The sequence below is a fragment of the Marinobacter nitratireducens genome (assembly GCF_000708045.1).
GTDB classification, from domain to species: domain Bacteria; phylum Pseudomonadota; class Gammaproteobacteria; order Pseudomonadales; family Oleiphilaceae; genus Marinobacter; species Marinobacter nitratireducens.
In genome coordinates this window covers 403,700-461,370 of record NZ_ANIE01000009.1, presented here as the reverse complement: position 1 = coordinate 461,370, position 57,671 = coordinate 403,700, and the positions used below count along the sequence as shown (strand labels likewise).

52 protein-coding genes (1 of these 52 cut by a window edge) are annotated in these 57,671 nt (G+C 57.8%); 22 read left to right on the top strand and 30 right to left on the bottom strand.

Annotation, left to right across the window (positions count from 1 at the left end; all coding sequences use genetic code 11):
* Positions 1-2: 2 nt before the first annotated feature.
* On the bottom strand, positions 3-2,861 hold the full coding sequence (locus tag D777_RS16070) for a class I adenylate cyclase (RefSeq protein WP_036134203.1): 2,859 nt from the start codon (positions 2,859-2,861) through the stop codon (positions 3-5).
* Positions 2,862-3,006: 145 nt separating this feature from the next.
* Between D777_RS16070 and D777_RS16065 the strand changes: the two genes are divergently transcribed.
* Positions 3,007-5,451, top strand: coding sequence for an EAL domain-containing protein (locus tag D777_RS16065; RefSeq protein WP_036134201.1), 2,445 nt, complete (start codon positions 3,007-3,009; stop codon positions 5,449-5,451).
* 21 nt (positions 5,452-5,472) lie between these two features.
* On the opposite strand, the gene argH is transcribed toward D777_RS16065, so the two are convergent.
* Positions 5,473-6,882 (bottom strand): argininosuccinate lyase, encoded by a 1,410-nt coding sequence (argH, locus tag D777_RS16060; protein WP_036134199.1) that lies wholly within the window; start codon positions 6,880-6,882, stop codon positions 5,473-5,475.
* 101 nt (positions 6,883-6,983) lie between these two features.
* Between argH and D777_RS16055 the strand changes: the two genes are divergently transcribed.
* The 6 genes from D777_RS16055 (at position 6,984) to D777_RS16030 (ending at position 13,021) form a co-directional block, all read left to right on the top strand.
* Positions 6,984-8,060: a sensor histidine kinase gene (locus tag D777_RS16055; RefSeq protein ID WP_051669158.1), complete on the top strand. Its 1,077-nt coding sequence runs from the start codon at positions 6,984-6,986 to the stop codon at positions 8,058-8,060.
* A gap of 7 nt (positions 8,061-8,067) precedes the next feature.
* Positions 8,068-8,820, top strand: coding sequence for a LytR/AlgR family response regulator transcription factor (locus tag D777_RS16050; protein ID WP_036134197.1), 753 nt, complete (start codon positions 8,068-8,070; stop codon positions 8,818-8,820).
* 98 nt (positions 8,821-8,918) lie between these two features.
* Complete coding sequence (hemC, locus tag D777_RS16045) at positions 8,919-9,857, top strand: hydroxymethylbilane synthase (RefSeq protein WP_036134195.1); 939 nt, start codon at positions 8,919-8,921, stop codon at positions 9,855-9,857.
* Positions 9,838-10,650 (top strand): uroporphyrinogen-III synthase, encoded by an 813-nt coding sequence (locus D777_RS16040; protein WP_036134193.1) that lies wholly within the window; start codon positions 9,838-9,840, stop codon positions 10,648-10,650. Before hemC ends, D777_RS16040 begins: the two co-directional genes overlap by 20 nt.
* Positions 10,651-10,658: 8 nt before the next feature.
* Entirely contained in the window at positions 10,659-11,783 is a 1,125-nt protein-coding gene (locus tag D777_RS16035) for a uroporphyrinogen-III C-methyltransferase (RefSeq protein WP_036134191.1), read from the top strand.
* Positions 11,780-13,021: a heme biosynthesis HemY N-terminal domain-containing protein gene (locus D777_RS16030; protein WP_036134189.1), complete on the top strand. Its 1,242-nt coding sequence runs from the start codon at positions 11,780-11,782 to the stop codon at positions 13,019-13,021. Before D777_RS16035 ends, D777_RS16030 begins: the two co-directional genes overlap by 4 nt.
* 48 nt (positions 13,022-13,069) lie before the next feature.
* Here D777_RS16030 and D777_RS16025 read toward each other — a convergent pair whose 3' ends face one another.
* The 3 genes from D777_RS16025 to rho all read right to left on the bottom strand — a co-directional run bounded on the left by D777_RS16025 (position 13,070) and on the right by rho (position 17,139).
* On the bottom strand, positions 13,070-14,020 hold the full coding sequence (locus tag D777_RS16025) for a 2Fe-2S iron-sulfur cluster-binding protein (RefSeq protein ID WP_227501801.1): 951 nt from the start codon (positions 14,018-14,020) through the stop codon (positions 13,070-13,072).
* Between the two features lie 54 nt (positions 14,021-14,074).
* A complete protein-coding gene (ubiD, locus tag D777_RS16020; protein ID WP_036134185.1) occupies positions 14,075-15,562 on the bottom strand; it encodes a 4-hydroxy-3-polyprenylbenzoate decarboxylase in 1,488 nt (495 codons plus the stop codon).
* A gap of 314 nt (positions 15,563-15,876) precedes the next feature.
* A complete protein-coding gene (gene rho, locus D777_RS16015; RefSeq protein WP_036134184.1) occupies positions 15,877-17,139 on the bottom strand; it encodes a transcription termination factor Rho in 1,263 nt (420 codons plus the stop codon).
* A 377-nt stretch (positions 17,140-17,516) separates the two neighbouring features.
* Here rho and moaB point away from each other — a divergent pair, with 377 nt between their 5' ends.
* From moaB to D777_RS15995, 4 genes are read left to right on the top strand one after another with little or no spacing between them, the layout of a single operon-like run.
* Complete coding sequence (moaB, locus tag D777_RS16010) at positions 17,517-18,089, top strand: molybdenum cofactor biosynthesis protein B (RefSeq protein ID WP_036134504.1); 573 nt, start codon at positions 17,517-17,519, stop codon at positions 18,087-18,089.
* A 24-nt stretch (positions 18,090-18,113) separates the two neighbouring features.
* Positions 18,114-19,328 carry a molybdopterin molybdotransferase MoeA gene (locus D777_RS16005; RefSeq protein WP_036134182.1) on the top strand — a complete coding sequence of 405 codons (1,215 nt, stop codon included), beginning with the start codon at positions 18,114-18,116 and terminating at the stop codon, positions 19,326-19,328.
* 2 nt (positions 19,329-19,330) lie between these two features.
* A complete protein-coding gene (moaD, locus tag D777_RS16000) occupies positions 19,331-19,591 on the top strand; it encodes a molybdopterin converting factor subunit 1 (protein ID WP_036134180.1) in 261 nt (86 codons plus the stop codon).
* Between the two features lies 1 nt (position 19,592).
* A complete protein-coding gene (locus D777_RS15995; RefSeq protein ID WP_036134178.1) occupies positions 19,593-20,039 on the top strand; it encodes a molybdenum cofactor biosynthesis protein MoaE in 447 nt (148 codons plus the stop codon).
* Positions 20,040-20,182: 143 nt separating this feature from the next.
* On the opposite strand, the gene mobA is transcribed toward D777_RS15995, so the two are convergent.
* Both mobA and trxA read right to left on the bottom strand, forming a co-directional pair.
* Positions 20,183-20,782 carry a molybdenum cofactor guanylyltransferase MobA gene (gene mobA, locus D777_RS15990; RefSeq protein WP_036134176.1) on the bottom strand — a complete coding sequence of 200 codons (600 nt, stop codon included), beginning with the start codon at positions 20,780-20,782 and terminating at the stop codon, positions 20,183-20,185.
* A gap of 61 nt (positions 20,783-20,843) precedes the next feature.
* Complete coding sequence (gene trxA, locus D777_RS15985; protein ID WP_012139190.1) at positions 20,844-21,170, bottom strand: thioredoxin TrxA; 327 nt, start codon at positions 21,168-21,170, stop codon at positions 20,844-20,846.
* 289 nt (positions 21,171-21,459) lie between these two features.
* Here trxA and ppx point away from each other — a divergent pair, with 289 nt between their 5' ends.
* Positions 21,460-22,986 carry an exopolyphosphatase gene (gene ppx, locus D777_RS15980; protein ID WP_036134173.1) on the top strand — a complete coding sequence of 509 codons (1,527 nt, stop codon included), beginning with the start codon at positions 21,460-21,462 and terminating at the stop codon, positions 22,984-22,986.
* A 12-nt stretch (positions 22,987-22,998) separates the two neighbouring features.
* On the opposite strand, the gene abc-f is transcribed toward ppx, so the two are convergent.
* Positions 22,999-24,948 (bottom strand): ribosomal protection-like ABC-F family protein, encoded by a 1,950-nt coding sequence (gene abc-f / locus D777_RS15975; RefSeq protein WP_051669157.1) that lies wholly within the window; start codon positions 24,946-24,948, stop codon positions 22,999-23,001.
* A gap of 39 nt (positions 24,949-24,987) precedes the next feature.
* On the opposite strand from abc-f, the gene D777_RS15970 reads away from it, so the two are divergent.
* The 3 genes from D777_RS15970 to D777_RS15960 all read left to right on the top strand — a co-directional run bounded on the left by D777_RS15970 (position 24,988) and on the right by D777_RS15960 (position 26,744).
* Positions 24,988-25,500, top strand: coding sequence for a DUF2390 domain-containing protein (locus tag D777_RS15970; protein ID WP_051669156.1), 513 nt, complete (start codon positions 24,988-24,990; stop codon positions 25,498-25,500).
* The gene (locus D777_RS15965; RefSeq protein ID WP_036134167.1) at positions 25,497-25,880 is read left to right on the top strand and encodes a hypothetical protein; all 384 of its coding nucleotides are present in this window, start codon (positions 25,497-25,499) and stop codon (positions 25,878-25,880) included. The genes D777_RS15970 and D777_RS15965 overlap by 4 nt, the downstream gene beginning before the upstream one ends.
* Positions 25,881-26,003: 123 nt before the next feature.
* Complete coding sequence (locus D777_RS15960) at positions 26,004-26,744, top strand: FKBP-type peptidyl-prolyl cis-trans isomerase (protein ID WP_036134165.1); 741 nt, start codon at positions 26,004-26,006, stop codon at positions 26,742-26,744.
* Between the two features lie 73 nt (positions 26,745-26,817).
* Here D777_RS15960 and D777_RS15955 read toward each other — a convergent pair whose 3' ends face one another.
* Complete coding sequence (locus D777_RS15955) at positions 26,818-27,297, bottom strand: Rsd/AlgQ family anti-sigma factor (protein WP_036134163.1); 480 nt, start codon at positions 27,295-27,297, stop codon at positions 26,818-26,820.
* 102 nt (positions 27,298-27,399) lie between these two features.
* Complete coding sequence (locus tag D777_RS15950) at positions 27,400-27,906, bottom strand: disulfide bond formation protein B (RefSeq protein WP_036134161.1); 507 nt, start codon at positions 27,904-27,906, stop codon at positions 27,400-27,402.
* Between the two features lie 137 nt (positions 27,907-28,043).
* Between D777_RS15950 and D777_RS15945 the strand changes: the two genes are divergently transcribed.
* A complete protein-coding gene (locus tag D777_RS15945; protein WP_036134160.1) occupies positions 28,044-28,490 on the top strand; it encodes a flagellar basal body-associated FliL family protein in 447 nt (148 codons plus the stop codon).
* A gap of 11 nt (positions 28,491-28,501) precedes the next feature.
* On the opposite strand, the gene rmf is transcribed toward D777_RS15945, so the two are convergent.
* From rmf to D777_RS15925, 4 genes are all read right to left on the bottom strand, one after another.
* On the bottom strand, positions 28,502-28,720 hold the full coding sequence (gene rmf, locus D777_RS15940; RefSeq protein ID WP_036134158.1) for a ribosome modulation factor: 219 nt from the start codon (positions 28,718-28,720) through the stop codon (positions 28,502-28,504).
* A gap of 111 nt (positions 28,721-28,831) precedes the next feature.
* On the bottom strand, positions 28,832-30,391 hold the full coding sequence (gshA, locus tag D777_RS15935; protein WP_036134156.1) for a glutamate--cysteine ligase: 1,560 nt from the start codon (positions 30,389-30,391) through the stop codon (positions 28,832-28,834).
* A 65-nt stretch (positions 30,392-30,456) separates the two neighbouring features.
* Entirely contained in the window at positions 30,457-32,799 is a 2,343-nt protein-coding gene (locus D777_RS15930; RefSeq protein WP_036134154.1) for a Tex family protein, read from the bottom strand.
* 54 nt (positions 32,800-32,853) lie between these two features.
* A complete protein-coding gene (locus tag D777_RS15925; protein ID WP_036134152.1) occupies positions 32,854-34,590 on the bottom strand; it encodes a putative bifunctional diguanylate cyclase/phosphodiesterase in 1,737 nt (578 codons plus the stop codon).
* 144 nt (positions 34,591-34,734) lie between these two features.
* On the opposite strand from D777_RS15925, the gene rep reads away from it, so the two are divergent.
* The 3 genes from rep (at position 34,735) to D777_RS15910 (ending at position 39,759) form a co-directional block, all read left to right on the top strand.
* On the top strand, positions 34,735-36,753 hold the full coding sequence (gene rep, locus D777_RS15920) for a DNA helicase Rep (protein ID WP_036134150.1): 2,019 nt from the start codon (positions 34,735-34,737) through the stop codon (positions 36,751-36,753).
* 99 nt (positions 36,754-36,852) lie between these two features.
* Entirely contained in the window at positions 36,853-39,171 is a 2,319-nt protein-coding gene (locus D777_RS15915; protein WP_051669155.1) for a galactose oxidase-like domain-containing protein, read from the top strand.
* A 15-nt stretch (positions 39,172-39,186) separates the two neighbouring features.
* Positions 39,187-39,759 carry a hypothetical protein gene (locus D777_RS15910; protein ID WP_036134148.1) on the top strand — a complete coding sequence of 191 codons (573 nt, stop codon included), beginning with the start codon at positions 39,187-39,189 and terminating at the stop codon, positions 39,757-39,759.
* A gap of 56 nt (positions 39,760-39,815) precedes the next feature.
* On the opposite strand, the gene D777_RS15905 is transcribed toward D777_RS15910, so the two are convergent.
* Positions 39,816-40,229 carry a c-type cytochrome gene (locus D777_RS15905; protein ID WP_036134146.1) on the bottom strand — a complete coding sequence of 138 codons (414 nt, stop codon included), beginning with the start codon at positions 40,227-40,229 and terminating at the stop codon, positions 39,816-39,818.
* A 199-nt stretch (positions 40,230-40,428) separates the two neighbouring features.
* On the opposite strand from D777_RS15905, the gene D777_RS15900 reads away from it, so the two are divergent.
* On the top strand, positions 40,429-40,767 hold the full coding sequence (locus tag D777_RS15900) for a hypothetical protein (RefSeq protein ID WP_036134144.1): 339 nt from the start codon (positions 40,429-40,431) through the stop codon (positions 40,765-40,767).
* Between the two features lie 10 nt (positions 40,768-40,777).
* The gene (locus D777_RS15895) at positions 40,778-41,893 is read left to right on the top strand and encodes a phospholipase A (protein WP_036134142.1); all 1,116 of its coding nucleotides are present in this window, start codon (positions 40,778-40,780) and stop codon (positions 41,891-41,893) included.
* Between the two features lie 159 nt (positions 41,894-42,052).
* Here D777_RS15895 and D777_RS15890 read toward each other — a convergent pair whose 3' ends face one another.
* From D777_RS15890 to D777_RS15820, 15 genes are all read right to left on the bottom strand, one after another.
* The gene (locus D777_RS15890; RefSeq protein ID WP_036134140.1) at positions 42,053-43,411 is read right to left on the bottom strand and encodes a phosphohexomutase domain-containing protein; all 1,359 of its coding nucleotides are present in this window, start codon (positions 43,409-43,411) and stop codon (positions 42,053-42,055) included.
* A gap of 167 nt (positions 43,412-43,578) precedes the next feature.
* Positions 43,579-44,055 (bottom strand): bacterioferritin, encoded by a 477-nt coding sequence (bfr, locus tag D777_RS15885; RefSeq protein WP_036134138.1) that lies wholly within the window; start codon positions 44,053-44,055, stop codon positions 43,579-43,581.
* Between the two features lie 125 nt (positions 44,056-44,180).
* Positions 44,181-44,387: a bacterioferritin-associated ferredoxin gene (locus D777_RS15880; RefSeq protein ID WP_036134136.1), complete on the bottom strand. Its 207-nt coding sequence runs from the start codon at positions 44,385-44,387 to the stop codon at positions 44,181-44,183.
* Between the two features lie 99 nt (positions 44,388-44,486).
* The gene (gene pepQ, locus D777_RS15875) at positions 44,487-45,779 is read right to left on the bottom strand and encodes a Xaa-Pro dipeptidase (RefSeq protein ID WP_036134134.1); all 1,293 of its coding nucleotides are present in this window, start codon (positions 45,777-45,779) and stop codon (positions 44,487-44,489) included.
* 1 nt (position 45,780) lies between these two features.
* On the bottom strand, positions 45,781-46,686 hold the full coding sequence (locus D777_RS15870) for a LysR family transcriptional regulator (RefSeq protein ID WP_081849582.1): 906 nt from the start codon (positions 46,684-46,686) through the stop codon (positions 45,781-45,783).
* A 74-nt stretch (positions 46,687-46,760) separates the two neighbouring features.
* Positions 46,761-47,771, bottom strand: a complete 1,011-nt coding sequence (locus D777_RS15865) for an ABC transporter ATP-binding protein (RefSeq protein WP_036134131.1) — start codon at positions 47,769-47,771, stop codon at positions 46,761-46,763.
* Complete coding sequence (locus D777_RS15860; RefSeq protein ID WP_036134129.1) at positions 47,768-48,766, bottom strand: ABC transporter ATP-binding protein; 999 nt, start codon at positions 48,764-48,766, stop codon at positions 47,768-47,770. The genes D777_RS15865 and D777_RS15860 overlap by 4 nt, the downstream gene beginning before the upstream one ends.
* A gap of 4 nt (positions 48,767-48,770) precedes the next feature.
* Positions 48,771-49,703, bottom strand: coding sequence for an ABC transporter permease (locus D777_RS15855; RefSeq protein WP_036134127.1), 933 nt, complete (start codon positions 49,701-49,703; stop codon positions 48,771-48,773).
* Positions 49,700-50,749, bottom strand: a complete 1,050-nt coding sequence (locus tag D777_RS15850) for an ABC transporter permease (RefSeq protein ID WP_036134125.1) — start codon at positions 50,747-50,749, stop codon at positions 49,700-49,702. The genes D777_RS15855 and D777_RS15850 overlap by 4 nt, the downstream gene beginning before the upstream one ends.
* A gap of 76 nt (positions 50,750-50,825) precedes the next feature.
* Positions 50,826-52,388 carry an ABC transporter substrate-binding protein gene (locus tag D777_RS15845; protein WP_036134123.1) on the bottom strand — a complete coding sequence of 521 codons (1,563 nt, stop codon included), beginning with the start codon at positions 52,386-52,388 and terminating at the stop codon, positions 50,826-50,828.
* Between the two features lie 167 nt (positions 52,389-52,555).
* Positions 52,556-53,041, bottom strand: coding sequence for a response regulator (locus D777_RS17730; RefSeq protein WP_150112662.1), 486 nt, complete (start codon positions 53,039-53,041; stop codon positions 52,556-52,558).
* 15 nt (positions 53,042-53,056) lie between these two features.
* A complete protein-coding gene (locus tag D777_RS15835) occupies positions 53,057-54,790 on the bottom strand; it encodes a putative bifunctional diguanylate cyclase/phosphodiesterase (protein ID WP_036134121.1) in 1,734 nt (577 codons plus the stop codon).
* On the bottom strand, positions 54,783-55,220 hold the full coding sequence (locus D777_RS15830; RefSeq protein ID WP_036134119.1) for a response regulator: 438 nt from the start codon (positions 55,218-55,220) through the stop codon (positions 54,783-54,785). Before D777_RS15830 ends, D777_RS15835 begins: the two co-directional genes overlap by 8 nt.
* Entirely contained in the window at positions 55,217-56,506 is a 1,290-nt protein-coding gene (locus D777_RS17725) for a sensor histidine kinase (RefSeq protein ID WP_051669153.1), read from the bottom strand. The genes D777_RS15830 and D777_RS17725 overlap by 4 nt, the downstream gene beginning before the upstream one ends.
* A 149-nt stretch (positions 56,507-56,655) precedes the next feature.
* Positions 56,656-57,240 (bottom strand): GAF domain-containing protein, encoded by a 585-nt coding sequence (locus tag D777_RS15820; protein WP_051669152.1) that lies wholly within the window; start codon positions 57,238-57,240, stop codon positions 56,656-56,658.
* Positions 57,241-57,347: 107 nt separating this feature from the next.
* Between D777_RS15820 and D777_RS15815 the strand changes: the two genes are divergently transcribed.
* Positions 57,348-57,671 carry the beginning of a cache domain-containing protein gene (locus D777_RS15815; protein WP_150112661.1) on the top strand. 765 nt of this gene lie beyond the right edge of the window, so the window shows 324 of its 1,089 coding nt (coding positions 1-324); its start codon is at positions 57,348-57,350; its stop codon lies off the right edge, out of view.

Below are 57,671 nucleotides of genomic sequence, written 5' to 3'. Positions count from 1 at the left end.
GGCTAACCCAGCTCCCGGAGCTCCCGGTTCAGGGCCGCTTCCAGTTCCGAGCGGTAATAAAGATATTGGCTGGTCTGGATATCCTGCTGATAGACTTGAGGATTCAGGTCATGGGGCAGATGCACATCGGTCAGATACACCGGGTATCGATCTGAGGTCCGGCGAAGAGAACGGATATAGTGGGCCACGGCGGGGATCAGACGATCACCGTACTCCTGAACCGTAAACTCCTGATCGCCACAGAAGATATCGAAGCGGACCCGGCTATCTCCTTCCTGCACTCCAACGGCCTGCACTTCCAGGCCCGGCAACGAAACTCCCGTATCAGCATCGGACCGGCGCTCGACCCGACACCCGCCCTCGCGGGCAACCACTTCATAACACTGAATTCCCCCCTGCATCCCCGGTGCCTCGCCCTGCCGGAGCATGCGCCGCTCAGCCAGGTTTTCCAGGAACCGCAGCAGGGGTGTCAACAGGTAGCGGCGACCACTGGCCGGCTGTTCCCACTCAAGCACCGAACCCAATTCATCAATGACCCAGATACGTGCCCGCTCCCCCATGATCCGGAAAAACACCTGAATATTTCCGGCTTCACTGGCGTGACACACAGCCCGCAAAGCCGGGTCTTCCGGAATGGCATAGCGGTCAAATACGACAGGCAGATAATGGTCCAGCGGCTGCGCCAGCTGATCCAGCAACGCTCCAAAGCTGTTCACCGCAACAAAGCCCGGCTCATTGCCATTGAACTGAAGCAGGAAGTAGCGCCGATCCATCTCAATGACATAACGTAACGGGTGCGGCCCGGCACTGCCGGCAAAAAACTGTCTCACCACATCCGAAAACAGTTCATTGACTCGTCTGGCAATGGCAGAACCGTGGCCACGATTATGGCTATGGACCTGGATATCCGGCATCTCCGTCGGATCGTCGGCAATGGACGCCAGCACATTCTTCAGGCATTGAATGAGCGTGTCTCCGGAGGCGTAATGCTGGAGGCTGACCTCATGCCAGCTATTGAAGGTAATCTGGTCGATGGTGATCACCAGATTGTCACGTCCGCCACTGAAGCCGAGGGAATCGTGCCGGGCGCTGAGCTTGTGAAGGCCCAGCTCGGTGAGGTGTGATTGCGGGTCTACCCCGACATTGATCAGTAACAGGTGCCCCAGCGGACGCACACCGCGGGATAATGCCGCCCGTTCGGCCGGCTTCACCGGCGAGGGCAGGAAACCGGAGATGGCATCCAGCATCTCCCGAAGCTCACTCACCGAGGCGATGCTGCTCCCGGCCCTCACGTTCAAGCGGGTTGCCCGGGTCAGCAGACCGTTGCAATAACACCAGACCATCAGTTCGGCCAGATTGCCTGACCGCCGGATGACAGGTTTCCAGAACGCATCAGACGGGTCTTCAAGATCCCGGAACAGCAACCAGCCTTCACCATCACTGCCCTGCTCTGACTGGTGGTGAAACGCCAGATTCTCCTCTGCCAGCGATGGCGCAAGGCCGGGATTGATCTGCTCGATCTTACCCGCTTTGCGCTGGAACGCGGCGTACAGTTTTCGGCCGAGCAAGTTGATATCAGCAGGACTGATCGACGCCCTGGTCCCATGCTCCCTGGCCAGCTTCGACAACAGCCGATAGCTGTGGGTCAGCTCCCTCACTATCGCTCGACGCAGCGACGTAACGTCCTCAGCACGCCAGTTCTGGCGATTGTCCAGCTGGGCGAGATCCTTCTCGGACCACTCCCAACGGGCTGTCAGCTGTCTCAACGCCAGCACCCGCCACTTTTCGGTGCTCGCTTCCACGCGGGTCAGTGGCAGGCCGGCTTTGAGATACAAGCTTCGACGCACCAGATCCCGCCGCGTCTCGGCTCCGCTCTCTGCCAGCCAGGCTTCGAGCCGCTGATGCAGCAAGAGGTAGGGATCCAGATTGTCTGCCCGGGTTTCCCCCTGATACACAGAATGCTTGAAAAGGGCTGACAACAGCGGTTGTTCGGGCGTCTGGGCATAGCATTCAATCAACAGAAGCTTGAGTATCGACTTCCAGGGAGCATCAATACCCTTGTAAAGTTGCCACACCCCTGCACCAAGGAATTCCGCCTCGGGAATACTCGGCACCGGTCCGAAATCAATGTATTCATCACCTCGAACAAATCGGCAGTCCACCAACTGCCGCATACGTTCGTCATAGCGAGTTTCTTCCTCAGCGGGCACCAGCCACCACATCGGGTATTGCCCGGCAAGGTGAATACTGGTCCGGTAGAACTCGTCCAGGAGCAGATAATGCTGGGCACTGCCGCAATTTTCGCCAGTCACCTCGGCGCGCTGGCGCCCGGCTCGCCAGTCTTGAGCGCTAAATACAAAGACGTGCAGCTCAACGCCCAGTGAGGCTGCCCAGGCTGAAAGTTTCTCCGCCTTGCGCTCCAAACAGCGGACACCCCGTTCCGACAAGCCTCCGCGATGGCACAACCAGACATCCAGATCACTCGCGACAGAGTGCCCCAGGGTTCCAGGGCTCCCCATCAAAAACAGCGCGTCCAGGTCCGGCTTGCGACGGCCTTCATCGCGAACACTGAAGGTTCGTGACAACCGGCGGGCCGACTCCAGTGTCCGTTCGGACGGCTGATAATGGTTAAAACCGTAGGGGCAGTCGCCATCAAGGTAGCCGGGGAGAGCCGGGTGATTGATGTGGAAAACCAACGGCAGGATTTCCAATACTCGCTGCTGCCGATAGGTCAAAGCCGAATGCGCCCGCTCCCAACGCTGGCCATTCACCGCCAGGAATCGGTCCCGAAGGCGGCGCAGGGTCTTGCGATCAATACCCTCCTCAAAATCCAGGGCAATCGGGGCAGCGTGAGCAGTCAAGGTGTCTCCGGCGAGAGGTTCTTTTAAGATTCACTATCGGTATTATGATGCAAGCATCGTGGCAAAACCGATCATAAAATAAAAGGGACGCTTGCGCCCCCGCTGTCAGGCCAATGCGCTCCGAGAATATCGAGGCTCACTCTCAGTGAAAGAATTCGTTATCAGCCGTTGCCGGCCAGATCAGTCCAGCCCACCATCGCGCTCTACCCTTTTGAGCATCGATGACCAGGGCCGGATTCTGCATGCCGATCAACACGCCGAGGCGGTACTCGGTTACGAGGCCAGTGAACTGCAGGGCCACCCCGTCCAGACCGTACTGGCCTCTCGTCAGGACGACCCTTTCGCCCCGGCAAACCGGCATCAGATCGAGCGTGGACAAAAAGCACTGGTCACCTTCCGTCACAAGGAAGGTTTTTTCTACACCGCCAGCCTGAGTCTGCGGCAGGAATCCCGGGATTCCGACAAAGCCGCCAGCGCCACGATTTCCTATCGCTCCAGCGCAAACATCGATCCAATCCTGGTCCGCTCAGCCGAGGGCTCTGCGGCTTTCGGTGCCTGGGAGTTGAATGTATCCCAAAACGACATGGCCTGGAGCGAAGGCCTGTTCAGGATCCTTGAGCTCAAACCCGGCACCGAGATCACTCCTGAACAGGCACTGTACTACTGCCAGACTGGGCAGCCCCGGGTAAGAGCCATGTTCCGCCGCTGCATCCGGGATGGCAGGCCGTTCTCCTTGAGCCTGAGCATTCTGACCGCCAAGCAACATGTTCGCCAGGTAACGCTGAACGGGCAGCGCCTCAGCAACAATACCGGGGCCCCGAAACTTGGCGGGATCCTGGTGGACCATACCCGGGACATGATCCGGGACAACGATCTCCGGAAAGCACAAACGCTTCTGGCCGCTACCACCCAGGCGACCTCAGACCTGACTGCCGCGGTCGACACGAACCTCAACCTGCTGCATTGCAACCACGCCTACGCCCGTCAGTTCGCCAAATTATTTGGCGTGGTTCCCGCAGTCGGACAAAACCTGAAAACGCTCCTTGAAGACTTCCCCAACGAACGAAGGCTCGCTGAACGTTTGTGGAAAAAAGCCTTCGAGCGGGACAGCTTTGTGGTCGAAATGCCGATGGCGCACCTGAACCGGGACCTCCCTGTTTTTGAGTTTCATTATCAACGCATGACCGATGAACAGGGCGAGCCGCAGGGAGCGGTGCACGTCGCCCGGGATGTATCCAGCCGCACCAATCACGCGGGCAGCAGCGATTACCGCATTCGTCATGACCCGGTCACCGGACTGATGAACCGGCGGGAATTCATGAACCGGTTGCAACGGGCCCTGGAGCAGAAGAAGCGCCGGCAATCCTGTGACAGCCTTCTGTTCCTGGATCTTGACGATTTCGAAAGTGTCAACGAACGCGTCGGCAACGGCACCTGCGACCGATACCTTCGGGAACTGGCCGGCAACCTCGGCATCCGGGTGCGCCAGCGGGATGCGTTGGCCCGCCTCTCGGGTGACACCTTTGCCATCCTGATTGAAAACTGCCCGCAAAACCGAGCCCGCCAACTGGGCGATGAGATTCTTTCCCTGATTGCCGATTTTGTCTTTGAATGGCAGGGGCAGACCGTTCAGACCACCGCCTCGGGTGGCCTGCTGGTCATGGATACGGACGCCCCCGGAGAACCAGAGCAGCTGTTGAGCCAGGCCGCCGATCTGTGCCATACCGCAAAGACTTCAGGGCGCAACCGCATCCATACAGCCAGCGCTATTGTCCGGCAGGCGGACGATATCACCGCCGGGCAACAGGTCGACCAAATCCGCGCCGCGCTCGATGAGGGTCGCCTCATTCTCGAGTATCAATCGTTGAAACCGGTGGCGAGCGCAACCTGGGGCGACCACATCGAAATTCTCTGCCGCATTCCCGGCAGCGAGGACAATCAGGAGCTTCTGCGCCCAGACCAATTCCTGCCAATCGCCGAGCGATACGACCTGGCGAAGCGACTCGACCGACAGGTCATCAGTACAACTCTGGAGTGGCTTAACCAGCATGAACTTCTGGAGCCGCGACTGAAATACTGCAGCTTCAATCTGTCGCTTGCGAGCGTGCTCGACGACACCTTCGCCGATTTCATGGAACAGTCGCTGCGACACATCAGTTTCGATCCATCCTGCTTCTGCCTGGAAATCCGCGAAGCCCACGCCACCCAGTATCCGGACGACGTTGCCGTCCTGTGCGATGCCCTTCACCGGGTTGGTTGCAAGGTTGCGCTGGACGGCGCTGGCGCCTCGGTGGAGAGTTACAGCCTGGCAGCGAAACTGCCGGTGGATATAATCAAGCTTGATCGACGGATGGTCGCTAATCTGGAGGAAGATGAGGTGCAGCAGGTTATGGTGGAAGCCCTTCACCGAATCGCAGAAGCGGCGGGGAAAACGACCGTAGCCACATTCATCGAGAACGACGACACGTTGAGGAAAGTCCGGACCCTCGGCATTCACTACGGCCAGGGGTTCCGGCTTTCGCGACCCCAGCCCCTGGCAGAGCTGAAGCCGGTAGCGGTTGACCTCAGCACCGGGCGCATTGGCGGCTAGCCTCGCGCCCGGTGAGCCTTGTCAGCCCAGCTGGCGTCGAGCCCGCTCGACGGCGGCACGCACCTGATTCGGAGCCGTGCCACCCAGATGATTACGGGCCTGCACGGAACCCTCGAGGGTCAGCACGTCGAACACATCCTCGCCGATCACATCGGAGAACTGACGAAGTTCGTCCAGGGTCATTTCAGACAAGTCGCGGCTTTCAGCAACGCCAAAAGCGACGGACTTGCCGACAATTTCGTGGGCATCCCGGAACGGTACGCCTTTTTTCACCAGGTAGTCGGCCAGATCGGTTGCCGTTGAGAAGCCGCGCTTGGCCGCCTCACGCATGTTGTCGGCCTTGGACTGGATGGCCGGAATCATGTCGGCGTAGGCTTTCAGGCAGCCCTTGATTGTGTCGACCGTATCGAACAACGGCTCTTTGTCTTCCTGATTGTCCTTGTTGTAGGCCAGGGGCTGGCTCTTCATCAGGGTCAGCAGGCTGATCAGGTGACCATTCACGCGCCCGGTCTTGCCACGCACCAGTTCCGGAACGTCCGGATTCTTTTTCTGGGGCATGATGGAGGAGCCGGTGCAGAAGCGATCCGGCAGATCGATGAAATCGAACTGCGCCGAGGTCCACAACACCAGCTCCTCGCTGAACCGTGAGAGGTGCGTCATCAGCAGCGAAGCAAAGCTACAGAATTCAATGGCAAAGTCGCGGTCACTGACCGAATCCAGACTGTTTTCCGTCGGCCGGTCGAAGCCCAGCAGGCGCGCGGTCATGTCCCGGTCAATCGGATAGGTGGTCCCCGCCAGCGCGGCGGCACCCAGGGGCATGACATTGACCCGTTTGCGGCAGTCCTGAAGCCTGTCAGCATCCCGCACCAGCATTTCGTACCACGCCAGCAGGTGATGGCCGAAGGTGACTGGCTGAGCAGTCTGGAGGTGGGTAAAGCCCGGCATGATGGTGTCGGCCTCACGCTCGGCCAGATCCAGCAGCCCGGCCTGCAGGCGGTTCAGCTCCTCGGCGATGACATCAATCTCGTCCCGCAGATAGAGTCGGATATCGGTAGCCACCTGATCGTTACGGCTGCGCCCGGTGTGGAGCTTCTTGCCGGTGATCCCTATCCGGTCGGTCAGGCGGGCCTCCACGTTCATATGCACGTCTTCAAGGCTGACGGACCACTCGAACGTGCCGGCTTCGACATCTGCCTTGACGGCGTTCAGGCCGTCAATAATGGTGTCGCGTTCTTCTTCGGTCAGAACACCCACCGCAGCCAGCATGGTGGCATGGGCAATGGATCCGGTAATATCGTGGTGGTAGAGCCGCTGATCAAATCCCACCGACGCCGTAAACCGCTCGACGAAAGCATCGGTGGGTTCGCTGAAGCGTCCGCCCCAGGGTTTTTCGGAGGTTGTGGTCTGGTCCGACTTTTTCTGATCCGTCATGGTCTATCTTTCCTGCTGACAGCCCGGCATCATCTGGCGGGAACTGGGTACATTGAACGTGGCGTGAGTATACCATTCTGACCGATCTAAAGGAGACATCCCTGAGCGAGACAGAACGTAGCGACAGCCAACCGGGCAGCACGGATTTTTTTGTGCCGGATCTGTGCAAGGTACGAGCCGTGTTCCTGCTGCTGGTTACCAGCGAGGTGCTTGTGCTTCTGCTGGCCGTGGTTCAAGCAAAAAGCGGCTGGATCGACTGGAACTACTTCGGTTTGCTCTCCCTGTTCGTGCAGTGGACCACACTGACCAGCGCCGCCCTGATCTGCCTGCTCCGAAAGCGGCTGGCGCGGATGAGCGTCGCCCGGGCAACCTTCAGCATTGTCGCCCTGGTATTGCTGGACGTTCTCGCGTTCAGCCTGTTCGCAGACAATGTCCTGCATCCCCAGGAAGGCATTGCGGTATGGCATGGGGTGGCCAAGAAGCTCCTGCTGGCACTGCTCATCATCCTGATGGTGCTGCGCTACTTTTATCTGCAACACCAGTGGCAACAGCAGCGAGAAGCAGAAATGCAGGCACACCTCACAGCCTTGCAGGCCCGGATTCAGCCCCATTTCCTGTTCAACAGTATGAACACCATCGCCAGCTTGATTGCCAGCAACCCGGATCAGGCCGAAGAGGCCGTACTGGATCTGTCAGAACTGTTCCGGGCCAGCCTGAGAACCGGCGACCAGCTCATCCCACTGAGCCGCGAGCTCGACCTCTGCCACCGATACCTGGCCATCGAGGCGCTTCGACTGGGGGATCGGCTGAGGGTGGAATGGGACGTGGAGCCAGGACTGGAAAACCAGGCCATCCCACCGCTGACACTACAACCCCTGGTCGAGAATGCCATTTACCATGGAATTCAGCCCCTCAAGGAAGGAGGTAAAGTCCGGATCGAAGTCAGGCCTCGGGGAGATTTTGTATACTTACTGGTCCAGAACCCCAAGCCGGCACAGACAAACAGCCAGCACCGGGGCAACCGGATCGCCCTGAGCAATACGCAATCGCGCCTCAGGGCCCTGTTTGGTGAGCCAGCGGTATTGAAACACAGTCAGCATAACGACATTTACACCGTCACCCTCAGGCTCCCCAGGCTGAACGCCAATACCCGGAAACCGCCAACACAAAGGATCTGAAACTGGCATGACCGACGCAGCCCGCTCTATCCTGATCGCCGACGACGAACCCCTGGCCCGGGATCGCCTCAGAAGGCTGGTTGAAGCCCTGCCGGGTTACCGGGTCTGCGGCGAGGCCTCCGATGGCAACAAAGCTCTGCAACAAGTGGCCGAGCTGGAGCCGGACATCCTGCTGCTGGACATCCGCATGCCCGACATGGACGGCATGGAAGCCGCCTCGCGGCTGGCGCAGCTGGCGAACCCGCCTGCCCTGATTTTCTGTACCGCCTACGATCATTACGCCATCCAGGCATTCGAGGTCCATGCCGTTGCCTACCTGCTCAAACCGGTGCGCAAGGAAGCACTCGCTGATGCCCTCGCCCGGGCCGGACGCGTCAACCGGGTTCAGCTCCAGGCACTCACCAACCAGGCCTCACGCAACGATGAGCAGATAGCCGTGAAGACCCACCGCGGTACCGAACTGATCGACCTCACGGACATCCTCTACTGTGAGGCCGACCAGAAATACGTCACTGTGCATCATTCCCGGGGCGATACGGTGTGCGATTACACCCTGAAAGAACTGGAAAACACCTATCCGGACCATCTGCTGAGAATTCACCGCCATACCCTGGTGGGCGTCCGCTTTATCAAGGCTTTGCAGCGATCCGCGGAAGGCCACAGCGAACTTGTACTCAGGGATAACCTCGGCACATTGCACGTCAGCCGTCGGCACGCCAGCAACGTCCGCCAGTGGCTGCAGGAACAGCAGCCCGTGTAAGACCTGCCACCTTAGGGGTATAAAGGCTTCGTCAGCGGGACTTTTTTTCCGTCACAAGGTAACCTTGGCGGACATTTTCCCTATCGACAGTGAGCACCATGTCCCAACGTACCCTTCGCATCGCAACCCGTAGCAGCGCTCTGGCTCTGTGGCAGGCCGAATTCATCAAGTCTGAACTTGAGCGGATGAACGACAACATCAGCGTCGAACTGGTCAAGATCAAGACCCAGGGTGACAAAATCCTCGATGTTCCCCTGGCCAAGATTGGCGGCAAGGGCCTGTTCGTGAAGGAACTGGAAGAGGCCATGCTGGACGGGCGGGCCGATCTTGCGGTGCACTCCATGAAAGACGTGCCCATGGAGTTCCCAGAAGGCCTCGGCCTGGTCGCCATCTGCGAGCGTGAAGATCCAACGGACGCGTTCGTCAGCAACCAATACGAGAACATTGATGCCCTCCCTCAAGGGGCCATTGTCGGTACTGCCAGCCTGCGCCGTGAGGCACAGTTGCGGGCCTATCGTCCGGACCTGAAGATTCACGTCCTGCGTGGCAACGTCAATACTCGCCTGAGCAAACTGGATGCCGGTGAATACGACGCAATCGTTCTGGCCAGCTCCGGCCTCAAACGCCTCGGATTCCACGACCGCATCCGTTACTGCCTCCCCGACACGGTCTCCCTTCCTGCCGTCGGCCAGGGCGCGCTTGGCATCGAGTGCCGCCTGGATGATGAGGAACTCAGGGGCATGCTGGACAAACTCACCCACCAGGACACCTGGGACCGGGTAACGGCCGAACGCGCGCTGAACCGGCGCCTCGAAGGTGGCTGTCAGGTACCCATCGCGGCTTACGCTCTGCTGGAAGGCGACACCCTGTGGCTGCGCGGACTGGTCGGCGCCGTGGATGGCACAGAAATCTTCCGGGTTGAGGGTCGTGCGCCCCGAGCCGAAGGCGAACGCCTTGGCCGAGAACTGGCGGAAAAACTGCTCGCCCTCGGAGCGGACAAGGTACTGGCCGAAATCTATGGCCATACCCCCAGCTGATATGAATGCCCTCAATCGCCGGCGGGTATTGATCTGCCGGCCCGAGCCCGAGGCGACCCGGCTTGCACAACAATTCCGGGAAGCCGGGGCCGACGCCCGGGTTTTCCCCCTGATTGATCGCCAGCCGCTGCCGGAAACCCCGGAACGCCGCACTCTGATTCTCGATATCGATCAGTTTTCCCACATCATCGCGGTCAGTCCGTATGCTGCCAGACTCCTGATGGAAGAGCTGGACACATGGTGGCCCCAGATTCCCTCCGGCATCCGCTGGTACGCGGTCGGCGCGGGCACCGCCCGCGTGTTCGCGGAACACGGAATCAACACCCGCAAGCCCGCCCTGGGGTGGACCAGCGAAGCACTGCTGGCATTGCCCTCACTGGCGAGTATGGAAAACGAGAAAGTACTGCTGGTCCGCGGCGAGGATGGCCGGGAACTGATCCGCCAGACCCTGGAGAAACGGGGCGCCCGGGTCACGGCACTTCCCCTCTATCGGCGGCGGATCCCGGACTATACTGCGGACGAGGCCAACACGGTTCTCGGCGGTTTTGCTCCCGAGGCCATTGTCACCTTGTCTGGAGAAACCCTGCAGAATCTCATCGCACTATGTGCGAAGACCGGCCATAATCTATACGATAGGTTATTGATTGTCCCGGCTGATCGGGTTGCTGAACAGGCCCGCAGTGCCGGTTTCACGAATCTTTGCATACCGGACAGCCTGGCCGACAAAGACATTGTGGCCTCCGTGGCGGCACAGCTTGCTGCCAACGACAAAGGGGCCGGAGAAGCCAAGTAAGGACGCCTGTGACTGACACGACAAACCAACTGCCCGCTCCTATTTCCAAGGACGCCCCCAAGCGTCCAAAACTCTGGCCCATCTGGCTGATCGCATCGCTGGCACTGCTGTGCACCGCGGCTCTGGGACTCTGGAGCTGGCAGCAGTGGAACAATCACCAGGCGGTCATGCAGACCATCGAGTCCCTGCAACAGGGCACCAACCGCCTTGAAGACCTCTACAGCGACCGTGGCAGCCTGCAAAGCGAGCGCATTCAGGCACTCGAAAACAAACTGGCAGCTCAGCGCGAGCTGATTGCCACTCAACAACGCCAGATTGATCACACCGCGCGGGAATTGCTGGAAGCCGGCAACCGGACCCGAACCGACTGGCTGCTTGCAGAAGCCGAGTACCTCCTGCGCATCGCCAATCAGCGCCTGATGATTGAAAAGGATATTCGCGGCGCGCTGTCGGCGCTTGAATCTGCGGACGACGTTCTCAACGAATCCGACGACATCGGTGTCTACCCCGTTCGCCAGCAGCTTGCCCGTGAGATCCTCGCCCTGAAAGGCATCAGCGGCGTCGACCGCACCGGCCTCTATCTCAAGCTGGAGGCCGCCATCGGCTCGGTCCACGAGTTGACCGACCAGGCTCTGATCAGCGAACGCGCACCCGGTTTTATGGCGGCGGATGACGGCGCCGCCGCGGACGCCGAAGGCCGCAACATGGTCGCCCGTGCGTGGGACCGCTTCAAAGCGACTCTCAAGCAGGTTGTCGTGGTACGCCGGATGGATGAGCCGGTCAAACCGCTGCTATCCCCGGACCAGAGCGCCTACGCCCGACTGAACCTCCAACTGATGCTTGAAGAAGCCGAAATGGCCGTTCTCAGAGGAAATCAGCCGCTGTTCGAACGCGCCCTGGGCAAAGCACGGAGCACCATCGACAGCTGGTATGACGGCACGGAACCCCGGGTCAGGGCGCTGTCAGAGACCCTGTCCGAACTGGCCGACCGGAATGTGGATCCGGAACTTCCGGATATCAGCCAGTCACTGAACCTGCTCAAGGAGCGCCTCGCCGGCCGCCTCGCCAGCACCAACGCAAGCGACACAGACAAGGCTGCCAGCAACAGCGACAACGGAGGCGATGATTCATGATCCGCCTGCTTCTCATTGTCCTGCTGGCACTGCTGATCGGAACGGGCCTGTCGCTGGGACTCGAGTACGATCTCGGGTATATCCGCATCAGCCTTGGCAACTACCTGATTGAAACCAATTTCTGGGTCGGTCTTGGTCTGCTGGTGGCGATGGTCGCCCTCATCGTCGTGGCAATGAATCTGTTCCGACGTTTCCGCCAGAGTTCCGGCGTGGTCACCGGCTGGCTTGCCCGGGGCAACGAACGACGCGCCCGACGCCGTACCACCCAGGGACTACTCGCACTGGCCGAGGGTAACTGGCCCAGAGCCCGAAAGTTGTTGGCCTCTTCCGCCAGCCACGCCGACACACCGCTGATCAACTATCTGGCAGCCGCCCAGGCATCGTTTGAGTCCGGTGACCATGAAGCTGTGGATGAACTGCTGCGAAAAGCCTTCGAGAGTACACCCGGGTCAGACATGGCCGTCGGCATTACCCAGGCACAATTGCAGCTGGCCGGAAACCGGCTGGAACAGGCACTGGCGACCCTGCTGCGCCTGCGCAAGCAATCACCACACCATCCGTTTGTCCTTAAGCTGCTGAAGAACACCTATCTGCGGCTGGAAGACTGGCGGGAACTCTCGAAGATTCTGCCGGAACTGCAGAAGCGCAACGTCATGGCCGACGACGAGTTCAACGAGCTCCAGCGCCAGGTCTGGCACAACCTGCTGGAGCAGGCGGCTGATGACTGTCGTCGCCAACGTCAGCAAGATCCGGAGGCGTCCCTCGCCCCCCTTACCCGACTGTGGGACGAGTTACCCGGGTTCCTGCGCCGCGACGAACAGACCATCAAGGATTACGCCCGCCTGCTGGCCGATCTTGGTGACGAGGCCCAGACCGAAACCTTGCTCCGCAAGGTGCTTCGTAATCACTGGAGCGATGAGCTGGTCAATCTGTATGGCCGGATTGAAGGCCAGAAACCTGACGAACAGCTGTTGCTGGCTGAACAGTGGCTCAAGGATCGCCCCAACAACCCCGAGTTGCTGCTGGCTCTGGGCCGGCTAAGCTTGAGAAACCAACTCTGGGGCAAGGCAAGAGAGTATTTCGAAACCAGCCTCAGGCTTCGGCGCAACCGGGAAACCCTGGCCGAGCTGAGCCGCCTGAGCGCTCACATGGGCGAAGAAGAGGCCAGCATCAAGTTGATGATGCAGGGACTGTCCAACGACAACGGCCTCCCCGAACTGCCGATGCCAAAAGCCTGAAAAAAGGGGGTTATTCATGAGTGGATGAAGCACTCATCCACTCGTCAATCACGCGCGGGGGGCGTATTCCAGCACGTCTGAGAAGAACGCCGATTCCGGCATTCCCTCTTCGACCAAGGCATCCATGAGTGTGTAGACCATGGCCGGCGATCCGCTGGCATGCACTTCAACGTTACCCCATTCCACACCGGACGCCAGAACAGCCCGCACCAACTGGTCATGATGGCCAGCCCAGTCATTGTCCTCGCTGTCTCCGACCACCGGTACAAAGGTAAACGGCGCCCAGTCAGATTCCCACTGTTGAGCCAGGCTACGCAGATACATATCCTGCTGCCGCCGAACGCCCCAGAACAGCGTGACCGGCTGGTCGAACCCGGTCTCCCGAAGATAATCCACCAGGCTTTTCATCTGGGCAAACCCGGTACCCGCAGCCACCAAAAGCAGCGGCCGCTCAGGCGTTGCGGCGAGACAGGCCTTGCCGTGGGGCAGCTCCAGCGTCACGCTGCTGCCCGGCACCAAGGCGTCAATCACCTTCTGGGCAGACACCCACTCCGGCGACGCCTGGATGTGCAGTTCGATGTTCTGCGCAGACGGACTGCTGGCAATTGAAAAATAGCAGGGATCCGCGTCGGGGAGATTGACGGACAGGTACTGGCCTGCATGGAACGTCAGCTCGCGTCGGCGAGGAAGCTGCAGCTCCACCCGATACACATCGTGGCTGATAGAACGAACATCTACGACATTCGCCTGAAACTTGCGCGCCTCAATCTTTCCGGCTGCCATAACGGCGGTCATCTCCAGTTCAAGGTCCCCAAGCGCCTGGCTCCTGCAGAGCATCACACGCCCGTTGACCGGAATCGTCTGTTGGTTTCGGGTATTGACCACGTCCCCCGCCAGCAGGCGGGCCTCGCAGATTTCACACACCCCATTGCGACAGGCAGCGGGCACCCGAATGCCCGCCCGGGCCGCCGCACTGAGCAGGTCATCTCCAGGCTGCACAAAATATCCAAGCCCTGCCGGTCGAATCACTACCCTGTACACCGTGTGCCTCTGTTAGTCGGGGCGATCAGCCGGGAATTCAATGCCAAGGCTATCCCAGATATCGTCTACCCGCTGCTTAACCTCATCGGTCATCACGATGGGCTCACCCCATTCACGATCGGTTTCCCCTGGCCATTTGTTGGTCGCATCCATGCCCATTTTGGAACCCAGCCCGGACACCGGCGAGGCAAAATCCAGGTAATCAATGGGCGTGTTATCAACCAGTGTCGTATCCCGGGTCGGATCCATGCGGGTAGTGATCGCCCAGATCACGTCTTTCCAGTCCCTGGCATTTACGTCGTCGTCAGTGACAATCACGAACTTGGTGTACATGAACTGACGCAGGAACGACCATACGCCCATCATCACCCGTTTGGCATGGCCGGGATACTGTTTCTTCATCGTTACCACAGCAAGGCGATAGGAGCAGCCCTCCGGCGGCAGGTAGAAGTCCACGATTTCCGGAAACTGCTTCTGCAAAATCGGGATGAACACCTCGTTCAATGCGACCCCGAGCACCGCTGGCTCATCGGGCGGACGGCCAGTGTAGGTACTGTGATAGATGGCGTCCTTGCGGCGAGTAATCCGTTCCACCGTAAACACCGGGAATTGATCCACTTCGTTGTAGTAGCCAGTGTGATCGCCAAACGGGCCTTCCGGTGCCATATCGTCCGGATAGATAAAGCCTTCCAGAACAATCTCGGCGCTGGCCGGGACCTGCAGATCGCTCAGCCCCGCCTTGACCAGCTCCGTCCGACTGCCTCGCAGCAGTCCGGCAAAGGCGTATTCCGACAGGGTATCCGGCACCGGAGTAACCGCCCCCAGAATCGTCGCCGGGTCTGCCCCCAGCGCAACCGCAACCGGGTAAGGCTTACCGGGATTGGCCTTCTGAAACTCACGAAAATCCAGCGCACCGCCACGGTGACTGAGCCAGCGCATAATCAGGCGATTACGACCAATCACTTGCTGCCGGTAGATACCAAGGTTCTGACGCTCCTTGTGCGGCCCGCGGGTAATCACCAGAGGCCAGGTCACCAGTGGCCCGGCGTCTCCCGGCCAGCATTTCTGCACCGGGATCTGGTAGAGGTCCACCTGATCCTTTTCAATGACTTCTTCCTGACAGGGGGCTGAGCGGAGCACTTTCGGGCTCATTCTCATCACTTGCCGGAACAGGGGCAGCTTCTCAATGGCATCTTTGAAGCCCTTGGGGGGATCCGGTTCCTTCAGGAACGCGAGCAGTTTGCCGATTTCCCGCAAGGCGGTGACGTTGTCCTGCCCCATGCCCAGTGCAACGCGTCTGGGGGTACCAAACAGGTTGGCCAACACGGGCATGTCGTAGCCCTTGGGGTTTTCAAACAGCAACGCCGGGCCACCTGCCCGCAGGGTGCGGTCGCAGATTTCGGTCATTTCCAGGTGGGGGTCGACTTCAACGGCGATCCGTTTCAGCTCACCCAGGCTCTCCAGCTGGTTGATGAAGTCCCGCAGGTCGCTGTATTTCATTGTCTGGCTCCGTCTGATCTTGGCCGGTCATCGGAGTTTGAACAAAGCCGGGAGGGGGTTCCAAAACGGAAAACGTGGTTTCCCTGATTGTTTTGGAACCCCCTCCCGGCTTCGTTCACCGATCAAGGGAACTGGCTGTTTAACGTGCGCGCACAAAAGATAGCTGGCGCTGGCGGCGACAATCTCCAGAGACTGTGTCTTGCCATGGATGGCAAGACCAAGCCCCCAGGGATGGGTTCACGGCGTGTCTCTGGAGATTGTCGCCGTCAACGCCTCCCCCATCAGTCAGATGGGCGCCAGACTAACCTTTACGCTCACCGACGCTTCATGGACTGGAAGAATTCGTCGTTGGTCTTGGTATCTTTCAGCTTGTCCAGCAGGAACTCGATCGCAGCGGTATCGTCGTCCATGGAGTGCAGAAGCTTACGCAGGATCCAGACGCGCTGGATGTCTGCCTCGCTCATCAGCAGGTCTTCACGGCGGGTGCCGGAGCTGCGGATGTTGATGGCCGGATAGGTGCGTTTCTCGGCAATACGGCGGTCCAGGTGGACTTCCATGTTACCGGTACCCTTGAACTCTTCGTAGATGACCTCGTCCATCTTGGAACCGGTGTTCACCAGCGCGGTTGCCAGGATGGTCAGGCTGCCGCCTTCTTCGACGTTACGGGCAGCACCGAAGAAGCGCTTGGGCTTTTCCAGGGCGTGGGCGTCGACACCACCGGTCAGCACCTTGCCGGAGGACGGGATTACCGTGTTGTAGGCACGGGCCAGTCGGGTAATGGAGTCGAGCAGGATAACGACGTCTTTCTTGTGCTCAACCAGGCGCTTGGCCTTTTCGATCACCATTTCAGCAACCTGAACGTGACGGGCAGGCGGCTCGTCGAAGGTTGAGGCAACCACTTCGCCGCGCACGGTGCGCTGCATTTCAGTCACTTCTTCCGGACGCTCGTCGATCAACAGCACCATCAGGTGGCATTCCGGATTATTCCGGGTGATGGACTGGGCGATGCCCTGCATCAGCAGTGTCTTACCGGCTTTGGGCGGGGAGACGATCAGTCCACGCTGACCTTTGCCAATCGGCGCCACCAGATCCAGGACACGGGACGAAAGATCTTCTGTGCTGCCGTTACCCGCTTCCAGGATCAGGCGCTCCTGTGGGAACAGCGGCGTCAGGTTTTCAAACAGGATTTTGCTGCGGGCATTGTCCGGTTTGTCGAAATTGATTTCGTTGACTTTCAACAGGGCAAAGTAACGCTCGCCGTCTTTCGGCGGGCGGATTTTGCCGGCAATGGTGTCACCGGTCCGCAGGTTGAAGCGGCGGATCTGACTGGGGGACACGTAAATGTCGTCAGGGCCGGCCAGGTAGGATGCATCGGCGGAACGGAGGAAGCCGAAACCGTCCTGCAGAATTTCCAGTACACCGTCGCCGTAAATGTCTTCGCCGCTTTTGGCGTGTTTCTTGAGGATGGTAAAAATCACATCCTGTTTACGGGAACGAGCCAGGTTATCGAGACCCATTTCTTGCGCGATTTCGAGCAACTCGGGTACGGACTTCTGCTTGAGTTCAGTAAGGTTCATAGTTTGTTGGATTTTCAGGAATGGAAGTAAACGAATGTTGGAATGACAGGGGCGCCCCTGAACGGATTGATCAAATACAGTCGTCGTTAGACAAGTTGCTGGCCTGGTGGAGCAACCGGTATAGATGGAATCCGGAATTAAAGGTACTGAAGCCAGTAGAGTGGGAACAACCGTTCGCCGGGCAAGAAGGATCATCGGCCACCTTGCCGGCGAATGTCAAGCCTGCTGCGCAAAATTGCGACAATTTGACAAGATTATCTCCAGAAGGGGTGCCCAAGGGCGCTGTTACCTCCCCCTGATGGGTTACTCCCCTTCCAATCCCCCCTGCTGTTTCGGATACTGACAACCATCAAATGTTTTTCTGGGGAACCATTGCAATGAGCAGCAAGCCCACCGGCGAACTCAAGCCGCTGAATTTTGCCATCCTGACCGTATCCGATACCCGGGGGCCGGATGAGGACAGCTCCGGGCAGTTTCTTGAGGACAGCGTGGTCGAAACCGGCCACACCCTGCTGGCCCGCCGTATTCTGCCGGACGATATCTATCTGATCCGTTCCGTCATTTCCAACTGGATAGCCGACCCCGAGATCCATGTGGTGCTGATCACTGGAGGAACCGGTTTCCATGAACGCGACAGCACCCCCGAAGCTGTTGGCCCATTACTGGACAAAACCATTGATGGGTTCGGAGAGGAATTCCGACGAATCTCCGCGTCTGAAATCGGCACCTCTACGATTCAGTCCCGGGCGTTTGGCGGCCTTGCGAATCACACGGTTATTTTCTGCCTGCCGGGTTCGACAGGGGCTTGCCGCACGGGCTGGAATGGCATCCTGTTCACTCAGCTCGATAGCCGCCACGGCCCCTGCAACTTCTCGGCCCTGGTGCTGCGTAAACCGGAGCGCGCGGTGAACCGCCTTCACGACATCATTGGCGATCGGGCCACGCGATAAGCAACCGGAGGAGTCTTGCCTGGTATGAGAGGCCAACATCTGACACCTGTCGAAGACGCTCTGAGCCATATGTTGGCACGGGCGCCAGCCATATCCGTATTGGAAGAGGTGCCGCTGACCGACGCTCTGGGACGGATTCTCGCGCAAGATCACCGGGTTCCCGCCGACGTACCACCGGCGGACAACAGTGCCGTTGACGGCTATGCCCTGCGCCAGGGCGATCTTTTCCCCGGGGTAGTACTGCCTGTCTCGGCACGTGTTCCCGCAGGAACCGCTCCCGGCCCTCTGCAACCCGGAACAGCGGCCCGCATCTTTACCGGTTCGGAAATCCCCGAGGGAGCCGACTCCGTAGTCATGCAGGAGCGGGTGACTGTCTCTGATGATGGCATAGAGGTTCAAGCGGAGGTATCCGAGGGACAGAATATCCGGCGCCGCGGCCAGGATCTGGCGGCCGGCGACCTGGCACTGGCAGAAGGCACTCTTATCCGCCCCCAGGAAATGGGCTTGCTGGCATCCATGGGGTTTGCCTCGGTTCCCGTGAGAAAAAAATTGAAGGTGGCCATTCTGACGACCGGTGATGAACTGGTCGAGCCGGGCTTGCCACTGGCACCAGGGCAAATCTATAACACCAACCGGTTTACGCTGCTGGGTCTGTTGTCCCGGGCCGGTTGCGAGGTGGTGTTGTGCGAAACCCTGGAAGACACCCGCGATGCCACGCGGGCAACACTGCAACGAGCAGCCGAATCAGCGGATCTGGTGATCACCAGTGGCGGTGTATCAGTCGGCGAGGAGGACCATGTCCGCACGGTACTGGAGGACGGTGGCGAGCTATCCCTCTGGCGGCTTGCAATCAAACCCGGCAAACCGTTGGCGTTCGGCACAATGGCCGGCACGCCGGTTCTTGGACTACCTGGCAACCCGGCGGCCGTGCTTGTCACATTCCTTGTGGCGGGCATGCCATTCATTCGCAAATGCCAGGGTCGGTCCACGATAGCGCCCACACCGGAGCAGTTGCCCGCTGCGTTCTCCGTTGAGTCCGCATCGGTCCGGCGGGAATTCGTTCGGGCCCGGAAGGAAGTGGTCGATGGCAAAATGAGCGTCGCAGCCTTCCATAATCAGAGCTCGGGCGTTCTCAGTTCAGCCTGCTGGGCCAATGGCCTCGCAGTGGTGCCGGAAAACACCACGGTGAAAACCGGGGATCTGTTAACCTATTACTCATTCTCTGACTTACTGGCCTGACCATGCACGCAGATACCATCACTGTCCGTTTCTTCGCCCGGCTTCGGGAAGAGCTGGACACAGAAACCCTGGAAGTAAGCGCTCGTTCCGGTTTGACCGCCGGCGCGTTGCTTGAGGAGTTGGCCCAACGCGGCGGCCCCTGGGCTCAGCTCGATGGCGATCAGCCGGTGATGGTGGCCGTCAACCAGGCAATGGCCAGGCCGGCCACAGCGCTCAATGCCGGTGATGAGGTGGCCTTTTTTCCGCCAGTGACGGGAGGTTAAGATGATTTCCGTCCAGTTCGAGGATTTCGACGTTGCGTCTGAGTATACCGCTCTGCGAGACAGCGGAGCGGGCACCGGCGCGATTGCCACGTTTACCGGGTTGGTGCGTGACTCCGGCGATATGGAGGGGGTGACCGGGCTTTATCTGGAGCACTATCCCGGGATGACGGAACAGGTGATTGCCGGGCTGATCGAGGATGCCTCCAAGCGCTGGGATGTGCGCGCAGCGCGGGTGATTCATCGGGTTGGGCGGTTGGCGCTCTGTGACCAGATTGTGTTTGTGGGGGTTTGCAGTGCGCATCGTGGAGATGCCTTTGCCGCCTGCGAGTTCATTATGGACGCGCTCAAGACGTCGGCGCCGTTCTGGAAGAAGGAGCTGACGGACGACGGGGAGCATTGGGTTGAGCAGAAAAGTTCCGATCTGGATAAGACCCGAACCTGGGAGTAAGTCTGCTGTGGGTGTTGCCTGGCCGGCCGGCAGCACTCTTCAGCCCCCGAAAACCGCTGCTAGCACATCCATGTGCGCTTGGGCTTCGCCATCCATGGCTCCGCACATTTTCGGGGGCTGAAGAGCACTACCGACCTGTATTGTCATTTACCTGCGAGATCTTCTGGCCTGTTTCTGTTCCGGAACGCGGCTTCAGCCTCAGGGCAATCCACGACGACCGCATTGACCGATTCCGCGAATTTCATGACCCGCCGATTGCCCGAGCCCAGCCACTCTCCCAGTTGAACCAGCACGCTCACAGGATAAACGCCGTGCAGAGGATGAGTGCGTCCGTCGCACTCGGCGACAACAGGCGTGTCTGGCTGGATTTTCCAGGCTTCAACCAGGGCACTCAATGTCGCGGGTGTGATGTCTGGGGTATCGCATGGGCACACCAGTACGGCCTGGGCACCGAGATGTTCAGCTTCGATGAGGCCACGTAACAGTCCGGCCAGGGGCCCCTCGCCGGTGTTGTCGGGGGTATCCGGGTAGACGTGACCGGGAGCCATCTGTTCGTAGGCAGACAGGGAGCGGTTGGCACTGATCAGTATGGGCGCGACGACGGACTTAAGAGCCCGGTAGACCCACTCAGCCATGGGCCGGCCTTTCCAGTTCAGCAGGCCTTTGTCATGGCCGCCCATGCGGGTGCCTTTGCCGCCGGCGAGCAGGAGGCCGACGATGTCGTTGTTGGTTTTGTCTGTCATAACAGTAAAAAACCGCCCGTGAACCGAAGCTCAGGGGCGGCTTTCCGCAATTAGGCAGCAATCAGAGGTTGCTGTCTAGGAAGGCGGCCAACTGGGACTTGGACAGTGCGCCAACTTTGGTTGCATCCACGTTGCCGTTCTTGAACAGCATCAGGGTGGGGATGCCGCGGATGTTGAACTTCGGCGGAGTCTGTTCGTTTTCGTCGATGTTCAGCTTGCAGATTTTCAGCTTGCCGTCGTACTCATCAGCAATCTCTTCCAGGACGGGGGCGATCATTTTGCACGGGCCGCACCATTCCGCCCAGTAATCTACCAGTACGGGAACGTCGGACTGCAGTACGTCCTGCTCGAAAGAAGCGTCGGTTACGTTAACGATATTTCCGCTCATTACCTTTTCCTGATTCATGCACTCCGCGTTTTCCAGGCCAACGCCTGTCGACTGCCGGAGCACTGTTGACTATAGCTGAAGGCTGCCACTGGTTAGCAAACAACCATTCACCCTCGTAACAATAGGCATACTTTACGCGATTGGTCCGTCGGATGTGAAGCAGTAGATCTACTAGCCTGACTCAGCCTCGGGCTGACCGGCGTCAATCCGGGGCTGCCCGTTACTGACAGCCCCGAAGAGTTTCGCTTATAGTAGGCCGCAGATTCACTTCAAAAGGATTTCGACCAACGTGACGGCCGCATCCACCGCTGAGAACGCTGCCTCCACCCCGGAGATCATTGCAGCGATCGACATGGGTTCCAACAGTTTCCACATGGTCGTCGCCCGGTTGGTGCACGGCGAAATCCGTACCCTGGAGAAGATGGGCGAGAAAGTTCAGCTCGGCGCCGGGCTGGATCAGTACAATCGCTTAACCGATGAAGCCCAGGATCGGGCCCTTGCCTGCTTGAGTCGGTTTGCCCAGCGTCTCCACGGCATGCCGCCCGAGGCTGTCCAGATTGTGGGCACTAACGCACTCAGGGTTGCGCGCAACGCCCGGGACTTTATCGCCAGAGCCGAGGAAGTACTCGGCTTTCCGGTGGAGATTATTGCCGGCCGGGAAGAGGCCCGCCTCATTTATCTTGGCGTTTCCCACACCCTGTCCGACGACGAGGGACGACGCCTGGTCATCGATATCGGGGGCGGCAGCACTGAGTTTATTATCGGCCAGCGTTTTGAACCCGAAGAGCTCGAAAGCCTTCACATGGGCTGCGTATCGTTCCGAAATCTCTACTTCCCGGATGGCCGGATTACGCGGCGACAAATGGATAAAGCCGTGACCCACGCCGAGCAGGAGTTGCTAAACATACGCCAGCACTATCGCTCCACGGGCTGGCAAAGTGCGGTGGGCTCCTCAGGCTCGATCAAGGCCATCGCGAGCGTACTGGCGACCCTGAAAATTTCCGACGGCACCATCACCAGGAATGGCATGCGGGAACTGCGCAAGCGGCTGGTGGATATGGGCAAGACTGAGAAACTGGGCGATCTGGGCGTTCGCTCCGATCGCCAGAGCATCTTTCCCGCCGGTTTTGCCATTCTGATGGGGGCGTTCCAGTCTCTGGGCATTGAGGAGATGGAGTTCGCTGATGGTGCCCTGAGGGAAGGCCTGCTCTACGACATCGTTGGCCGGATTCGTCATGAAGATGTCCGGGTCAGGACGATTTCTGCGCTTCAGGAACGCTACCACGTAGATCAAAACCACGGCGCGGCTGTCGAGGCGACAGCCCTGGCAGCCTGGGACCAGGTGGCCGATGCCTGGGGCATTCGAACAGCAAACGATGAAGAGGTACTGCGCTGGGCCTGCCGCCTACATGAGATTGGTTTGACGATTTCCCACAGTCAGTACCACAAGCACGGGGCTTATCTACTCCGCTATTCAGACCTTCCGGGGTTTTCCCAGCAGTTCCAGCGAGACCTGGCGACACTGGTCCGTGGGCACCGACGCAAGTTTTCATCGGCCGTGTTTGACGGCGTCGATCAGGAAGATCTTCCCCGGCTGCGCTACCTATGCGTATTGACGCGACTTGGCGTGTTGCTGCAGCACCCTCGCAACATGGAAGAGCCTCCCGCCTTCACACTGCACGGTCACAACAACAAGCTGGTGATCGAATTTCCCGAGGGTTGGCTCGATGATCGTCCACTGACACTGGCCGACCTCAAAAATGAGCGGGATTATCTGGCCAAGCAGGATTTCGAGTTGGAGATCGCCGGGGCCTGACCGCCCCGACAGTCATTCCACCAGCTCGGCCTCCATCGCCTCGACGGTTTCACTGACGTCCAGCCATTCTGCCTCAACGTCGTCCAGGCGTGCCCTGGCTTCGGCCTGTTTTGCCAACAGGTCAGAGAGCCTGACTTTACCATCGGCTTCGTAGAGTGCCGGATCGGCCAATTTACTTTCCAGCTCTCCGAGGGTCGCCTGAAGCTGCTCCATTTCCTGCTCCAGGGAAGATTGCTTCTTGCGGAAAGGACTGAGCTTCTTGCGCAGTTCTGCTTCCGCCCGCTTCCTCGCCTTACGATCATCCGCGGTCTCGCGGGCCGGAGAGGATACAGCGGCACTGTCAGAACTTCCGGAGCTCTCTGCCTCGCGACGAGGCGCCTCGGTTTCATCCTTGCGTCGATCCGCCAGCCAGCGCTCGTAATCTTCCAGATCGCCCCGGTATTCCTCAACTCGTCCGTCATTGACCAGCCAGAAATCGTCCACCGTGTTGCGCAGCAAATGCCGGTCGTGCGACACCACCACAATGGCGCCATCGAAGTTTTGCAGAGCCATGGTCAGGGCCTGACGCATTTCCAGATCCAGGTGGTTGGTGGGTTCATCCAGCAACAACAGGTTCGGTTTCTGCCACGCGATCACCGCCAGCGCCACTCTCGCCTTCTCGCCGCCGGAAAAGGACCGTATCGGGCTCAGGGCTTCGTCGCCATGAAAGTTAAAGCCTCCGAGAAAGTTCCGAATGCTCTGCTCCGAGGCCCGCGGGGCCAGACGCTGCAAATGAAGGAAGGGACTGGCGTCCAGATCCAGCGACTCCAACTGGTGCTGGGCAAAATAACCAATGGCCAGGTGCTCGCCGCAGGTCCGCTCACCCTCCAGCAGAGTGCCCTCTCCCCTGAGTGCGTCCATCAGCGTAGACTTGCCAGCGCCGTTCGGCCCCAGCAGACCAATCCGGCTACCCGGCAACAGTGTGAGGTTGATATCGGAGAGTATGGTCTTGTCTCCATGGCCCGCCCGCCCATGCCGGATGGACAACAGGGGATTGGAGACCTTCTCCGATACCGGAAATTCGAAGCTGAACGGTGAATCGATATGGGCCGGAGCAATTCGCTCCATACGCTCCAATGCCTTGACCCGGCTCTGAGCTTGCTTGGCCTTGGTCGCCTTGGCCTTGAAACGGTCGATAAAGCGCTGGATTTCGGCAATTCTCGCCTGCTGACGCTCATACCCTGCCTGCTGCTGAGCCAGGCGCTCGCTCCGCTGACCCTCGAACGCCGAGTAGTTACCGGTGTAAAGCTCCAGCTTGCGACGATCAAAATGCACTACGTGGGTCGCCACCCGATCCATAAAATCCCGGTCGTGCGAGATGAACAGCAGGGTGCCTGGATAACGCCTGAGCCAGTTCTCAAGCCAGAGGCAGGCATCAAGGTCCAGGTGGTTGGTGGGCTCATCCAGCAACAGAAGATCGGAAGGGCGCATCAGGGCCTGGGCCAGGTTGAGACGGATACGCCAGCCCCCGGAGAAAGAGGACACTGATCTGTCGGCGTCTTCATCGGTAAAACCCAGCCCCCGGAGCAACCCCTCGGCGCGACGTGGCGCCGACCAGGCCTCATGGACATCGAGCTCGCCATGAACCCGTGCCACCGCGATATCATCCCCACGCGCCTCGGCCTCGTCGAGTTCACGCTCAAGTCGACGCAGATCCAGGTCGCCGTCCAGGACAAAATCCCGGGCGCTGCGCTCCGAGGCCTCGACTTCCTGGGCCATATGCGCCAGGCGACAGCCCCCGGGCAGGGAAACCTCACCATTCTCGGGCGAGAGCTGCCCCAGAAGCAATTGGAACAGACTGGATTTCCCTGCGCCGTTAGCGCCGACAATCGCAACACGCTGGCCTGGCTGAACCGTCAGATTGACGGCTTCTAGCAACCAGACACCACCCCGTTGTAAACTGAGATCAGTTATCGTTAACATAAATTAATTCTATCAACGCTTAGGTTTCAGGAAAGCCCCATGGAGCTGCCGGACCCGCTGGAGATGGACAATCCCCTCTGGCACTTTGCCAAGGACTTCTGGCGATCAACCGACGTCCAGGACGCCTGCCTGAGCCTCCAGGAACAAGGTTGGAGCGTTACCCGAATTCTCTGTGCCGGCTGGCTGGCCCTCAATGGCAGGTCGTACACCGGTCATGAGGGCGCTACGGTACCAGAGTGGCGGGAACGTGTAACCGGTGCCCTGCGGCATGCACGCATGTCCATACCCAAAAATCACAGCGATTGCGGCACTCTGAGGGCCAATATTGCATCGCTTGAACTCTCGGCCGAACAGGTCGAATTGGCTCTGGCCTGGCAAACAGTAGTGAATCGCAACCCGGATCATGAGATCATGCAAGGCTTCGACGTATTAGTCGACCAGAACCTCAAAGCCGCCGCTCCTGCTCAAGGCAATATCCCGGGAGCGATGCCGCTACTGAATACACTGGCCAGCGCATTGGCCCAATTCCCCAGGGGAGACTCCCGGCCATGATGACCAAATGGCTTGTACGGCTCTCATTTCCAGCACTCGGGCTGCTGTTGCTGCTGATTTTTTTCGGCCTCAAAGAGCCGGAGCTTGCCTCTGAGCCGGTGGCCGAAGACAGCGACCACGAAATCCCGGCCTTTGAGGGGCTTGTCCCGTCACCCGTTCCCACCGACGGACCGGACATCGTTTTCAAATGGCAGGACACCGAAGGCAACTGGCACTACGCAGACCAGCCTCCTGCCCAGGGCCCATGGAATACACTGGCCATTGAACGACCAGAACAGAACCTGTCGCCCAACGTTAGCCGGGATCCGGACACGGACTGGCAATCGCCCTATCACGCACCTTTCTCCCTCGGTCCTACTGCCGGCAGCAACGGGAGTTAATAGAACCCGTCTGTTTTCTTAACACATGTTCAGTGGCATCTGCCGCGGGAACCCGTTACCTTCTGTGTTCTGACAAACACAATTCAGGGGTTATTCCCTGCTGACACCAAGAAGGATGAAGCAATGAAGAAGACGCTGCTTGTGCTGACGATGGCTGGCATCTTTGCTGGCTGTTCCACTCCACCGGAAGCCCCAAAAGATCCCGAACTGAACTCCACTGACCAGAAAGTCAGCTACGGCATGGGACTGGTGCTGGGTGAGCGCATGAGCAATGACCTGCCAGACCTTCAGATGGACCAGTTCCTTCAGGGCATCCAGCACGGTCACGCCGGCGATGAAGAAGCCAAGCGTATGAGCCGGGAGGAAATCCAGCAGGCGCTGATGACCTACCAGCAGCAGCTGCAGGAAGAACAGACCAAGCAGATGGAAGACCTGGCTCAGAAGAACAAGGACGCCGGTGAGGCTTTCCTGGCTGAGAACGGTGCTCGCGAAGGCGTAGAAACCACCGAGTCCGGCCTGCAGTATGAAGTTCTCGAAGCCGGCAACGGCGAGAAGCCCGAGGCCACCGATAAGGTAGAAGTTCACTACACTGGCGAACTGCTCTCTGGAGAGGTGTTTGACAGCTCCCGCGAGCGCGGCGAACCGGTAACGTTCGGACTCAACCAGGTCATCCCCGGCTGGACCGAAGGCCTGCAGCTGATGAGCGAAGGTGCCCGCTACAAGCTGTACATCCCGTCTGATCTCGCATACGGCCCGGGCGGTAACCGTGCCATTGGCCCGAACGAAACCCTGGTATTCGATGTCGAGTTGTTGAGCATCAATCCGGGCGCGAACGCTGATGAGGAAGGCTCGGAAACCGAGTAAGACCTGGCCACAAAAAAAAGCCTCAGCACCGGTAACCGGGCTGAGGCTTTTTTAATCGCGCGGAGGCGTCAGATCAGGCTGACTCTACCTGGGCAGCGTGAACATTGTGGAGGTGTTCGATCAGGAAATCCTCCATCTCGAAACGGCTTTCCAGAGTTTCGCCCAGCTTCGATAACTCACCGAACAGGGCCTTGATGTCCTGCTCTGTCATCTCCCGTCCATCCAGACGATCATTGAAATTGAGAGCGACCTCGGTGGTCTCTTCGATGCGCGGATACACTTTGGCGGCCAGCTCCAGCCCGCCGTCGTTAAATTCCCGGGCTTCCTGAACCAGCTGCTCGTAGATTTCAAAATGGCCGGTGGAAACATAATCCACCAGAACCTCGCACAGGCGCACAATCTTCGCTTTCAGGGCTTCGGTCTGGGAGAAATCACTCTCGCCGGACAACTCACAATAGTGCACGAGAAGCTCCTGACGCTCCTTCAGCCAGCGATCAATGAGTTCGTTGACTCCACCCCAACGCTCCCTGGCATTTCGGCAATTTTCCAACATGACGCCTTATCTCCGCTTGATCATCCACGACGATCGTTCTGATTGTAATTTATTCCGGATGGCAACCAAGTTACCCCATGCTCACCACCGGTCGCAACCGTTTCAGTTGTCGATCCAGTCCCGGGAGCCGGGGCGACGGAACAACAACACCAACCCGGTAATCACCAGCAAACTGAAAAATACTGCCGTCCAGCCAGGGATGCTCAGCCCCAGGAAGCGCCAGACCACTTCGGCACAATCACCGGTGCCCTTGAGCGCCGTGGACAACACTTCGAAGAACGGCAGCACCTCCAGCATGTATTCAACACTCGGGCCACAAGCCGGCACCTGATCAGCCGGTAGACTCTGGAGCCAGAGCTGTCGGCCCGCGATGCCCAGGCCGGTGCCTGCGGACACCGCCAGTAGCAAACCATAGATACGGATACCAAAGCCGGTTGGGCCTTGCAGAAAGGCCAACAAACTCACCAGACCGGCGCCCATAAATCCAAAACGCTGTAACCAGCACAGCGGACAGGGCTCCAGCCCCATAACGTGTTCCATGTAAAAGGCCACACCCAGTAAGCCTGCGCACAGAACGAATACGAGACCGAACACCCACCTGCTAGTCACAAAAACACCTCGGAACTGTCAATCCTAACCACGAAATGAAACTGCATCCTTGTCCCGGGCCTGCTATTCTCGATGCATTCCGGTGACGCAACCAATGATTGGTCACTAAACCCTAAACCAGGATCAACTTCAAGCCTATGAGACTTCGACTAAAATCCAGTCTGACGCTGATGATATTACTGACTGGCCTGTGTGCACTGCCGACAACTTCCGCGGCTTCGGAGAATGAGGAGGAGCCAGTCTCCGAGGAGGCTGCAGTCACCGACTATATCGCCATGGAACCGGCGTTTGTTACCCATGTCGGGGCGGCCAGCAGCAAGGTCACGTATCTGAAGGCCTCGGTGAGCCTGAGGACGTCCACCCCCGGGGCCCGCCCTGCGGTGGAAGCTCATATGCCCCGGCTACGTCACGAACTGGTTATGCTCTTTGGAGAACAGACCAGCACTGACAGCCTGACCACCATGGAGGGGCAACAGGCGCTCAGAGAGGAGGCAAAGAAGAGAATCAACAAGGTGCTGGAAGATCAGCACACCGGCGAGAGCATCACCGGCGTACTGTTCACGGAATTCGTAGTGCAGAAATAACGTCGGTCGGTTCAGGCAATCCTGGAGAACAGGTCATCACTATCGGTGCGGTCGCTTTGCGCGGCCGCGGCTCCGGCGTCATCCCAGCCCGCTTCCCAGGCGGCAATAACCACATCCCCCCGGTATGGGCACCGGGCCTTGTCCATACCCATGGATGCCGCCATATACCCCTGGCGGTACGCCTTGTTAAGCGCTTCAACATCCCAGCCAAGCTTCATATCCCGAGCCATCACAGCACCTCCGTGTTCACCCTGTTACAAACGCTAACAGTCGGATCAGCCCCTGACAATTTGTTGTTCGGCGTTTTGTGAGTCAGGTCCGAAAGGGAGGAGCATCGCCCCTCAGGACTGCAGGTATTGCTCGAGAAAATCTCCGAAAGGCAGGGTATCAGCGGCTTCCAGTTGTTTCTGTTCCGTCAGGGACGTTGTCGTCATAGCGTCGAACTCTGCCTGAACGTCCGGGCTCAGCCCCTCTTCACGCAAGGCTTGCTGATGGCGACGTGACATTTCCATCACCCACTCCCGGTGTCCGAGGCCAGACGCTTCCATGGCACGAATCACCTGAGCAGAAGGCACGTTCCAGACACCGGAGTCGGGCATTTTGTCGCGCTGGGCTTTCAGAGCCGTGCGGTACGCTTCCCCTCCGCTCCAGCTATCCAGCAGTTCCGCGAGAGGTTCGAGACGGTCCAGCAACTCGGTTGCCGCCTGCTCCATGGCCACACGCTCGCCCCCCCGGCACAGCGGCAACGACGGATTACGGCCGTGAGAAACCACATCTTTGTAGTTGTCATCCAGCCGTTCACACTCCGCATCCCCGATTCGGGGGCTATCGGACAGCAGACAATCCAGCAGGAACAGATCGAGGAAGTCGATCTGGGCTTCATTCACACCCACCGGCGAGAACGGATCCAGATCGAGACAGCGAACTTCGATGTATTCGACACCGCGGGCGTCGAGCGCCTGGATGGGTTTTTCTTCCCGCTCGGTGGTGCGCTTGGGCCGAACCGCACTGTAATACTCATTCTCGATCTGCAGGACGCTGGTGTTGATCTGGATGAAGTCATCCCCCTTGCGGGTACCAATCGCTTCGTATGCCGGCCATGGGGTATGGATCGCCCGATGCAGGGTCTGGGTGTAGGTGCTGAGCTCGTTGAAGCAGATGTTCAACGAGGCCTGGGCATTGTTGTGATAGCCCAGATCCCCCATGCGCAGAGAAGTCGCATCGCGGCCATACCAGGTTCGCCCGTTAAAACGGTCGAGGTCATGACGGACATTGGCCACAAAGCTGGCATCCAGGGCCGGCGACGCTCCGAAGAGCAGCATCAGCAACCAGCTGCGGCGCCGGAAATTTCGGATCAGCCAGAAATACTGATCTGACTTGAAGTCCTTGAGGCTCTGGCTGTTGCCCTGCAGTTGCTGCCACTTCTGCCAGAACGAGTCCGGCAAGGACAGGTTATAGTGAGCCCCGGCGATGCTCTGCATCATCCGCCCATAGCGCACGGCAAGCCCCTGACGATAAACATGCTTCAAGCGGCCGATGTTCGAGGTTCCGTATTCCGCAATCGGAATGCTGGGGTCGCCATCCAGCTCACAGGGCATGCTCGCCGCCCAGAAGACTTCATCGCCCAACTTCTGCTGCACATAACGATGGGTATTCCGCAGCGATTCCAGCATGCCTCGGGTGCTGTTGAATACCGGCGTGATCAACTCCAGAAGGGCTTCCGAGTAGTCGGTGGTGATGCGGGGGTGGGTCAAGGCAGAGCCCAGGGATTCGGGATGGGGCGTCTGGGCGATAAAGCCGTTACGATCAACCCTCAGACCTTCCTTCTCAACGCCTTTCAGGAAGCCGTCCCAGTCACTGGCGGCAAACTGGCGAAACAGAGAGTGGCGGGATTCAGCCATGTTGGACTCCTGCTGCGACCGCCCCGGGCCTTGCCGGGCCGGCCGTTGGATACATTGTTATCCGCTTAACGACCGCTCTTCCGGGCCGATGCAAATGCCTGGGCCAGAGCGCCCGCCATGGCGCCCTGTTGCGGCTTTTCACCGCCATTTGACTGACGGGAGGGGCGACCACTGTTGCGCTGCTCGTTCCGACCTCGGCCGGCACTGACAGATTTGCCGTCGCTCTTTTCACCCGGCTGATCATCCATGCGCATGGTCAATGCGATGCGTTTACGCGCGATATCCACGTCCAGCACCTTCACCTTGACGATATCTCCAGCCTTGACCACATCACGGGGGTCTTTCACGAAGGTGTTGGACAGCGCGGAGATGTGCACCAACCCATCCTGATGAACCCCGATATCCACAAACGCACCAAAGTTGGTAACGTTGGTCACCGAACCTTCCAGCACCATGCCCGGTTTCAGATCATTCAGGGTTTCCACCCCTTCCTCAAAGCTCGCAAAGCGGAACTCCGGTCGGGGGTCGCGCCCCGGCTTTTCCAGTTCCGAGATGATGTCCTTGATGGTTGGCAGACCAAACTGATCGGTTACGTAATCCTGCGGGTTCAGGCTCCGCAGGAACGCAGAGTCCCCGATGATGTTCTCCACTTTGCGCTGATTACGGCTGGCGATGGCTTCCACCACACCATAGGCTTCCGGGTGGACGGACGATCGATCCAGCGGGTTTTCACCACCGGCAATCCGAAGGAAGCCCGCAGCCTGCTCAAATGTACGGTCACCGAGACGGGCAACTTTCAGCAACTGCTTCCGGTCAAGGAACTTGCCGTTCTGGCTGCGGAAATCAACGATGTTCTGGGCGATGCTCTGATTCAGCCCAGACACCCGGGCCAGCAACGGCACCGAGGCGGTGTTCAGGTCCACCCCAACACCGTTTACACAGTCTTCCACCACCGCATCCAGACTCCGTGACAGCTGAACCTGAGAGACGTCGTGCTGGTACTGACCAACACCAATGGATTTGGGTTCGATCTTCACCAGTTCCGCCAGCGGATCCTGCAAACGACGGGCGATAGAAACAGCGCCACGAATGGTCACGTCCAGGTCCGGGAGCTCCCGGGAAGCAAATTCGGATGCCGAATAGATAGAGGCGCCGGACTCACTGACCACAATGCGCGCCAGCTTCAATTCGGGGTAACGCTTGCACAGATCCGCCACCAGCTTTTCGGTTTCCCTGGAAGCGGTACCGTTACCGATGGCGATCAGCTCAATGCTGTACTCACGACACCACTTCGCCAGCTGTTCAATGGACTGATCCCACTGATTCTTGGGCGCATGGGGGAAAATAGCACCATGCCCCACGACCTGGCTGGTGCCATCGATCACGGCAACCTTGACGCCGGTGCGTAGCCCCGGATCCAGCCCGAGTGTCGGGCGGGGGCCGGCAGGTGCCAGCAGAAGCAGATCCTTGAGGTTGGCAGCAAAGACGTTGATGGCCTCGGTCTCAGCGGATTCGCGCACCTGAGCCATCAGGTCGGTTTCGATCTGGGTAGACAGCTTCACACGCCACGTCCAACGCACCACCTCCGAGAGCCACTTATCAGCCGGGCGGCCGTTGTCACGGATGTTCCAGTGGGCGGCGATACGCTGCTCAGCAGGATGAGGTTGGCGCCGGTCGTCTTCCTCATCCCCAACTACAATGGCATAGGCCAGGATGCCTTCATTACGGCCTCGGAGTATCGCCAGGGCACGGTGGGAAGGTACTTTCCTCAGCGGTTCGATATGCTCGAAATAATCCCGGAACTTGGCACCCTCGTTTTCCTTACCCTCAATGACCGACACCTTCAACTGACCTTCCTGCCAGATGAAATCACGCAGATTCCCCAGCAGCTCCGCATCTTCGGCAAAACGCTCCATCAAAATATATCGAGCGCCGTCGAGTGCCGCCTTGGTGTCCTCGATGCCGGCCTCCTTGTTGAAATAACCGGCAGCCGTGGATTCCGGATCCAGCGTCGGATCGTCGTAGAGTGCGTCGGCCAGCGGCTCCAGGCCCGCTTCCCGCGCGATCTGGGCCTTGGTCCGGCGCTTCGGTTTGTACGGAAGGTAGAGGTCTTCCAGCCGGTTTTTGGTGTCTGCATCGTTGATGCTGGCGCGCAACTCGTCGGTCAGCTTACCCTGCTCATCAATGCTCTTGAGAATGGCTGAGCGACGATCCTCCAGCTCACGCAGATACCGCAGACGCTCTTCAAGTGTCCTCAGCTGGCTGTCGTCCAGAGAGCCGGTAACTTCCTTCCGGTACCGGGCGATGAAAGGAACGGTCGAGCCCTCATCCAGCAACTCGACGGTGGCGTTAACCTGCTGCTCATTTACGCCGAGCTCGTCAGCAATGCGCCTGGAAATACTGTTCATGGAACCTCTGTGGATAGCGTCAGGATCAGATCAAGGAGGAAAAGGTACAGCGGCTCAACGCTCCAGGCAAGCGGCCTGGTCACGATTGGTCAGGAACTGAACAAGGTCTTTCCACGGCATGGGGCGGGCGTAGTAGTAACCCTGGATTTCATCGCAGTGCTGCTGACGCAGGAACTCAAGCTGACCTTCGTTTTCGACTCCCTCGGCCACCACGCTGATCTGAAGACTGTGAGCCAGGCTGATCGTAGCCCGGATAATGTGTTCCGCATCGGCTGAATGGCCCAGATCCTGAACGAACGACTTGTCAATTTTCAGGAGAGATATCGGAAGATGCTGAAGATTGGTCAGGGAGGAAAAGCCTGTGCCGAAATCGTCCAGAGCGAAGCTGATACCCAACTGATTCAGTTCGCGCAGACAACGCTGGGCATACTCCGGATCATGCATCATTGCACTCTCCGTGAGCTCCAGCTCAAGCAGGCTGGTATCCACATTGGCGTTAAAGATAATGCGGAAAATGGTTTCGGTCATCTTGCGGTCATGGAACTGACGGAACGACAGGTTTACCGCAAACACAAGTCCCGGGAAGCCAAGCTCGGCAGACTCTCGCAGACGCTGACAGGCCTGTTCAATCACCCAATACCCAATCGGGACAATCAGACCGCTCCGTTCCGCGACCGGGATAAATTCGTCCGGTCCCACCAGCCCGCGTTCCGGATGGTTCCAGCGCAACAGGCACTCCACCCCGCGGACTTCCTCGGTGGCAAGGTCGATTCGGGGCTGATAGTAAAGCTCCAGCTCTTTACCCCGCAGGGCACTGCGCAAATCGGCCTCCAGCCGCAACTGGTAACCGGCCGAGATATGGAGCTGACGATCATAGAAACGATAGCTGGTACCAGGATCACGCTTGGCCTCGAACATCGCCCGGTTGGCACGGCGAAGCAGGTTCTCGGCGCTGTCCCCAGCTTCAGGATAAGTCGCCACACCCAGACTGGCGCTGACGCCAATCGCCTGTCCATCAATAGTGATCGGATCATTCAGGGCCGTAACCACCTTACGGATGATCTGGGTGATATCCAGCGAGTCCTCGACTTTTTCGACAATTATCGCCAGTTCATCCCCGCCGATTCGCATCAGGGAATCCACCCGACGCAAACTGTTACGGAGCCGGTCCGCAAGCTTGATCATCAGCTCATCGCTTTTCTGATAACCAAAGGATTCGTTGATGCTGCGAAAATCATCAATGTTCAGATGCAGAAGCGCCAACCGCTGCCCGCCCCGCTCCGCCCGCAGCAGGGCCTGCTGCAAGCGATCAAAAAACAGGTCCCGGTTAATGAATCCGGTTGCAACATCCCTTCCCAGCTGTCCCTGGCTGGATTCGGACAAGCGCCCGCGATACCAGAGCGCCTTTACGGCGCGACAAAACGACCAATGTTCCAGCCCCGCACGCGACAGATAATCCGATGCGCCTGTTGCCAGCAATTCCGGCGCCCGTTCATCGGCTGCCTCTGCGCTCAGCGCAAGCACTGGCTTTTCATTACTGGCCACCGCCAGGTATTGGAGGAAAGCGGACTCTGACCCGCCATGGAAGACACAATCCCAGATGATGACATCGAAGCTGGCGTTGCGGATAAGATCATCACAATCAATGAGATCCGGGCACCAGGTTGCGTCCGGGAAAAACTCCGGGTCTCCGGCAAGAAGTGAATTCAGCCAGAGAAAATCCGAATAATCCGGAACCAGAACCAGAAGGCGAAGCTGATCTGGCCCCGACGTTTCCAGAGGCAATGTCATCAAACAGAGTCCATTTGTGTGTAAATCACCGAATCCATTGTATGTAGGATAGCTGATACAACGACAAGGTACAGAATCCCAGGGTCGTGTAGAATACACCAAACGTCCGATATTCCCACTTGTTGCAATCCTGGCCTGGAATCCGTGAACAAACTCAATCCCAGACAACGCGAGGCAGTTCGCTACGCCGAAGGCCCTCTCCTTGTGCTTGCCGGAGCCGGCAGCGGCAAAACCAGCGTCATCACCCGCAAGATTGCGTATCTGATTGAGCAACTGGGCATTCCGGGAAGGCACATTGCCGCCGTCACTTTTACCAACAAGGCCGCCCGGGAAATGAAAGAGCGGGTTGGGCGAATTGTGGATCGCAGCCAGACCCGGGGACTGATCGTGTCCACGTTCCATAATCTTGGCCTGAACATGATCCGCGAGGAACATGCTCACCTGGGGTACCACCCGGGTTTTTCTATCTTCGACGCCGAGGACGCCAAGGCCCTTTTGCAGGACCTGATGATGCAAGGCGGCAGCCTGGAAGCCGGGGATGAAGTCGGCGATGTCCAGATGACCATCTCGTCCTGGAAGAACGCCCTGCGCAGCCCCCCGGAGGCATTAAGCAAGGCCGCGGACGAACGGGAGCAACGGATTGCCATTATCTACGGCAAATACAACGAGTACCTCAAAGCCTACAATGCGGTCGACTTTGACGACCTCATCCTGCTGCCGGTGCAGCTGTTCCGAAACCACCCCGACGTGCTGGCGAAATGGCGGCGGAAAATCCGTTACATGCTGGTGGACGAGTATCAGGATACTAACGTCTGCCAGTATGAACTGGTCAAACTTCTGGTTGCCGAAAGGGCCGCGTTCACCGTCGTCGGTGACGATGACCAGTCCATCTATGCCTGGCGTGGCGCCCGTCCGGAGAACCTTGCCCAGCTCAAGGAAGATTTCCCAAGCCTTAAGATCGTCAAGCTTGAGCAGAACTACCGCTCGACTGCACGCATACTGCGCAGTGCAAACACGGTTATTGCCAACAATCCCCACGTCTTCGAAAAGGCGCTCTGGAGTGATCACGCCATTGGCGAGGAACTGCGAATCATCCGGTGCCGAAGCGAGGACGCCGAAACCGAGCGCGTGGCCACCGAAATCATCGACCAGAAACTCAAGCAGGGACTGGAGTTCCGGGACTTTGCCGTGCTTTATCGAGGCAATCACCAGGCTCGGCTGCTGGAAATGAAACTGCAGGCCTACCAGATCCCTTACCGGATCTCTGGCGGCCAGTCGTTCTTCTCGAAAAACGAGATCAAGGACGCGATGTCCTATCTCCGTCTGCTGATCAACCCGGATGATGACGCGGCATTCCTTCGTGTGGTCAATGTTCCCCGCCGGGAGATTGGCCCCCGAACTTTGGAGCAACTCAGCCACTATGCCCGCGCCCGGAATGTCAGTCTGTTCAAGGCATTGGGCGACATGGGCGCAGAAAGTCACATCACCGAGAAGGGCCTGGACCGCCTTCGGCGCTTTGCCCACTGGGTGGACAAGACCTGCGAGCGACTGCACTCCGAAGACCCGATCCCGGTGATCAAACAGCTGTTCACCGACATTGAATACGAAGAGTGGCTGCACCAGCACTCCGGTACCCCGAAACAGGCCGAACGGCGGATGGAGAACATCTGGTACCTGGTGGAATCCATTCAACGTATGCTGGATGACGGCAAGGGCACAGCGGACGAGATCGGCATCGAGGACGCCATCACCAAGCTGATCCTGCGTGACATGATGGAACAAAGAGAGGAAGAGGATGACAGCGACAAGGTGCAACTGCTAACGCTTCATGCCTCCAAGGGGCTGGAATTCCCCCACGTATTTATCATGGGGCTGGAGGAAGAAATCCTGCCCCACCGGAGCAGTATCGAAGAGGGTAACATCGAGGAGGAACGCCGACTCATGTACGTCGGTATCACCCGTGCCCGCCAAACGTTGACGCTGACCTACGCGGCATCAAGAAAACAGTACGGTGAGAAAATAGAGACCATTCCCAGCCGCTTTCTGGATGAGTTGCCCGACGATGACCTCAAGTGGGAGGGGCTTGGCGACCTGGACGCCGAGGCCAACCAGAAAAAAGGCAAAGCGACGCTGAGTGCCCTGCTCGGCGACCTTGGTCTATGAACATACTGTAATATGTAACTGCATCTATTTCCGCTCTCGATCCGTTGTACCACGTGAGGCAATCCCTCTCGATACAACAACAACATCCAGGAGAGCGAAATGATCAACCTTTCTGACAGCAGCTCCAACATCTTACTGACAGGGACACCGGCCAGGCTTGCACTGGCCATCGGATCGGCACTGATGCTCAGTGCCTGCGGCGGAGGCGGAGGCGAATCCGGCCAGGAGCAAACTGGCACTCCCTCGACCAACAGCAATCAGGTAGTTGCAGGCGATCAGGCGGAGGCGCCTCCTGAGCCGGTTTTCAAGTCGAGCTATACCCCTGAAGGTGCTTTTAGCGAGGCCTTTGCCGAACCCACCATCTCTGTCGAGGGCGAGACGGTCACCACGGATGAGAGATGCCTGACGCGGGAAGACGGCACATTGGAGTGCAAGCCTGCTGCCGGCACACTCGCCCTCCTTGCCGATGGCCGCTTTCTGTATCTGAACGCCCTGGAAGGCACCGAAAATGTAGAGCTTTCCATCGTCGCCGAGTTTGGCGAAGTGTCGGTCAATGACCAGACGCGCGTGCTCAGCCTCACAGAGAACGACACTCCGAACTGGCTTAAACCGACTCCACTGCGGGCTGGGGCCAATCCAGACGGGAACGATAGCCAAACCCTGCTGAACGGAACCCCGCTCGACGGCATGATTGATACGGCGGACAACACCAGCAAAAACGACGGCGCGCTGTTCTGCTCCGACGTGGTCGGCCTGGCCGATGGCAGCGTGATGGCCGTGGGCGGGACCGATTACTACTCCGAGCCCGGCGTTGATGGCCTACCTCTCGGCGTTGCCGAGCTTGAAGGGATCAAGAACTCACGGGTGTTCGATGCCAGAACCAACACCTGGTTCCAGACCGGCGACATGAACTTCGGGCGCTGGTACCCCTCCATGGTCACCCTGGGATCCGGCTCCGTGTTTGTCGCCAGTGGCGTCACCAAACTGCTTAAACCGGTCTATCCCGAAGAGCCCATCAACAGTGGCCGCAACGTAGTTCAGACAGAAACCTTCAATCCCTGCAACGGCACCTGGACCCAGAACCCGACGACGGCGGATCGATCCTTACCTCTGTATCCGAGACTGCACCTGTTGCCGAATGGTCATGTGTTCTACAACGCCGGCGGCCAGGCTTTCAATCCATTTGGCCAAGGCTACGACCAAGCTCTGTGGAACATTACCGCCAGCTTCAACCCTGAAACCCAGCGCTGGACCGACATTGGCTATGCCGGGCTTCCGTTGCGCCTTGATGAAATTGGTCTGAGCCAACTGAGCAGCACCCTGAACCTGACCAACCTCTCTCCGGAACAAGGTGAACTCTTCCTGGGAGACCTTCTCACCTCCCCTACGGACCTGCTCAGCGCTTTCAGCGAGCCGGAGCTGACCGAGGAATCGGTGAAAATGGCCATCGCCGGTGGTATGCGCGGCTCAACATCGTCCACCATGCTGCCACTCAAACCCGATGAGAACGGTCAATATACTGACGTCGAACTGCTCACGGCCGGCGGCGTACCAAGCTACGCCCTGCTGACCAACCCGGGCGGCTACTTCCCGGTGGCCCAGAGCCGGATTGACCACATCAGTACCGACGGCGACCAGATTGGCTATGAATCCCGCCTCACCAATCCGCTGAACCAACCTCGCTGGTATGGCACAAACGTCGTGATGCCCGACGGCAGCGTGATGGTGTTCAGTGGTGGCACCCGGGACGGCGTCGTGGCACCGGGACTGGAAGGCCCGATTCTTACCGCAGAGCGGTTTGATCCCGAAACAGAAACGTGGACTGAGATGGCGACCGCCAACCGAGCCCGGACCTATCACAACACCGCTGTCCTGATGGACGATGGACGGGTTCTGATCGGCGGCCACTCGCCAATCAACACAGCCTACCTCACTAATATCAACCTGGAGGATTTCGGCCTGGCGCCCTATGACGGACGCGATCCGAGCTTCGAGATCTATACGCCACCATACGCCATGCGCAACGATCGTCCGGAGATTCTGAATGCGCCGGAAAGCCTTTCCATCGGCGACCGTTTCCAGATCAATGTGGATCAGGCAGAGGACATCACCAAGGTCCTGCTCATTCGACGCACCGTGATGACACACCTGATTGATGGCGACCAACGGGCCATTGAGCTTCCGATCCAGCGCCGTAGCGGACGTAATCTGGAGCTGGTCATGCCTGACACCCACAACGTGGTACCGGCCGGCCAGTACATGCTGTTTGTGAGCAAACAGACAGAAGAAGGGCTCGTGCCGTCCGTTTCTGCATCAATCAGCGTGATCAACGAGTCACTCAGCTGCACGGTTGATGACACTCAGATGGTGGACTCCGGCACGTCAGACGACGGCTCGCTTGATCTTGGCCTACTGTAAGGGAGGATCATGACAATGAAAAAATCCGCTGTCCGCACAAGCAAAGCCTGGCTTCTGGGGCTCTGCCTGGTAGCGGCATCGCCCCTGGCTATCGGCCATGGGGCGCCGGACATTTCAGGTCAGCCGGAAGGCCTGATTAAGATCCGCATCACGTCAGTGCCGGATCGGGACGCTATCAATGCGCTGATCCTTGATGCGCCCAGACCAGGCATTCTGCTCAGCTATCAGGGCGAAGACCCGATAACGGTGCTGGGTAGCAATAACGAGCCCATGCTTCGTTTTTCCCGGACGAGCGTTGAAGCCAATTCAGCAAGCCCAACCTGGCAGGCTCTGCCCAACGTCAAGGCAACGAACTCAGTGCGAGCTAACCTTGATGGCGTCGCGGATGAGCACTGGGTAACCCTGTCGAATTCCGGTAGTTTCGGCTGGCTAGACCCGAGGCTGGCCGTGGCGGCTGAGCACAGGGAACATGATTCGGGCTCTGGATGGTCGATCCCGATCCGCACCTTGAATGACGGGGTTAAACAGCTACGGGGGCGAGCAATATTCGAGAAAGTCGAATTGGCAGCCCGTCATCGATCACAATAAACGACCACAAAAAAGCCCCCGCATCAGCGGGGGCTTTTAGAAGGCATCAGCAGTGTTTACTGACTTTCTGAAACCATATATTCAACAGCTGCCTTGATTTCTTCGTCCGGGCAGTCGGCACAGCCACCTTTCGCCGGCATGGCATTGAAACCATTCAGAGCGTGGCTGAACAGCGTTTCCAGCCCCTTATCAATACGTGGCGCCCATGCGGAGGCATCACCTTTCATCGGGGCGCCAGCAGCACCTGTCGTATGACAAGCCATACAAACAGCATCGTATACTTCGCTGCCTGAGCGCGGGCCTGCGTTAGCGGCCTGAGTCGGAGCGGCAGCCGCACCGCACTCGTCACCTTCAATACACACGTTACCGACCGGCGCGATACGTGCGCTGATCTCATCTTCAACACTTGCCATCACGGAACCGGTAACCAGTCCGAAACCGAGCAAAACAGCCGCCAGGACTCTCTTCATCTTCACAATGCACCTCGCATCAGAGCGTTATAATCTTTTGGTTGCCGCATTATAGCGACTGAGCCCCGTCAAAAAAACCAAAGCGGGGAATCATAAATTGATTTCAACCATTTTAATTGCGATTTCGTAAGTCTGCAGCGCGACTGCGACAATGCAGGTACCATAGCGCAGACACTATTTACGCTTCCGGGAACTTCACATGCCGAACTCAGACAGTCCATCGCCACACCCCCTGCGCAAGATTTTTCTGACGGTGGAATTCTCATGCCTCGCTCTGCTCTTGGGCTCAATGGGATGGTTTTCCCGACAATCTGCGGGCGGAGAAGAAATCGCGCCGGTCTGGCTACTGGTGCCCGCAATCGCAAGCCTGGGGGTATTTCTCAGTTTTATCGGTTTGATGTATCTACGCTGGGTCGCAACGGCAGAAGGCGCCAACCTGTTCCGCAACAAAGTCATTTTTTCATTTCTGGCCGTCACTCTGATCGGGGTCTGGCTGTACGGCATCGCCAACACCTGGCACAGCCTCAACGTTAACTGAGGAATTCCTTATGCCTGCTCGCTTCATGGCCGGTTATTTGACTCTGGCCTACCTGGCGGTGAACCCAGGGACTGTCGTCGCTCAGGAGAACCAGGGCAACGACGCACCAACCACATTGACTGCGGAAGAGTGCGCCCTGGTGGAAAACGGTGTACAACGCCTCGCTTGTTACGATGCACTGTATGGGCCGGATGAGGCCCAAAATCAGGCAGCGCAGGCCGAGATCGAACGCGTAGAGATGCAGACCAAGGAGACTCTGCCTCCCCGCGAAGAGCAGCTTGAAGAGCTGACCGACAGTGAAGACGGGGACGCCGGTGTCATGGATGGCATCGTGGATCAATATATTGCGGCGGAAAAGGCAATTTTCTCTTTCTCCGGCAGCTTTGTCGGCCATCGCCCGACCTATATCCTGCCCATAAGCTGGGTCAAAGATCCCAACCCGATACCGACGAGTCCCCGACTCGGCAGTACCGGCTACGATTATGACTTGCGGCATGAGGAGGCCAAGTACCAGATCAGTTTCAAGGTGCCGTTGCTGACCGGGCTCCTGGACGACCGTACGACCTTGTGGTTCGGCTACACTCAGCAATCGTTCTGGCAGGTCTACAACCGGGATGACTCGGCCCCGTTCCGGGAGACCAACTATCAGCCTGAGCTGTTCCTGCGCTATCAGACCGACTGGAAGATCGGACCGGGCAAGTTGAGTGCGGTGCATGTCGGTTTCAACCACCAGTCGAACGGCCAGTCAGAACCCCGCTCCCGGAGCTGGAACCGGATTGTCGGGTCCGCCGCGTACAGTTACGACCGCTGGCTGTTTGTTGTCGAACCCTGGTATCGCATCCCTGAGAACAATAATGACGACAACGCGGACATTGAGCGTTATTTGGGCCACGCCAATTACCTGGCTGTCTACAAGCTGAGTGAGGACCGGACGTTTTCATTGCGGCTGATGAATAACCTTCGCTCGGATAACCGGACCACGGTGGAGTTCGGGTACAGTTTCCCGATGGGGGATACCGTTAAGGGGTTCTTTCAGTACTACAACGGGTATGGGGAGAGTCTGATTGACTACAATCACCGGATTGAGAGATTCGGGATCGGGATTATGTTGAACGACTGGCTATAAACGCCTCGCCCGATGACTCAGTGCATGGACAGGCGATGATCGGGTTTTCTGAAAAACGCTCCTTGCGGCACATCCATGTGGCGCTTGGGCTCCGCCATCCATGGCTCCGCACATTTTCAGAATGTGCCCGATCATCCCCTGCCCTTCAGGCAAATGGCGTTAGCCTGCTTCGTTCAGGCGATGCATCTCTGCCAGCAACTCTTCTGTTTTCTCTTCCATCAAGGCTTTATCCGCCCGCGATTCCACGTTCAAACGAACCACCGGTTCAGTGTTCGACATGCGCAGGTTAAAGCGCCACTTGTCGTATTCGATGCTCAGGCCGTCAACGTGGTTGATGGATTTGGCATCGGGGCTGTATTTGGCTTCGATGGCGGCGATGACCTTGGCCGGGTCGTCGATGGTGCGGTTGATTTCGCCGCTGGCCGGGTAAGCTTCGATTCGGGCATCAATGAGGGATGACAGGGTCTGGCCGGACTGGCAGAGGCGTTCGGCAACCAGCAACCAGGGGATCATGCCGCTGTCGCAGTAGGCGAAGTCGCGAAAATAGTGATGAGCACTCATTTCGCCACCGTAGATGGCGTCTTCGTCGCGCATGCGCTGCTTGATGAAGGCATGGCCGGTTTTGCTTTCGATGGCTTCGCCACCTGCAGCTTTCACCAGGTCCAGGGTATTCCAGGTCAGGCGTGGGTCGTGGATGACTTTGCCGCCGCCGGTTTTGCGCAGGAACTGATCTGCCAGCAGGCCGACGATGTAATAGCCCTCGATGAAGCGTCCGTTTTCGTCGAAGAAGAAGCAACGGTCGTAATCACCGTCCCAGGCGATACCCATAGCGGCGCCATGTTCGATCACAGCATCGGCGGTGGCCGCCCGGTTTTCCGGCAGAATGGGGTTGGGCACGCCGTTGGGGAAGTGGCCATCCGGCTGGTGGTGGACCTTGATGAAGTCGAACGGCAGGTGCTGTTCGATCTGGTCGATCACGAGACCCGCGCCACCGTTACCGGCATTGCAGACGATGCTCAAGGGTGTCAGCGAACCCGCGTCGATATAGCCCAGCAGGTGGTCCACGTAGGCGCTCATCACTTCCAGCGGTTCGCGGCCGCCCTGTTTCGGTGCGTCGGTAAATGGCTCAAGAACGCGGTCTCGGATATCGTTCAGGCCGTTGTCGGAGCTGATGGGACGAGACTCCGGGCCGACCATTTTCATGCCGTTGTGGTCTTTGGGGTTGTGGCTCGCGGTGACCATGATGCCACCGTCCATCTTGTAGTGGCTGGTGGCGAAGTAGACCTGTTCCGTACCACACAGGCCGATATCAAACACGTCAGCACCGGCTGCCATCAGGCCGTTGCTCAGGGACTCGGCGATTTCCGGGCTGGAAAGGCGGATGTCGTATCCGACGATGACTTTTTTAGCGCCCGTCACCTCGACATAGGCGCGGCCGATCTTCTCGGCCAATTCAGGGTTGAGTTGATCCGGCACACGACCACGGAGGTCGTAGGCCTTGAAACAGGACAGGTCCATTTCAGTCTCCCGATGATTGGTCCGGCATGGGCCGGATGGTTCAGCGCATGATTAGGGCTCTATTCTACCCATAATGCGAGGCAAATACCGGGCCACTGCAGGAAGACGTTTCGTCAGGAGAATGCCGGGCGACCGCTGGCATCAGTACCGCGGTTGCCCGGACGGGATTACTCGGCAGCGCTGGACTGCAACTGGATGTAGTTCTGAATGCCCATCTGGGAGATGAGCTCAAGCTGGGTTTCCAGCCAGTCGATGTGCTCTTCTTCGCTGTCGAGAATAGACCGGAAAAGCTGGCGACTGGTGTAGTCCTGAATTTCTTCGCAGTAGGCGATGGCTTCTTTCAGGTCGCCGTGGGCGATGTTTTCCAGCTTGAGGTCACACTGGATCATTTCTTCCACGTTCTCGCCAATCAGCAGCTTGTTGAGATCCTGAAGATTTGGCAGTCCCTCGAGAAACAGGATGCGCTCGATCAGTTGATCGGCATGCTTCATCTCATCAATGGACTCTTCGTACTCTTTGGCCGCCAGTTTGGTGATGCCCCAGTCCTTGTACATGCGGGAATGGAGGAAATACTGGTTGATGGCGGTCAGCTCATTTGCCAGAACCTTGTTAAGAAACTGAATGACCTTCTTATCGCCTTTCATCGTTGGAGTCCTTATGTAATTCGCCAATCGTGATACACAAGGATAGACGCTTTAGACGCAATAAAAAATGACGCCTGAAAAACGATCGCAAATGCAAATCAGGTGGGATGGGATAGCGCTCGCTGTCAGGCAGGCTGGGCCAGCATGTTGGCGAGTGACAGGTAATCTTCCGAGCGGCTCTCCCGGAGAATTTCCCGGGCCGTGCATGCGCAACGGCCACACTGCCGTCCGACACCGAGCTCCTTACCCAGCTGACGCATGGAACTGATTCCATTTTCAGCCGCTTCACGGATTTCCCGATCAGTTACACCCTGGCAAAGGCACACGTACATAGCAATGACTCACTATCACCATAAAAGTTAGTGATAAGTATTGTCATTTGCAGCCGCTATTGCAACCCCTTTGTGTTAAATTTTGTGCAAACAGCGGATCTAGAGCTCAGCTTCCCGGGTCAGGTTGCGTGCCCCCGTGCCCGTCACAGCCACGTTGTCCTCAATCCGTATACCACCGCAGCCCCGCAGTTCTTCTAACATGCTCTTGTTCACATGCTTCGCCAGTGCCCCCTCCATCAGTGGCTGCAGCAGTGAGGGGATAAAATAGAGGCCAGGTTCGATGGTCACAACCATGCCCTCTTCCAGCTTCCGCGTCAGGCGCAGGAACGGCGCGTCGGCGGGCGGCGCTGTGGGTTTTCCAGCCACGTCGTGCACTTGAATGCCCAGATAGTGTCCAATGCCGTGGGGGAAAAATGCCCGCGTAACACCTTGCTCCACCATGCTGTCATCACTCAATCCAGACACCATGCCGGTGGCCGACAGGAGTGCCGCAACGCCCTGATGGGCTTTGCGATGGATATCAATGTAATCCACGCCGGGCTTCACCATGTCACAAAGCCGTTGCTGGACTTGATCCAGCCCATGCACCAGGGCGCCAAAACGTCCTTCGCCTTCTCCCGGTGTCGTACGGGTAATATCGGAGCAATACCCGCGAAAACGCACGCCCGCATCAATCAACAGACTGCGAGGACGGGCTGGTGCTTTGGTGTCGTAATACTGATAGTGCAGCGTGCCCGCATGTTCGTTGAGTCCGATAATGCTGTGATAAGGCGCATCGGCTTCGCGTTGCTGTGTCGCCAGCTGATACGCCAGGCTGATACCAAACTCGCTTTCCCCGGCCAGGAAGGCCTCCCTGGCTGCCCTGTGCCCCCGCAGCGCAGCACGGTTGGCGAACGCCAGGCACTCAATCTCATACCCGGTCTTGTGCACCCGGGTTTCTTCAACTGCCCTTAGCAACTCATCGGGGTTGTGATCTCCCGGAGCCCCGCCAAGACAGGCAGGATCCCCGATGACGGCCAGTCGGCCAGTATTTTCAAGGTCGGGCACATCCTTTTCCTGGTGGCTACGAACCTCAATAAACTGCTGCCAGGGTTCCTCAGGCAATGATGGGCTTGCGTGCCAGAAGTCCACCGGCTGATAAAGCCAGAGCACCGGTTTCTCGCCTCTACGAACCCACAACCAGGCATTCTCCTGCCCCGCAAGCCCTGTCCAGTGCAGGAATGGCCCATAACCCTGAAAATGCCACGCTTGGTCGTCCCCATACCGGTAGGGTGCAGCTCCGGATGCGATCAACAGACTATCGTAGCCGTTGTCTGCCAGGGCTCGTTCGTACCGGGTTTGCAACTCGGCCAGGTGGTCGAGTTGGCGGGAAAGGAGGTATTGGTCGGACATATCAGGGTTCCAGTTGATTCCACAGATTCAGAAGGCCCTCGGAGCGAGCGTCCCGAAGGCGGATCAGACGTATATCGAGGGGGACATCCCAGCATTCGTCACCAGCGCGCACCAGTCGACCGAACTGCTCGCTTTTCTCGGTCATCCGGCTCGGCAACCAGCCCATGCCAAAACCCTGCTTGACCAGAGCTTTGATCCCGGAAGACTGGGTATTCTCATTCAGCGGCAACAGATTGGCACTGAGCTTGTTCCGGGCCAGATGCCCTTCAATGGCAGACTGCAGAAAGCCTCGGTTATGGTAAGCGATTAGCGGCATTGGCTGTTCCGCACTGCCGGGCAACGGAAACCTGGCCTTCCCATTATCATCGGCAATGCTCACGGGCACGAGCGTCTCCTTCGCCACTGCCAGCCACTGGAACCTCTCCTCATCCAGACGTTGCCCCCAGGGAAGGTCCGAGTGCCAGTAACACAACACCAGCTCACACTCACCGCTTTCCAGGGCATCCAGAAACTGCTCACCCACCCAATTGGTCGCATTCAGGTTGAGCTGGAGCTGCTCTGCAATACCGGCCTCCGTAGCCCAGCCCTGGTAGAAGTGGGAGAACAGCCCCTGGGTAGAACCGACGCTGATGCGCGCCGAGGCTTCCGCCTCCAGCGCGGTAATCCTGTCCCGCGTGTCCCGAACATCCCGGGTAGTTCGCTCACACAGCTCCTGAAACAATTCCCCTGCGGGGGTAAGTGACAGAGGCAACGTCTGGCGATTGATGAGTGTTGTTCCCATGGACTCTTCAAGCAGTTTGATACGACGGCTGAACGTGGGCTGGGTCACATGCTGCTGTTCGGCAGCACGTGAAAAGTGGCGCGTGCGGGCAAGCGCCAGGAAGTCTTCCATCCAGCGAATTTCCATGGGGTTCCCTGCAGGTCAGTTCGATTAAGGGCAGAGCACTCATCAGGCATCATAGCCCATGCGCTGCGCTGAAGTTACAGACGCCCTTCTTCGACCGCATGACAGGCCACTCGGGCTCCGCCATCCGTCGCGATGAGCTCAGGGATTTCCTGGCGGCAGCGGTCGTTGGCGTAGGGGCAACGACCATGAAACACACAGCCAGAGGGCAGATTCACCGGAGTGGGCACCTCCCCCTGCAAGCGAATGTGATTCGGCCGATCGTCTTCCAGCTTTGGAATGGCAGACAGCAAGGCCTGGGTATAAGGGTGCCGTGGCGTCGCGAACAGTGTTTGGGTGTCCGCCAGCTCGCAGACTCTGCCCAGATACATCACCGCAACCCGGGTGCCGAAATGCTCGACCACCGCCAGGTCGTGGGTAATGAACAGGTAGGTCAACCCCCGGCTTTCCTGGGCATCCATCAGCAGGTTCAACACCTGAGCCTGAATAGAAACGTCCAGTGCCGAAATAGGTTCATCTGCCACAATGAATTCGGGATCAACCGCCAGCGCACGCGCAATCGCGATACGCTGCCGCTGGCCACCGGAAAACTCATGGCCGAAACGGCTACCCCAGTCCGGATCGATACCAACTGAGTGCATCACCTCATGAATCTTGTCCCGGATCTGCATCGGGGACCAGTCAGGGTGGTGAAAACGGATTGGCTCTTCGAGTGTCTGCTGAATCGTCATTCGCGGATTCAGCGACGCGTAGGGGTTCTGGAAGATCATCTGCATCTTGCGGCGGTATGGAAGTACATCCTTGCCCTCAAGATGATCAATGCGATTGCCGTCGTACTCAATCTCGCCAGCACTGGGAGACAACAGCCCCATGACCGTTCTCGCTACCGTGGATTTACCACAGCCGGATTCCCCCACGACGCAGAGGGCCTCACCCCGGTTCACGTCCAGGTCGACACCATTAATGGCGTGCACGGCTTCCTGTTTACGGCGAAAGCGGCCACCTTCAAACTTGATCTGCTCCAGCAAGCCACCAGAGAGGTCAAACCGCTTCTCCAGGCCACGAATTCTAACCAGAGGGGAGGTCATGATTCGGCCTCCTGCATGTGCTTCTCCTGCTCTATCAGGTTGCTGACTTCATAACAGGCCACGTCCACATTGCCGGAACGGACATAATCCGGCATAGCCTGCTTGCACTGCCCGGTAGCGAACCTGCAGCGAGGGTGGAACGGGCAGCCTGACGGCACGTTTTTCAGGGACGGCATGGAACCAGGGATCTGGAATAGCCGCTCACCCGGTTCACCCATCTGGGGCAATGCGTTAATCAACCCCTGGGTATATGGATGCTGGGCGTCATTGATGATTTCCCGCGTGGGCCCCTGCTCGATGATGCGGCCAGAATACATGACCAGCATTCGCTGGGTGACCTGGCTCACCACCCCCAGATCGTGGGTAATCAGCATCAGCGCCACGTTTTCCTGTTCACAGAGATCCAGCAACAACGCCATGATTTCAGCCTGGATAGTCACATCCAGGGCCGTTGTCGGCTCATCAGCAATGATGATTTCCGGATCAAGCAGCAGGGCAATCGCAATGATGACACGCTGACGCATGCCGCCGGACAGTTCATGGGGATACTGCTCCAACCGCTTTTCCGGGGACGGAATCTGAACTTTTTTCAGACGGTCCAGAGCGATGTCACGAGCCGCTTTCTTGCTGATCCGGCGGTGGGCGAGAATGGCCTCCACCATTTGGGTGCCGATGGTGAGCACCGGGTTCAGCGTCATCATCGGATCCTGAAAGATCATCGCAATCCGGTTGCCTCGAATCTTGCTGAGCTCCCGCTCGCTCATGGCAGCCAGATCTGTACCTTCAAACAGAATCTGACCTCCGGCAATGTAGCCGGGCCGCGCAATCAGGTTGAGGATTGAAAATGCTGCGACGGACTTACCGGCTCCGGACTCACCCACCAGACCCAGTCGTTCGCCCTTGTCGAGACTGAAGCTGATACCACGAAGCGCTTTCAGATCGCCACCACGCACGGCAAACCGCACATCCAGATTTTTTACTTCCAACAGTGCCATGGCGTTACCCCTTATACAGCCGTGGGTTCATGACATCCCGCAACCAGTCACCCAGAAGATTGATAACCAGGACGAGTACCACCAAAACCAGCCCCGGGATCAGCGTAATCCACCAGGAGCCACTCTGGATGTAGTCAAAACCGGATTTGATCAGAGACCCGAGCGAGGGTTGTGTCTCGGGCATGCCCAGCCCGAGAAAGGATAGGGCCGCTTCCGAGATAATCGCATTGGCAATCTGCACCGTGGCAATCACAAAAATGGGAGACAGCGTGTTAGGCAGAATGTGCCGAAACATGATCCGGGGCGTACCGAACCCCATAACCTTGGCGGCGTCCACGTACTCTTTTTTCTTCTCAGCCAACACAGAGGCCCGCACCGTTCTCGCAATCTGCGGCCATTCAGCCACACCGATGATGAAGATCAACATGTAGATGGCGATCTCGCCAAACATCAGATTACCGAAGCTGGCCTTGAACACAGCACCCACAATGATAGCCACCATCAGGGTTGAAAATGACAGCTGCACATCGGCAATCCGCATCAGAATGGCATCGACCTTGCCGCCGAGGTAGCCGGCCAGCAATCCAAAAAGAATGCCCAGCGCGGCCTGCAGGACCACGGCACCGAAACCGATCATCAGAGACACCCGGGTGCCGTAGAGAATGGTGGACAGCAGATCCCGCCCCTGTGCATCCGTTCCCAGCGGAAATGCCGTGTCGGCACCACTCATACCCACAGGTGGCAGTTCGGAATTCATGATGTTGATCTGAGCCAGATCATAAGGATCCGTCGGCGCCAGCAAGGGGGCAAAAACAGCGCCCAGTACCATCAACAGCAGCACGGCAAAGCTGGCAATCGCCACCTTGTCGCGTTTGAAGCTATACCAGAAAAAGGACTCGCGGAAGCGGTCCCAGCGGGAAACCGTCGCCGTTGTCATGCTTTCTTACCTGTCAGTTTTACCGTCGGGTTGACCAGGCCGTAGACCAGATCCACCAGGGTATTAGTGATTACAAAGATCAGGCCCACCACCATCAGGTAGGCTACGATCAGGGGAATGTCGCTACGGGTAATGGCTTCGAGGAACATCAGGCCGACGCCAGGCCACTGAAACACGGTCTCCGTCAGGATGGTGTAAGCGACCATGATGCCAATCTGTACACCGCCGACCGTAATGACCGGCAGCATGGTGTTCTTCAGAGCATGCAGAAAGTGGATACGCCCGGAACTGAGGCCCTTGGCCCTCGCGTAACGGATATAGTCGCTCTGAAGCACTTCCATCATTTCCGCACGAATCAAACGGATAAACAGCGGCAGCATGATGGACGCCAGGGAGATTGAGGGCAGCAACAGGTGCAGGATGCCCTCGGTGGTGAAAAAGCCGGACTCCCAGGTACCGAACAGGTGAGTCAGTTCATCACCCCGGCCGTAGGACGGCAAACCACCCTCGGTGGTAAAGACATCGTTCAGCCACCGGCCCCACCCTGTATCTGCGGGAAACCAGTCCACTGTAACGCCGATGGAGAACAGCTGGATCAGCACAATGGCCGTCAGAAACACCGGGATTGAGATGCCCACAGTGCTGACACCCATGAAGAATTTGGACAACCAGGCCTCAGGGCGTATCGCCGAGTAGACACCAATTGGCACCGACAGGAAAACGATAATAAGGCTGGCACCAATAACCAGCTCCAGGGTCGCGGGCAGGTGTTCGGCGATCACTTCGAGCGTGGGCTTGCTGTAAAAATAGGAGTTGCCCAAATCCCCCTGAATGGCATTGCCGGCAAACCGCAGGTACTGGACCACCATCGGGTCATTGAGCCCCAGTTCCTCACGAATCGCTTCCCGCTCCTCCTGGGAGACGGACATGCCCACCATTTCCTGAAGCGGGTCCCCAAGGCCATCCTGAATGGCAAAGGCAATCACGCTGATCACGAACATGACCAGCACTGCCTGGGAAATCCGCTGAACCAAAAACGCTAACATGGAAAAGTTCCGGATAAAGCTTGCATACAAAAGGCCGGCCCCGGACTCTCCGGAGCCGGCCAGCCTTTAATGGCGATTACTCGACAACCAGATCACCCAGGTACGGGAAGTTCATGACATTGAGCACAGGCTCAATTCTCACGTTCTTCTGGGCAGCCCAGGCAAGGTCCTGCCAGTGCAGGGGCACAAAGGCGGCGTCGTCATAAAGACGCTGCTCAACTTCCTGCAAAATCGCGGCCCTCTTGTCCAGGTCGGTCTCGACGTTCGCCTTGTCAACCAGGGCATCAATCTCCGGGTTGCAGTAGTTGCCCGCGTTGTATTGCCCCGCGCCAGTGTCCGCGTCCGGACAGAACGTCAGGAACTCGAAGAAGTTAGCGGAATCCTCTGTGTCCGCGTGCCAGCCGATCATCATCATGTCCGCGGCACGGTTATCGTACTCCGGCCAATACTGAGCTTTCGGCAGAGTCTTCAGGTCTACCTTGATGTTGATCCGGGCCAGCATGGCGGCAACCGCCTGAGCGATTTTGTCGTCGTTCACGTAGCGGTTGTTGGGCGCCATCATGGTGATGGTGAATCCGTCCTCGTAACCGGCATCCTTCATGAGTTCCTGTGCCTTGGCGACATCAAACCGCGGTGTCAGGTTTGCGTTGTAGCCCTGATACCCCTCGGGCGACATCTGGGCCGCGGGTGTGGCAAAGCCCTTCATGATCTTCGCAGCGATGCCTTCCTGATTGATCGCATAGGCGATGGCCTGGCGAACCTTCGGGTTCCTGAACGCCTCGACACGTTCCTGGTTCATGTGGAAGAGGATGATACGAGTACCGCTCATGGTGACCAGTTCGGCGTTCCGGTCACGCTTGATGCGATCAAGATCGTTCGGTGGAACCGGAGCCACAAAGTCCACACCACCAGACAGCAGCGCCGACACACGGGTGGCATTTTCCTTGATCGGAGTGAGAACAATCTTGCCGACATTACCCGGAGACTCGGTATCCCAGTAGTCATCAAAGCGCTCGAACTCGACCCGCACGCCCTGTTGACGCGCAGTCACAACGTAAGGCCCGGTGCCAGAGAGGTGCTCGGAAGCGTAGGAATTGCCGTGCTTGATGATGGCAGATTTGTCTTTACCATCCGCGGTTTCACCGCTGTAGAACTCGCTGTCCAGCGGAAAGATATAGGTCGCGGTGTTGAGCAGCAGCGGGTACGGTTCACCGGTGACCAGCTCAAAGGTGTAGTCATCGATAATGTTAATGCCGGTGAACGGTTTGAAGATAGCCTTGTAGTCCGGGCTTTGCTTCAGACGATCGAAGGTGAACTTGACGTCTTTGGCGGTCAGTTCGTTACCGGAATGGAACTTGACGCCTTCACGAAGCTTGAAGCGCATGGTTTTGTCATCAACCCTCTCCCAGCTTTCCGCCAGACGTGCCTCGAAACCGAGATCCCGGGTCCAGCGCAACAGAGGATCAAAGGTCATGTGGCTCAATTGCAACATGCCACCGGACAGCTGCTCATGAATATCCAGGGTAACGGGGTCGGCGTCGTACGCCATTTTCAGTTCTTTGGTTGCCTCGGCAGACATCGCCATCGGCGTAGCGGCCAGGGCCACCGAACCAACAAAAGCAGTGAGTAGTTTTTTCATCGCGTTTTCCGTCGCTGTTTTAAGAATTTTGCAGCAAATCGGCTCAAAACGGCGCCGACAGCTTGGGGAAACAAGCTAGTCTCGGAAACTGCCTACAGCAATCGAAATTGCGACATGGGGTTATTCGCCAATTGAATGACTCAAAACAGTGCAGGAATATGAGGACCTTAGGCGCCCTTGAGGTCACTGATGCGGCAAGCAGTGAGCACGCCGTCTGTCGGCGGAGCGGCCGCGACGTTAAACCAGTAATCCTCAATCGTGCGCATGACTTCAACGAGCCCATCAAAGCGAATGGGCACTCTGATGACCGAGGCGGCACCAAGAGCGTAGAGCCTTTTCACGTTTGGGGATATGCCCGCCGCATGGAAAACAATCACGGGTATGTGGCGGCAATCCGCCACGGTTTTCAACTGACGAAAAAAGTTCTCCACCGGGGCATCCGGTGACGACATCAAGTACATGAAAAGATTCGGGAATGAGGGCACGTCTCTGTCCATTTCCTGCAACGCCCCAAAGAAGCTCGCCTCATCGGCGAACCGTTGCAGAAAGTGACCGAGCGAGTTCATCCTGAGGGCCTCTTCCAGGTCTGCGCCCTCTTTTCCGGATGCCTCCAACCAGACGTTGAACACCTGTTTTCGGGACCTTGGCATCACACCCCCAATCCGTGTTTAAAGTGTGGGCGCAGAATCAGAATCCGCCGCTGCCCTCAGGATTTCCGTGGCATCCTTAAAGCTCACAGGCCGGGAGACAAGATAGCCCTGTCCCTTGCTACAGCCAATCGCAATGAGTTCTTCCAGCTGCTTGTCCGTCTCTATCCCCTCGGCGACAACACTCATACCGAGAGAGTCAGCCATCGTTACCACCGCGCGACAGATTTCCGGCTCAGCCAACCCCTCCGCTTCAGCTGAAACAAAGCTTTTATCTATTTTTACCACGTCAACAGGGAACTGGCGCAGGTACTTCAACGACGAGTAGCCGGTACCAAAATCATCAATGGCCACACCGACACCGAGCTCCCGGATCCGGCCAAGATCCTTTTGCGCCTTGTAATCATCGCTGTAGGGGTCCAGCAGGGTTTCCTCCGTAATCTCAACTTCAAGCAAATCCGGCGAAATACCCGTCTTGTTCAGCAGATCAGCAAGGTATTCGACAAAACAACCCGCTCTTAACTGCAGCGGAGACACATTCAACGCTATGAACTGCTTGTCCAGCCCCAACCGTCTCCAGGTCTGGAGATACTCTATCGCCGTGCGGAGCACCCACTCTCCCATGGGTACAATCAACCCGGTTTTTTCCGCCACCGGGATGAAGTCCGCCGGCGACACCAGGTGATCAGCATCCAACCGCCAACGAATCAAGGCCTCAAACCCATAGATCTGTCGAGTTGATAGCCACCACTTGGGCTGCAGATACAGTTCGAACTGATCATTCTGAAGCGCATGTCGAAGCCCCTTTTCAATGTTCAAATGCTTTTCAAGATCCACCTGTAACCTTGAGGTAAAGCACTGAACCCGGTTGGCCCCATTTCGCTTTGCCTCGTAGAGCGCCAGATCTGCTTTCTGCATGAGCTTGATGGGCGAGTCCCCGTTCTCTGGGTAGATCGCCACGCCGATACTGGCGGACACATTCAATTCATGCCGACCCACGGGTGACGGCACGGAGATTGCGCTGATAATTTTGTGGGCGACCGCAAGCGCATCCTGATCATCATTCAATTCATCAATGAGAATCGTAAACTCATCACCGCCAATACGCGCAATGAAGTCTGACTCCCGCATAACCGTTCGTAAACGATCAGCCACCAACAGCAGCAACAGATCTCCGGTGGGGTGCCCCAGGGAATCGTTTATTTCCTTGAACCGGTCCAGGTCCATGAACAGAACAGCGAGCTTTGCCCCAGACCGCTTGCACCTCGCCAAAGAACTTTCCAGGATCTCCTCAAATAACAGCCGATTCCCCAACCCCGTCAAGGGGTCTTTTTTAACCATCCGCTCCAGTTCAAGCTCCGTGCGCTTGTGTTGAATGGCGTGACGAATGGTGCGTTCCAGCAACGGTGTCGTGATGCCCTCCTTCGGCAGAAAGTCCGCTGCTCCCATCTCGATGGCCTCATCATCGAGGGTCACCGATTCCACCCCCGTGAGGACAACAATCGGCGTCGGGCAATGAATTCGCCGAGCCTCAATCAGGAGATCCCGGGCAGTATCCTTACCCAGAAAGTAGTCAAGCAACATGACATCGCAATGGGAATCCAGTAGCGCTTCCCTTGCCTGCTCAATTGAGGGGACATGGCTGATCTCGAATCGAAAGCGATCCGATTCCTGAAGCAGCTCATCGATGATGAGAAAGTCTGCCGGATCGTCATCGACAACGATGACCTTGATCACTTCACGACGCTCAGACATCAGGCAACTCCACTATCGAGCACCAATAGGCGCTGAGCGCGCCAACCTGGGCAACGAGTTTTTCAAAGTCCACGGGTTTGGTGATGTAAGAATTCGCTCCCAAGTCATAGCTCTTGAAGATCTCCTCCTCACGGTTCGAGGTGGTCATGATCACAACCGGCAGATGTTGCAGCTCGGGATCCTTACGAATCTGCTCGAGGCATTCCCGGCCACCCATTTTTGGCATATTCAGATCCAGCAGGACCAAACCCGGCCAGGGATAGGCAGTCTCGTCATTGTAGGGTGGCTCTCGCCGAAGATACTGCATAAGCTCCACCCCGTTACTAACAAAATATATTGGATTCAGAGACTTAGCCTCCTGAAAAGCTTCCTTGGTCAGAAGTTGATCCAGTGGATCGTCATCGGCCATCAGAATGGGGACAACTCTCATGCCAGCAGCTCCCCTGAGCCGGGCAGCGGTAAGTCAAAAACAAACCGTGCCCCCTTGCCTTCCTCCGAATAAGCGTTCAGCGTGCCGCCATGTCGTTCCACAATTTTCCGGCAAATCGCCAACCCCATGCCGGTTCCCTCATACTCTCCCCGCCCATGCAGGCGCTTGAACACCTCAAAAATCTGCTCGCTATAGGCCATATCAAAGCCAATGCCATTGTCTTCAACGGTGACCCGACAACGACCAGCCTCAACATCCGCTTCCGATGAGATGTGAATAACCGGCGCGACGCCCTCTGCCCGGTATTTAATCGAGTTACTCACCAGGTTCTGGATCAACTGCCGAATCTGCGCCCGGTCGCCATGAACCTCACAGAGTGGCCGATCAACCTCAATCTGAGCGCCACACTCTTCGATCCTCAACTGAAGATCCCGACAGGCATCATCCAGCACATCGTCCAGGCTGACGCTCTCCTCCTCATCCCAACGTGAACTGATCCTGCTGTAGCTGAGCAAGCTGTTAAGCAACGAATCCATGCGATCGGCCGCTTCCCTGATGTACATCACGAACTGCTGGCCTTTGTCGTTGAACTCCCCATACTTGCCGGTCATCAGCATCTGCGTGAACGACGTCAGTTTGCGAAGCGGTTCCCGGAGGTCGTGGGAAGCAATGAACGCGAACTGCTCCAGGTCCTCGTTCGACCGCCTTAACGCCTCCGTTTGCGCCCGTTGCTGTTGTTCCAGAAACTGTCTTCGTTCAATCTCACTCTCCAGCCTCTCTTTTGTTTGCTCGAGTTCACGTACGCGGGTCTCCAGTTCCGAGCGCGCCTTCTCCAGACTGAGCTCTGACGCTGCTCTGAGCTCTATTTCGCCCTGCAGTTTCTGGTTCGCGGCCTGCAACTCTATTGGCCTCGGTAGCGCCAGCGCTTTGGGGATCAGAGGCCAGATCAACGCAGCCGTCAGAACCGAGACCACAGCGGTGATCGCCTTAAGAACACCGGAAACGTAGTAGGCCCCATTCCAAATGTTGTAGACACCCATCAGGTGAGTCAGGCCGCAGGAAAAAATAAACAATGCGAACAGCAGGAACATCCACTCATATTCCAGATCCTTCCTCTTATGCATCAGAACGTAGAGGGCGAGGGGAATCGTAAAGTAGGAGCCCGCAATCAGCGTGTCGGATACGGAGTGCAGTACCACAAGGTCGGGGCGCCATAGGTAACAGTGGCCGTGCCCCATGAAGGTGAGGTCGAACCAGGATGAGGCGTCGCTCGAGAGCGCTTCCATTTTGTTACTCCCGCTGATGAGTCTTCAGTAGGGAAATTATTATTGTATGTCTTACCGAGATTGCCAGACCGGCAGTAAGGTTCCAGCCTGCAATCCAATTGGCGCATAGAAACGCCGTTTTTTTGATCTATATCAATTTGCAATCATTATTATTCACCGTCGTGTTCGCGCTGCAATGACTCTACATGCAAGAGTGTTCGGCGAAGTTTCTCGCAGGTGTCATTCAGGTGTTGCTGAGCCAGATGCTGATTGACCAGATGTTCTGTCTGCTGGCCGAATAGCGACAGCAGTTTTTCCTCTTTGGCACCGAATGCTCGAGGGCGATCATCAATAATGCAAAACGCCCCCAGATCCACCGTTTCCCGGCCAATCGACAACCTGACAGGTACCCCGGCGTAAAACCGGATAAACGGAGCCTCCACAACGAAAGGGTGATCGTGAAACCTGGGATCTTTTAACGTATCCTCAATAACCAGCGACCGATCCAGCGCAATCACGTGGTTACAGAAGGAGATGTCTCTCGAGACTTCACAGACATCCAACCCTCGAATGGACTTAAACCACTGCTTGTACTCATAGATCAATGAGAAAGCGGAAATCTTGACGTCAAATACTTCCTGGGCCAGTTCTGTTAACCCATGAAACGCGTCGTCTTCCCCTTCTTCCAACAGGTTGGCCCCTTCCAGCACTGCCAAGCGAATTTTTTCGTTCTGGGGCTTGCCGGCTTCTTCCATATCGCATTTACTCTTATATGTATATTACATCTACTCAACTATAGACCATCTGCGCTCAGATACAGCGACTTTCATCCCGCAACCGAGCCCGAGAGAGCGACAAATTGATGCCAAGCCCACAGTTAGAAAGAGAGTTCTGGCGCCGAAAAGCCAAACTGACGCTACTCTTCCTGGTGGTATTTTCCGCTTGCCTGTTCCTTCTCGCGCTCATGATGACGCCGATCCGCTCCAGTCACGAACAGAGAATCAAAGCGGAGCTCGTCAGCAATCACAATCAGATACTTGAACTCACAGAGCTGACGCTCCAGCAAAGAATGTTGCAGATGGCAAGGGATGTGCGCTTCCTGGCGAGCCTGGAGAACCTCATCCCGGAAGACACGTCTGCCCCGATCCCTGAGGACTCCGACCTCGCAAACATCTTCACCAGACTG

Coding starts and splice junctions, on each gene's coding strand:
- trxA (WP_012139190.1), bottom strand. CDS start 21,170: ATGAGCGGAAATATCGTTAACGTAACCGACGCTTCTTTCGAGCAGGAC.
- D777_RS15965 (WP_036134167.1), top strand. CDS start 25,497: ATGATGACCAAATGGCTTGTACGGCTCTCATTTCCAGCACTCGGGCTG.
- D777_RS15820 (WP_051669152.1), bottom strand. CDS start 57,240: ATGGAAGAAGCCGGCAAGCCCCAGAACGAAAAAATTCGCTTGGCAGTG.
- D777_RS15865 (WP_036134131.1), bottom strand. CDS start 47,771: ATGACCTCCCCTCTGGTTAGAATTCGTGGCCTGGAGAAGCGGTTTGAC.
- pepQ (WP_036134134.1), bottom strand. CDS start 45,779: ATGTCCGACCAATACCTCCTTTCCCGCCAACTCGACCACCTGGCCGAG.
- D777_RS15855 (WP_036134127.1), bottom strand. CDS start 49,703: ATGACAACGGCGACGGTTTCCCGCTGGGACCGCTTCCGCGAGTCCTTT.
- D777_RS15900 (WP_036134144.1), top strand. CDS start 40,429: ATGCCGAACTCAGACAGTCCATCGCCACACCCCCTGCGCAAGATTTTT.
- D777_RS15930 (WP_036134154.1), bottom strand. CDS start 32,799: ATGAACAGTATTTCCAGGCGCATTGCTGACGAGCTCGGCGTAAATGAG.
- D777_RS15860 (WP_036134129.1), bottom strand. CDS start 48,766: ATGGCACTGTTGGAAGTAAAAAATCTGGATGTGCGGTTTGCCGTGCGT.
- D777_RS15835 (WP_036134121.1), bottom strand. CDS start 54,790: ATGTCTGAGCGTCGTGAAGTGATCAAGGTCATCGTTGTCGATGACGAT.
- D777_RS17725 (WP_051669153.1), bottom strand. CDS start 56,506: ATGGAAGCGCTCTCGAGCGACGCCTCATCCTGGTTCGACCTCACCTTC.
- D777_RS15845 (WP_036134123.1), bottom strand. CDS start 52,388: ATGAAAAAACTACTCACTGCTTTTGTTGGTTCGGTGGCCCTGGCCGCT.
- D777_RS15955 (WP_036134163.1), bottom strand. CDS start 27,297: ATGTTGGAAAATTGCCGAAATGCCAGGGAGCGTTGGGGTGGAGTCAAC.
- mobA (WP_036134176.1), bottom strand. CDS start 20,782: ATGACAGACAAAACCAACAACGACATCGTCGGCCTCCTGCTCGCCGGC.
- D777_RS15905 (WP_036134146.1), bottom strand. CDS start 40,229: ATGAAGAGAGTCCTGGCGGCTGTTTTGCTCGGTTTCGGACTGGTTACC.
- D777_RS16030 (WP_036134189.1), top strand. CDS start 11,780: ATGATCCGCCTGCTTCTCATTGTCCTGCTGGCACTGCTGATCGGAACG.
- D777_RS16040 (WP_036134193.1), top strand. CDS start 9,838: ATGGCCATACCCCCAGCTGATATGAATGCCCTCAATCGCCGGCGGGTA.
- gshA (WP_036134156.1), bottom strand. CDS start 30,391: ATGGCTGAATCCCGCCACTCTCTGTTTCGCCAGTTTGCCGCCAGTGAC.
- D777_RS15995 (WP_036134178.1), top strand. CDS start 19,593: ATGATTTCCGTCCAGTTCGAGGATTTCGACGTTGCGTCTGAGTATACC.
- D777_RS15910 (WP_036134148.1), top strand. CDS start 39,187: ATGAAAAAATCCGCTGTCCGCACAAGCAAAGCCTGGCTTCTGGGGCTC.
- D777_RS15890 (WP_036134140.1), bottom strand. CDS start 43,411: ATGGACCTGTCCTGTTTCAAGGCCTACGACCTCCGTGGTCGTGTGCCG.
- D777_RS15960 (WP_036134165.1), top strand. CDS start 26,004: ATGAAGAAGACGCTGCTTGTGCTGACGATGGCTGGCATCTTTGCTGGC.
- D777_RS15870 (WP_081849582.1), bottom strand. CDS start 46,686: ATGGAAATTCGCTGGATGGAAGACTTCCTGGCGCTTGCCCGCACGCGC.
- argH (WP_036134199.1), bottom strand. CDS start 6,882: ATGACGGATCAGAAAAAGTCGGACCAGACCACAACCTCCGAAAAACCC.
- D777_RS15830 (WP_036134119.1), bottom strand. CDS start 55,220: ATGAGAGTTGTCCCCATTCTGATGGCCGATGACGATCCACTGGATCAA.
- D777_RS15970 (WP_051669156.1), top strand. CDS start 24,988: ATGGAGCTGCCGGACCCGCTGGAGATGGACAATCCCCTCTGGCACTTT.
- D777_RS15850 (WP_036134125.1), bottom strand. CDS start 50,749: ATGTTAGCGTTTTTGGTTCAGCGGATTTCCCAGGCAGTGCTGGTCATG.
- moaB (WP_036134504.1), top strand. CDS start 17,517: ATGAGCAGCAAGCCCACCGGCGAACTCAAGCCGCTGAATTTTGCCATC.
- rmf (WP_036134158.1), bottom strand. CDS start 28,720: ATGGCTCGGGATATGAAGCTTGGCTGGGATGTTGAAGCGCTTAACAAG.
- abc-f (WP_051669157.1), bottom strand. CDS start 24,948: ATGTTAACGATAACTGATCTCAGTTTACAACGGGGTGGTGTCTGGTTG.
- bfr (WP_036134138.1), bottom strand. CDS start 44,055: ATGAAAGGCGATAAGAAGGTCATTCAGTTTCTTAACAAGGTTCTGGCA.
- ubiD (WP_036134185.1), bottom strand. CDS start 15,562: ATGAAATACAGCGACCTGCGGGACTTCATCAACCAGCTGGAGAGCCTG.
- D777_RS15915 (WP_051669155.1), top strand. CDS start 36,853: ATGATCAACCTTTCTGACAGCAGCTCCAACATCTTACTGACAGGGACA.
- hemC (WP_036134195.1), top strand. CDS start 8,919: ATGTCCCAACGTACCCTTCGCATCGCAACCCGTAGCAGCGCTCTGGCT.
- D777_RS15880 (WP_036134136.1), bottom strand. CDS start 44,387: ATGTACGTGTGCCTTTGCCAGGGTGTAACTGATCGGGAAATCCGTGAA.
- D777_RS15945 (WP_036134160.1), top strand. CDS start 28,044: ATGAGACTTCGACTAAAATCCAGTCTGACGCTGATGATATTACTGACT.
- moaD (WP_036134180.1), top strand. CDS start 19,331: ATGCACGCAGATACCATCACTGTCCGTTTCTTCGCCCGGCTTCGGGAA.
- rho (WP_036134184.1), bottom strand. CDS start 17,139: ATGAACCTTACTGAACTCAAGCAGAAGTCCGTACCCGAGTTGCTCGAA.
- D777_RS15925 (WP_036134152.1), bottom strand. CDS start 34,590: ATGACATTGCCTCTGGAAACGTCGGGGCCAGATCAGCTTCGCCTTCTG.
- D777_RS16050 (WP_036134197.1), top strand. CDS start 8,068: ATGACCGACGCAGCCCGCTCTATCCTGATCGCCGACGACGAACCCCTG.
- D777_RS16005 (WP_036134182.1), top strand. CDS start 18,114: ATGAGAGGCCAACATCTGACACCTGTCGAAGACGCTCTGAGCCATATG.
- D777_RS15895 (WP_036134142.1), top strand. CDS start 40,778: ATGCCTGCTCGCTTCATGGCCGGTTATTTGACTCTGGCCTACCTGGCG.